A 57,671-nucleotide genomic window follows, 5' to 3' on the forward strand; every position below is an offset into this window, starting at 1 on the left:
GTGACCGACCACCAAACCGAGCTTGGTCGGGTCTGGGACGAAGTGGTGCTGGAGTTGTCCTCGGGCACGCTGTCGCCGCAACAACGCGCTTGGATGCGCGTGACCCGCCCGATCGGCCTGCTGGATGGTACGGCACTGCTGGCCGCTCCCAGTGATTTCGCGAAGGAAGCGATCGAGCGCGCGCTGCGGGACCCGATCACCGACGCGCTGTCCCGCCGCTTGGGCCGGGAAGTGTCGCTCGCGGTCAAGGTGGACACCGCGGTGCCCGCGCCGACCCGTCCGCTCGCCGCGCCCGAGGCCCGGCCGGAACCGCCGGCCCGCGCCGGGGGCGAACCGGCCGAGCGGCCCACGACGTTCGGGATCGCCTACGACTCCTCCCCGTACATCGCGGCCGGACCCTCGAACTACTCGGCACCGCCGCGGCGGCCGGAGGCCTTCGGCAGCACCGCGCACGGCGGTTCGATCAGCGGTTCGCTGCCGAACGAGCAGGTCGGCTCGCCGTACACCCACCAGCCGCGGGAGGCGCAGCACTCCCCGGACTCCCGGGTCGCGCCGGAGACCTCCTACTCCCCGGCCGCGCCGTACGCGCCGGAAGCGCAGTACGGCTCCGAGCAGAAGTACTCCGCCGAGGGCGGCTACGCCGACTACCAGCCGGAACCGGACCGCGCGCCCGAGCAGCAGTGGCCGGCGGCACCGGAAGCGCCGGTGGAGCAGGACCACGAGGCCGACGCCGAGGACGAGTCCGCCGACCAGGAGGACTCCACCCCGACCGAGGCGAACGTGTGGCCGACCTTCGGCCGCGGCCAGCACACCGAGCAGCACCAGCCGGGCCAGCCGTTCACCGCGCCGAAGCACGCGCCGCCGACCTCGCAGACCAGGCTGAACGCGAAGTACACCTTCGACACCTTCGTGATCGGCGCCTCCAACCGGTTCGCGCACGCGGCCGCGGTGGCGGCGGCGGAGGCACCGGCGCGCGCGTACAACCCGCTGTTCATCTGGGGCGAGTCCGGACTGGGCAAGACGCACCTGCTGCACGCGGTGGGGCACTACACGCAGCGGTTGTTCCCGGGGATGCGGGTGCGCTACGTGTCCACCGAGGAGTTCACGAACGACTTCATCAACTCGCTGCGCGACGACCGGCAGGTGGCGTTCCAGCGCCGCTACCGCGACGTGGACGTGCTGCTGGTCGACGACATCCAGTTCCTGGAGGGCAAGGAAGGTACTCAGGAGGAGTTCTTCCACACCTTCAACACGCTGCACAATTCGAACAAGCAGATCGTGGTGTCCTCGGACCGCCCGCCGAAGGGGCTGCGCACGCTGGAGGACCGGCTGCGCACCCGGTTCGAGTGGGGCTTGATCACGGACATCCAGCCGCCGGAGCTGGAGACGCGCATCGCGATCCTCCGGAAGAAGGCGGCGCAGGACCGGATGGCGGCGCCCGCCGAGGTGCTGGAGTTCATCGCCGCCCGCATCGAGCGGAACATCCGGGAGCTGGAGGGCGCGCTGATCCGGGTGACGGCGTTCGCGTCGTTGAACCGGCAGCCGGTGGACGTGCAGCTGGCGGAGATCGTGCTGCGCGATCTGATCCCCGATTCGGCGACGCCCGAGATCACCGCGCCGACGATCATGGGCGTCACCGCCGAGTACTTCGCGGTGACGATCGACGACCTGTGCGGGCCGGGGAAGACGAAGGCGCTGGCGCAGGCGCGGCAGATCGCGATGTACCTGTGCCGGGAGCTGACCGACTCGTCGCTGCCGAAGATCGGGCAGAGCTTCGGCGGCCGGGACCACACGACGGTCATGCACGCGGACAAGAAGATCCGCAAGGAGATGGCGGAGCGGCGCCGGGTGTACGACCAGGTGCAGGAGCTCACGTCCCGGATCAAACAGCAGTCGCGCGGCTGAGCCCCTTCCTCCTGGCGTTCACGCAGGTCAGCGCGCCGCGCTGATCGACTCCGATGCACTGCGTCCTGCTGGTGAGGCGTACGCTCCAATCGTATTAGCGAGTGGCCGGTAATCACTGGCCACGATGCCGCCGAGGTGCCCGACGCGGCGCCGCGGGAACCGGCGGGCGCGGCCCGTGCCGGATAGCTCTGACCTGCGTGTGCGGCAGCGACCTGCGGCCGTGCACGAGCGTGGAGCGCGACGAGGCGGGACAGCGCCGGCGGGCCGGCGGATCTTCCACAGCACGGCACGAGGGGCGGCGCGGCGGGTCGCACGGCTGCGGACGCGGAAGCCTCCGGATACCGGCGTCCCCGGAACTCGGGACCCGAGCGCGGGGCCCGAGCGCGGGGCCCGAGCGCGGGGCCCGGAGCACGGACAGCTGCGAAGCCGGACGCGCCGCCCCGAGGTCGGCGTTCGTCCGACCCGCCCGGCGCGCCCCCTCCGACGGTTCTGATCGCCTCGCGGATCCGCGGCGGCCGGGCCCCGACCTCCCGGCCGGACGCGCGGAACCTTTCTGCTCCACCCCGGGGACGCGACCCGGGCGCCGCGCCAGAAAGATCCCGCGAGATCTCCGCGGGCCGACCGTCCGGCGCCAACGCGGAGTCGGCTCCGGCCCGCAGGCGCCGCGATCGCTCGCCGCGCCGCAACGCCACCCCACCAGAGCCGCACCGCCACCGGACGAAGCCCCACCGGCACACCGCAACCCCGTCCCCAGCGGCGCTGTCGCCGCGAGCCCCGGCCGGCCGGACCACCGCGAGACGCCCGCCGAACCTTTCTGCCGCACCGGTCGGCTCCCAGCACCCACCGCTCGCAGAAAGATCCGCGCCCGGAACCGGACCTGTCGCGCCCCCGGAGGCCGCCGGCGGCCGTGCACACCCTGTGGAGAACTCGGATTCCGAGCGTTCTGCGCACAACCGGTCGCTCAGCGCACGGATTTCGCCGCTCCGCCGCCCCCTCGCCCCCCGTGCCGGCCACCGGAGCGCTTCGAACCGGTGGATCGGGGTGTGGATCGCGCGAACTTTTCTGCGCGGGTGCAGTGGTCTTGCCCTCATCCCCCAGCAGAAAACCCGCCGCGAGGCCGACCTGTCCACAGTTCCGCCATCCCCAGGCCTGAGCTGGAGTTTTCCCCAATCCGTGCACAGGCTGTGCACAACCATCCCCGACCTGCCCACAGGCCATACCCCGGTTGGACACAGGAAACCCACAGATCTGCCCACACCCCGATCGGTGGAGGCCCGAAAAGGGGGCCCTCATCCGCAGGGGCTGGGTACAACTGGGGGTTCAGCTGTGGATGGCGGTGTGGACAACATGGCCTCGATGTGGACAACTTCGGGTCGGTCAGAAGTTGTCCACGACTCGTTCAGACCATCCACCGGTTACCCCCAGTCCCCATCCACAGCTGTCCAGGTGTCGTGAGCAGCCAAAACGGGGGTTATCCCCACAACCCACAACCCTTACTACTACTGCTCTCTTTCTTTTCTTTTGAATGAAGAAAAAAAGAAGAGAGAGGGGCGGTGGACAAGTGGACAACCGAGCCGAGGCCGGCCGGAACGAGCGCTTCGAGAGCCCGGACCCGGATGCGGCGATCGCGACGAACGCTCTACGGTGGAACTCCCGCGACGGCCGATCCGGAGCCGCGAGCTCGTGGCCGTCTCGTGGGACGGGTTCCGCTGCGCCCCGCGGCAGGTGCCGCCCTCCGGGCGCGCACCCCGGGCGACGCAACGGAACACCGGCCCCCGACAGCCCCGCACCGACAGCACTCCCGGAGCTGGCCGCCCCCACGGCGCCAGCAGCGTTCTCCCCGGCACCCGGCTTCGGCCGAAACCGAAAGGACATCGATGAAGATCCGCGTGGAACGTGACGGTCTTGCCGACGCCGTCGCCTGGGTCGCGCGCAGCCTGCCGTCGCGGCCGCCGGTTCCGGTGCTGGGCGGGGTGCTGCTGGACGCGAGCTCCGGCGAAGCGCTGACCATCTCCGGTTTCGACTACGAGGTCTCCGCCCAGGTCACCACCGAGGCGTCCATCGACTCCACCGGCAAGACCCTGGTCTCCGGGCGGTTGCTGGCCGACATCACCAAGTCGCTGCCGAACCGGCCGGTCGAGATCACCGTGGACGGCTCGCGGGTGACGATCACCTGTGGCAGCTCGCGGTTCAGCCTGCCGACCATGCCCGTCGAGGACTACCCGGAGCTGCCCTCGATGCCGGAGCGCGCGGGTGCGGTCCCCGGCGACCTGTTCTCCGCCGCCGTCGCCCAGGTCGCGGTCGCCGCCGGCCGGGACGACACGCTGCCGATGCTCACCGGCGTCCGCATGGAGATCAACGCGGACCGGCTGACGATGGTCGCCACCGACCGGTTCCGGCTCGCGATGCGCGAGTTCACCTGGGAACCGGACGAGTCGATCGCCGACACCGCGATCCTCGTGCCGGCCAAGACGCTCGCCGAGTCCGCGAAGACCCTCGGCGGCTCCGGCACCAAGGTGGAGATCTCGCTGGCGTCCGGCGACGGCCTGCTCGGCCTGTCCGGCTCGACCCGGCGGAACACCACCCGGCTGCTGGACGCGGAGTTCCCGAAGTACCGCCAGCTGCTGCCGTCCGAGACCGCGGCCACCGCGATCATCGACGTGGCCCCGCTGGTCGAGGCGATCAAGCGCGTGTCGCTGGTCGCCGAGCGCGGCACCCAGGTGCGGCTGGAGTTCTCCGACTCCGGGCTGCGGCTCACCGCGGGCGGCGACGACGAGGGCAGCGCCGAAGAGGAGCTCCCCGTCGAGCTCACCGGCGAGGGCCTGACCATCGCGTTCAACCCGACGTACCTGCTCGACGGCCTGGGCGCGCTCAAGACCGACCGCGCCCAGATGCTGTTCACCACATCCAACCGCCCCGCGCTGCTGAAGCCGGTCGGGGAGGATGGTGAGGTGGTCGAGGGCTACCTCTACCTGCTGATGCCGGTGCGCCTGCCGGGCTGAGGTGGTCCCGGCGCCCGCCGCGATCCGCCCGGGCGCCGATCACGTGCGGCACCGGGTCGCGTCCGAACGGCCGGCCCGGGCAACAACCAGTCTCGAAGGGGAAGATCCGGTGCAACTGGGACTTGTGGGTCTCGGCCGAATGGGTTTCAACATGCGCGAGCGGCTGCGGGCCGCCGGGCACGAGGTCATCGGCTACGACCGGAACCAAGAGGTCAGCGACGTCGCTTCGATCGCCGACCTGGCGGGCGGGCTCACCGGCCCGCGGATCGTGTGGATCATGGTTCCGCACGGCGAGCCCACGAAGCAGACCATCGAGGCGCTCGCCGAGGTGCTCTCCGCGGGTGATCTGGTCATCGAGGGCGGGAACTCCAAGTTCACCGAGGACCAGGCGAACGCGGCGCTGCTCGCCGAGCACGGCGTGAAGTACGTCGACGTCGGCGTGTCCGGCGGCGTGTGGGGCGCCACCAACGGCTACGGCCTGATGGCGGGCGGCGACACCGCCGACATCGAGCGGGCCATGCCGATCTTCGACGCGCTGCGGCCGGAAGGTCCCCGCGAGGAGGGCTTCGCGCACGCCGGGCCGGTCGGTGCCGGGCACTACGCGAAGATGGTGCACAACGGCATCGAGTACGGCCTGATGCAGGCTTACGCCGAGGGCTTCGAACTGCTCGCCGCCTCCGACGTGGTGACCGACGTGCCCGCGACGATCAAGGCGTGGAGCCGGGGCACCGTGGTGCGCTCCTGGTTGCTGGACCTGCTGGTGCGCGCGATGGACGACGACCCGGAGCTGCAGAAGCTGCGCGGTTACGTCTCCGACTCCGGCGAGGGCCGCTGGACGGTGGAGGAGTCGGTGCGCCACGCGGTGCCGACCCCGGTGATGACCGCCGCGCTCTACGCCCGGTTCGCCTCCCGCCAGGACGACTCGCCCGCGATGAAGGCGGTCGCCGCGCTGCGCAACCAGTTCGGCGGGCACGCGGTGGAGACCAACGAGGGCTGAGCCGGGTCGCCGTGTCGACAAGGTGACATGTCGGTGAGGTGACTCCGCGCGGGTCACCTCACCACGTGCCCGGCCGCGCGGGTGCCGTCCGCGCGACCAGATCCCGTGGAGCGCTGTGTACGTCCGACATCTGCAAGTGACCGACTTCCGCTCGTGGCCGCAGGCCGATCTGGCCTTCGAGCCGGGGGCGAGCGTGCTGGTCGGGTCCAACGGCCAGGGCAAGACGAACCTGGTCGAGGCACTGGGGTACGTCGCCACGCTCGGCTCGCACCGGGTGTCCAGCGATGCGCCGCTGGTGCGCTACGGCGCGCAGCGCGCGTTCGTGCGCGCGGCGGTGGTCAACGGCGGCCGGGAGCTGCTGGTCGACCTGGAGATCACGCCGGGCAAGGCGAACCGGGCGCGGATCAACCGCGGCGCCCCGGGCAAGCCGCGCGACGTGCTGGGCATCCTGCGCACCGTGCTGTTCGCGCCGGAGGACTTGGCGGTCGTGCGCGGGGACCCGGGGGAGCGGCGGCGGTTCCTGGACGAGCTGCTGGTGTCGCGGTCGCCGCGGTACGCGGGGGTGCGCGCGGACTACGAGCGGGTGCTGCGCCAGCGCAGCGCGCTGCTGAAGTCGGCGGGCGCGGCGCGCCGGGGCGGTCCGGCGCCGGACCTGCGGACCCTGGAGGTCTGGGACGGGCACCTCGCGGCGCACGGCGCCGACCTGCTGGCGGCCCGGCTGGACCTGGTGGCGGACATCGCACCGCACGTGACCAGCGCTTATGCCAGCGTGGCGGAGACCGGGACGGACAGCGCGCCGTCCGGGCGGGTCGCGGACGTGCGCTACCGCAGCAGCCTCGGCGACTCGTTGCCCGCCGGGTACGGGGTGCCGCAGGGCGTGCGCGCCGACCGGGCCGAGCTGGAGTCGGCGCTGCTCGCGGAGCTGGAACGGGTGCGCGGCCAGGAGCTGGAGCGCGGGGTGTCGCTGGTCGGGCCGCATCGCGACGACCTGGAGCTGGTGCTCGGCGAGCTGCCCGCGAAGGGCTATGCGAGCCACGGCGAATCGTGGTCGTTCGTGCTGGCGTTGCGGCTGGCTTCGTACCACCTGCTCACCGAGGATGGCGCGGAGCCGGTGCTGATCCTGGACGACGTGTTCGCCGAGCTGGACCGGCGGCGCCGCTCGCGGCTGGCCGAGCTGGTCGGCGGTGCCGAGCAGGTGCTGGTCACCGCGGCGGTGGGGGAGGACGTGCCCGAGGAGTTGAAGGGCACCCGCTTCGACGTCCGCGACGGGGAGGTGCGCCGTGTCGGGTGAGCTGCCGGGCGCCGCCGGTGAGCGCGGCACACGCAGGGTGAACGTCATCCCCCGGAGTTACCCACAACTGGGGATAAGGCTGTGGATGGTGTGGATAACTCGATGACATCGGGCGAGCGCGCGGAGCGATCGGACACCGCCGAGGCCGGCTCGGCGGAGCTTCCCGCGGCCGGTTCCGACGGCGCTGAGCTGCACGGATCGGATCTGGCGCGGGCCGCGCTGCAGGCGGCGAAGGAGAAGTCGAAGTCGCAGCGCCGCACCCGGCGCAGCGTGCTGGGCTCCGGTGGTTCCCGCCGGCGCCGCCGCTGGTCGGGGCCGGGCGCGGACGAACGGGACCCGCAGCCGCTGGGGCGGTTGGCCTCCCGGCTGGCCACCGAGCACGGCTGGAACGACCGGCTCTCCGGCGGCCAAGTGTTCGCGCGGTGGAACGGCCTGGTCGGCGGGGACATCGCGGAGCACACGAAGCCGGTCGCGCTCTCCGACGGGGAGCTGACGGTGCAGGCCGAGTCGACGGCGTGGGCCACCCAGCTGCGCCTGCTGCAGCGGCAGATCCTGCAGCGCATCGCCGACGGCGTGGGCAAGGGCGTGGTCCGCAAGATCAAGGTGCAGGGGCCTGCGGCGCCGAGCTGGCGGCACGGGCCCCGGCACGTCCCCGGCCGCGGGCCGCGGGACACCTACGGCTGAGCCCCGACGAGCCCGCGCAGGAGCCGCGCGGACGCGCTCGCGGGTCTCGGATGGTGTCCCGATCCGAGTTCTCGGCTCTGTGAGGAATTCAGGGGTGTCCTTGCCGCACTCCTGTCGGGGACACCCAGTAGAATCGTCCGGGTGGGTGCGGCGTCCTGCGCCGCCGGACGCCCGGTCCGCACGTCCGCACCGCGCTTCGACCGCCGGTCGCGGCCGTGCCCAGGACCGGACGACGAGCCGCGCCCGCCGTGGTGGGCGCCCGTGCGCGGTCGCCGCAGGGCGGTCGCCGACGCGGCCGGGCCACCCAGACACATTGCCGGTTCGAGGAGACACCGAGGCCCGTGGCATCGAAGAAGAACGAATACAGCGCGTCGTCCATCACCGTGCTTGAGGGCTTGGAAGCCGTCCGCAAGCGTCCCGGCATGTACATCGGTTCCACCGGTGAGCGCGGCCTGCACCACCTCGTGTGGGAGGTGGTGGACAACTCCGTCGACGAGGCGATGGCCGGTTACGCGACGACCGTCGAGGTGACCCTGCTGGCCGACGGCGGCGTCCGCGTCACCGACGACGGCCGCGGCATCCCGGTGGACATGCACCCGGTGGAGAAGAAGCCGACCTTGGAGGTCGTGCTCACGGTGCTGCACGCGGGCGGCAAGTTCGGCGGCGACTCGTACGCCGTCTCCGGTGGTCTGCACGGCGTCGGCGTGTCGGTGGTGAACGCCCTCTCGTCCGCGCTGGAAGCGGAGATCTACCGCGACGGCAGCGTGTGGCGCCAGCGCTACGAGGACTCCAAGCCGGTCAGCGACGTGAAGAGGGGCGAGGGCACCAAGCGCACCGGTACCTCGATCACCTTCTGGGCGGACCCGAACATCTTCGAGACCACCCGCTACAACGCGGAGACGGTGTCGCGGCGCCTGCAGGAGATGGCGTTCCTGAACAAGGGGCTGACCATCGTGCTGCGCGACGAGCGCATCGCCGAGGAGGACGAGTCCGGCGAGGACGCGGGCGGCCGGTCGGCGCGCGCCTCGGAGCGGACCTTCCACTACCCGGGCGGGCTGGAGGACTTCGTCAAGCACATTAACGCGACGAAGGAGCCGATCCACAAGAAGGCCGTCGCCTTCAGCGCCTCCGGCAGCGGCGTCGAGGTCGAGGTCGCGATGCAGTGGAACTCCGGCTACAACCAGTCGGTCTACACCTTCGCGAACACGATCAACACGCACGAGGGCGGCACCCACGAGGAGGGCTTCCGCTCGGCGCTGACCCGCGTGGTCAACGCCTACGCGAAGGAGAAGAAGCTCCTCAAGGAGAAGGACGGCAGCCTCACCGGCGACGACGTCCGCGAAGGACTCGCCGCGATCGTGTCGGTGAAGGTCCGGGAGCCGCAGTTCGAGGGCCAGACGAAGACGAAGCTGGGCAACACCGAGGTCAAGTCGTTCGTGCAGACGGCGTCCTTCGAATGGCTCAACGACTGGTTCGAGCGCAACCCCGCCGACGCCAAGACGATCATCAACAAGGCGGTCGGCTCGGCGCAGGCGCGGATGGCGGCCCGGCGGGCGAAGGAGCTGGTCCGGCGCAAGAGCGCGATGGACATCGGCGGCCTGCCCGGCAAGCTGAAGGACTGCCAGTCCAACCAGCCCGACGAGTGCGAGCTCTACATCGTGGAGGGCGACTCCGCGGGCGGTTCGGCGAAGGACGGCCGGGAGTCGCGCTTCCAGGCGATCCTGCCGATCCGGGGCAAGATCATCAACGTGGAGAAGGCGCGGATCGACAAGGTCCTCAAGAACAACGAGGTCCAGTCGATCATCACCGCGCTGGGCACCGGCATCCACGACGAGTTCGACCTCTCGAAGCTGCGGTACCACAAGATCGTGCTGATGGCCGACGCCGACGTCGACGGCCAGCACATCCGGACGCTGCTGCTGACCCTGCTGTTCCGGTTCATGCGCCCGCTGATCGAGAACGGGCACGTCTACCTGGCCCGCCCGCCGCTCTACAAGATCAAGTGGCCGCGCTCGGAGCCGGAGTTCGCCTACTCCGACCGCGAGCGCGACGGGCTGCTGGAGGCGGGTGCGGCGGCCGGCCGCAAGCTGCCGAAGGACGACGGCATCCAGCGCTACAAGGGTCTCGGCGAGATGAACCCGCAGGAGCTGTGGGAGACCACCATGGACCCGGACACCCGGCTGCTCATGCAGGTCTCGCTGGACGACGCCGCCACCGCCGACGAGCTGTTCAGCGTGCTCATGGGCGAGGACGTCGAGGCGCGCCGCTCGTTCATCGTGCGCAACGCCAAGGACGTCGGCTTCCTCGACGTCTGATCCCGGACCCGCCAGCACGGACGGGATCGACCGCCGTCGCCGGGCCACCGCGCCCGGCACGCCGCGACCCGGGCGAGCTCCCCGGACGCTCGCCCGCGTCGCGCCGGCGCAGGAACCCGCCCCACCCGCCTGAAAGGAACTTCCACCCGTGACGGAAATCCTGCCGCCGGAACACGGCCGCGTAGAACCGGTCGACATCCAGCAGGAGATGCAGAACTCCTACATCAACTACGCGATGAGCGTCATCGTCGCGCGCGCCCTGCCGGACGTGCGGGACGGCCTCAAGCCGGTGCACCGCCGCGTGCTGTACGCGATGTACGACTCCGGCTTCCGCCCGGACCGGGGGTACGTGAAGTGCTCCCGCGTCGTCGGCGAGGTGATGGGCAACTACCACCCGCACGGCGACTCGGCGATCTACGACACCCTGGTGCGCCTGGCGCAGCCGTGGGCGATGCGGCACCCGCTGATCGACGGGCAGGGCAACTTCGGTTCGCCGGGCAACGACCCGGCGGCCGCCATGCGGTACACCGAGTCGCGGTTGAAGCCGTTGGCGATGCACATGCTCGCCGACATCGAAGAGGACACCGTCGACTTCTCCGACAACTACGACGGTCGGACCCAGGAACCGGACGTCCTCCCGGCCCGCATCCCGAACCTGCTGGTCAACGGCGGTAGTGGCATCGCGGTCGGGATGGCGACGAACATCCCGCCGCACAACCTGCGGGAAGTCGCCGACGGCGTGGTCTACCTGCTGGAGAACCCCGAGGTCGACGACGAGACGCTCCTCGAAGAGCTGATCAGGCTGATCAAGGGGCCGGACTTCCCGACCAGGGCGCTGATCCTCGGCACCAACGCCATCGCGGACGCGTACCGCACCGGCCGCGGCTCCATCAAGATGCGCTCGGTCGTCTCCGTGGAGGAGGACGCGAAGGGCCGCACCTCGCTGATCGTCACCGAGCTGCCCTACCAGGTCAACCCGGACAACTTGATCGAGAACATCGCGGCCATGCACCGCGACGGCAAGCTCACCGGCATCTCGGACATCGCCGACGAGTCCAACAGCCGCCGCGGCATGCGCATCGTCATCACCTTGAAGCGGGACGCGATCCCGAAGGTGGTGCTGAACAACCTCTACAAGCACACCCAGCTGCAGACCACGTTCGGCGTGAACATGCTGGCGCTGGTCGAGGGCGTGCCGCGCACGCTGCGCCTCGACCAGGTGATCCGGTACTACGTCACGCACCAGATCGAGGTCATCGTCCGGCGCACCCGCTTCCGGCTGCGCAAGGCCGAGGAGCGCGCCCACGTGCTGCGCGGCCTGGTCAAGGCGCTGGACGCGCTGGACGCGGTGATCGCGCTGATCCGCCGGTCGCCGACCGTGGACGAGGCCCGCACCGGGCTGATCGGGCTGCTCGACGTCGACGAGGTGCAGGCCGACGCGATCCTGGAGATGCAACTGCGGCGGCTGTCCGCGCTGGAACGCCAGAAGATCATCGATCGGCTCGCCGAGCTGGAGCTGGAGATCGAGGACTACAAGGACATCCTCGAGAAGCCGGAGCGGCAGCGGCGGATCATCCGCGACGAGCTCATGGAGATCGTCGAGAAGTACGGCGAGGACCGCCGCACCAAGATCGTGCCCTACGAGGGCGAGGTCTCCATGGAGGACCTCATCGCCGACGAGGATGTCGTCGTCACGATCACCCGCACCGGCTACGCGAAGCGGACCCGCACCGACCTGTACCGCGCGCAGAAGCGCGGCGGCAAGGGCGTGCAGGGCGCGCAGCTCAAGCAGGACGACATCGTCTCGCACTTCTTCGTCTGCTCCACGCACGACTGGATGCTGTTCTTCACGAACAAGGGCCGGGTGTACCGGGCGAAGGCCTACGAGCTGCCCGAGGCGAACCGCACCGCCCGCGGCCAGCACGTGGCGAACCTGCTCGCGTTCCAGCCGGACGAGCACATCGCCCAGGTCATGCAGATCAAGGACTACACCGCCGCCCCGTACCTGGTGCTGGCCACCAAGGCGGGCCTGGTGAAGAAGTCCCGGCTCACCGACTTCGACTCGAACCGTTCGGGTGGACTCATCGGGGTGAACCTCAAGGACGAGGACGAGCTGGTCGGCGCGGTGCTGTGCTCCGAGGAGGACGACCTGCTGCTGGTCTCCGCCGAAGGGCAGTCGATCAGGTTCCACGCCACCGACGAAGCGCTGCGCCCCATGGGCCGCGCCACGTCAGGCGTGCTCGGCATGCGGTTCAACGCGGGCGACGAGCTGCTCGCGATGGGCGTCGTCCGGGCCGGCCGGTTCGTGCTGGTCGCCACCGACGGCGGTTACGCCAAGCGGACGGAGATCGACGACTACCCGGTCCAGGGCCGCGGCGGCAAGGGCGTGCTCACCGTTCAGTACGACCGCAAACGTGGGAGGCTTGTCGGGGCGCTCATCGTCGACCTGGACGATGAGCTCTACGCGATCACCTCCACCGGCGGTGTCATCCGGACCACCGCCAAGGAGGTTCGCAAGGCAGGCAGGCAGACGAAGGGGGTGCGTCTGATGAACCTGGGCGACGGGACTTCGGTGGTGGCCATCGCGCGCAGCGCCGACGAGGCCGCCGATCCGGACGCCGCCGGGCCTGAGCCGACGAAGTAGCGACCGCCGATGACGATCATGAAGGATCTCTCGTGACATCTTCCGAGAAGCCGGAGCGTCCGGACGGGCACCCGGGTGACCAGGATGCCGAACCGACCAACGGCCAGAACTCCCAGCACACCTCGGTGATGACCGGGCAGACCGCTGCGACCGGGGGCGACGACGACACGTCGGCCGCGTCCGACGGCAACGGCGAGGCGAGCTCGAAGCCGAACGGTTCGGAGACCTTCGAGGGCGCCGAGGCGCCGCCGCCGTGGCAGCGCACCGGTGCCGGGGCCGGCAGCGCCGACGGCGGTGCCGAAGCCCAGCCCGGTTTCGACACCGCGCAGACCCAGGGGATCCCGAAGCCCGGGCACGACCAGGAGACGGTCCGCACCGAGATCCCGAAGCAGGGAGCGGACGGCCGCACCGCGGTGAACTTCGGCGCGGCTGCTCGGCCGGGCGCGCAGTCCACCAGCGCCCGCCGGCCCAGCAGGGGACCGCGGCGGGCGAGCCTCCAGGTCAAGCGGCTCGACCCGTGGTCGGTGCTGAAGCTGGCCCTGGTGCTCAGCGTGGCGATGTTCTTCGTCTGGATGATCGCGGTCGCCGTGCTCTACGGGGTGCTCGACGGCATGGGCGTGTGGGACTCGCTGAACGGCACGTTCACCGAGCTCACCTCGCCGGAGGACGCCGCCAGCGAAGAGCTGATCAGCGCGGGCCGCGTGTTCGGCGTCGCCTCCATCATCGGGGCGATCAACATCGTGCTGTTCACGGCGCTGGCGACGGTGAGCGCGTTCATCTACAACGTGGCCGCCGACTTCGCCGGGGGCGTGGAAGTCACGCTGTCCGAGCGGGAGTGACCGGTCCGGGGTGGCGGTCGGGACCGGCCGCCACCCCGCCGGGACCCCCCTGCGTGGACTCGCACGGGCGTCGTGTAATCTTCGAGTCACACCAAGGGCCTATAGCTCAGGCGGTTAGAGCGCTTCGCTGATAACGAAGAGGTCGAAGGTTCAAGTCCTTCTAGGCCCACCCTTCCTGTTCAAGGATGTTCTCCCGATTGCCCGCGGTTCCGCGGGTGCCCCGTTCTAGGAGGCGACCGGAAATGAAGAAGCTTCTCGCACTCGCCGTCGTTGCCGGTGCCGTTCTGTTCGTCGTCCGCCGCAACCGCGCCGCCAAGGCCGAGGCCGACCTCTGGCGCGAGGCCACCGCCGGCGAGGTGTGAGCCGAACTCCGGCTCGCCCGGCCGCCGTGCGGTAGCCCGGCCGAACCCCCGCTGCGGAGTTCGGCCCGAGGGAGCCGGCGGCCAGGTGCCGAAGCGCCGAACGGGGACGTAGCTCAATTGGCAGAGCACCGCCTTTGCAAGGCGGGGGTTAGGGGTTCGATTCCCCTCGTCTCCACTCCGAGATCGGGAACGCCCCGCTTACGCGGGGCGTTTCGCATTGTCTCGCCGTCTTGTCCTTGGGGGAGCGACTCCCCCAAGCCCCCGGTGGTCGGCTTTCGACGGCTTCTGCCCTTGAGGAGCGTTCCTGGCCTGGTCGTCGACCAGCGGTTCGGTGCTCGAGCGAGCTCCCGCAACTTCCACCTCGTAAGACCAGGTCATGCACCTGGTCCCTTTTCATGACCCGGCCTGGGCACGCACGGCCGCCCGTGCGTTACGAGGTGGAACAGAACAGATGTCCCCGCCGGGCTGGCAGACCAACAGGATGGGGCTGTGCGCGGCAGCTGCGTCCGGGCACGTCCCCATCCTGTCGACCTCCACAACGGTCAAGAGCTGGTGCCAAGGGTACGAACTCGGCGGCGCGGTGACGCCAGATGCCGAACCCTTGACACCAGCTGGTCAGTCACTCTTGGTCAGCAGGACTTGATCCAAGAGCATTCCAAGCCCGAATCAGCGCCCGCGGCCGGAACGATCTTCCTGAGCACGGTGGCCGGGCGGCGCGATTGTTCGTCCGCGCCCGAGTGCTCGGCCAGCCGCACGGCGATCGCGTCTTGGAGATCGGTCGGCGCAGCGTCCCGGTAGTCGTTGAAGATCACCGAGAACACCAGCGGACGCCCGTTCGCGGCGGTGACGTAGCCGGAGAGCGCGGTCGCACCGGTGAGTGAGCCGGTCTTCGCGTGCACGTTGCCCGCGGCCGCCGTGTCACCCATCCGGTTGCGCAGCGTGCCGCCGACCAACTCGTCCGGTTCTCCCGCCACTGGCAGCGCTGCGTGGAAATCCGCGAACCACGGGCGTTGCCCTGCGTTGTCCAGCAACAACGTCAACTGCTCCGGCGAGACTTCGTCCATCGGCGAGAGCCCGGAGCCGTCGACGAGGTGCAGTGCCGCTGGATCCAACCCGAGCCCGGCGAGCCGCTCGGTGATCACCTCGATGCCCGCGGGCCACGAGCCCTCGCCGCGAGCTTGCCTGCCCATCGCCTTCGTCAGCACCTCGGCGTGACCGTTGTTGCTCAGCTTCAGGAACGGGGTGAGCAGCTCGCGCAGCGGCATCGACTCGTGTTCGGCGAGTACGTCCGCGTCCGCCGGAACCACGCCGGAACCGGTTTCGGCGACCTCGACGCCGTGCGCGCGGAGTGCGCGGGCGAACACGTCCCCTGCGTAGGCGGTGGGGTCGGGGACGGTGGTGAGTTCCTCCACCGGCTCGGAGCCCGCGGGCAACGAGCCCGACACGATGACCCGGTCGCTGCCCTGCTCGCGAGTCACCTGCAAGGTCGAAGGCGAATCGGGCTGCCCGGTCGTGGCCTGCACGTCGAGCCGCACGGCGTCGGTCGCGGGCTCCGTTTCGACTTGAACCGGGGCGCCCACCGGCGTCGGGGACACGCGCAGCTGGACGGTGCCGGCGTCGAAGTCCTCGTTCGGGGCGACCGTCAGCGCCGAGATCGGGGCCGCGTAGGGGTACGGCTCGTCGGCCGGGTCCCAGCCGGTGCCCAGCCGCACGTTGTCGAACCACGTGTCATCGGTCAGCAACCGGCCCTGCACGGTCCGCACGCCGGACGCCGCGACCTGTTCGGCCAGCCGGTCGTAATCGGCGGGCCGCATCGTCGGATCACCAGTGCCGCGCAGGTACAGGTCACCGCGCAGCACGGATCCGTCTCGCGGCGCGGCGGCCTGCACCTGGGTGTTGAACCGGTAGTCCGGGCCCAGTTCCTCCAGGGCCGCCGCCGAGGTGAGCAGCTTCGCGTTCGAGGCAGGTGTCACCGGCGCCTCGGCCTGCTTGTCGTAGAGCACCTCATCGGTCTCCGGATCCCGCACCACCACTCCCGCATGGGCATCGGTCAGGCGTGGATCGGCCAGGATCTTGTCCAGATCACCCCGTAGCGCATCGGCTTCGGCCGAAGCCGATGCGATCGGTGCGGAAGTCACCGGCCCGACGACGAAGCCGAGCAGTAACAGAACTAGAACGGACACCCATCGACGCCTCGCGCCTCCTTGCTCGTTGGGTTGGCGGGGTTGACGGCAGACGCCGGTCCGGACGGTGAGCAGGGTGCGCGGTTCTCGCGGGACTGCGTACCGGGTCCGGCCGGCGTGGGAGCTTGTGGTCGTAGCTGCATGTGGCGGTACCGGCCCGTCGTCCCGGCGGCCACCGAGATGATGCGGTCCGAGGCCCTGTTCGAGTTCGTCACCGGCTTTCGGCCAGTTCCACGAGCTCACGCGGGCTGGTGGTGTCATCCAGGCCGGAGATTCGGTAGTCGGTGCGCTGGGGATCGCCGTGCGTCATGCGGACACCCCTCGCGGAGGCGGACCGCCGTCCTCATGGCGAGCCTTGTCGCGGTTGGCCGGGCCACGTGCGCAGGGCCCACCGCGAGTGCATCGCTGCGGTGGGATTTCCACGGATCCCTCTCATGCCAGTGCGCCTCGACGACAGCGAACTGGCCGATATTCCGCCGACATCGACCAGACGGCGTTCGCCTCAGCTCTGCAAGTCGTGCGTCGCCGATCCTGGCATGGCGATCCCCCCATATCTCAGCGAACACCACGACCAAAGGGAGAACTCGCATTAACGCCCTCCGGCGTCACCGAACGATCACGACAGCATGATCAATACCGAGCGCAGCCCCCACTCGGAGGGAGGAATGAATCGGGTTCTGCCTGTGGGTCTCGACTTTCCCGAGCGTCGTTTTTCTGAAGGGGTGACTCCCCGCAGATCCGCAACGGGGCGAGGTCGTGTTTTCCTCGGCAGGCGCTGGTGTTGACCGAGCGGTTCGGTCCATGGGGCCAGGCAGTGGGTTTTCGGTGAGTGGAAGGGGTGGCGTTGTGGCGGGTGAGCCGGCGGGCACGATGCGTCGGCAGCAGGTGTGAGGTCGATTACCTGATCAACCGTCGAAGGGGGCCTGGCGTGGCTACCGGAACCGGCGCCGGACGTGTCGCTCACGCCGGGTGGGTGGTACCGCTGTGCTGGAGCGCGGTGCTGCTCGACGGGTTCGACCTGGTGGTGCTGGGCAGCGTGCTGCCGGTGCTGCTCGACCAGGGGCAGTGGGGGCTCACCCCGGCGACGGCCTCGCTCGCGTCCACCGCCGGGCTGCTCGGGATGGCGATCGGGGCGCTGGGCTTCGGCACCGTCACCGACGTGATCGGCCGCCGCACCGCGCTGATGGTGTCCGTCGCCGGCTTCTCGCTGCTCACCGCGCTGTGCGCGGTGGCGCCCTCGTTGCTGGTGTTCGGGGTGCTGCGGTTCCTCGCCGGGCTCGGTCTCGGCGGCTGCGTGCCGACCGCGATCGCGCTGGTCACCGAGCACGCGCGGCCCGGCCGCAACGGTGCCGCCAGCACCACGATCATGACCGGGTACCACGTGGGCGCGATCCTCACCGCCGTGCTCGGCATCCTGGTGCTGCCCGCGCTGGGCTGGCGGTCGATGTTCCTGTTCGGCGCGGCGCCCGCGCTGGTGCTGGTCCCGCTGATGGTGCGGTACCTGCCCGAGTCGGAGTCGTTCCGGCGTTCGGCGACGGCGGGAGCCGGGGTGCGCGGTGGGCTGGACACCGTCGCGGGCCTGTTCCGCGGCGGGTTCGCGCGCAGCACGCTGGCGTTCTGGGCGGCCTCGTTCATGGGCCTGCTGCTGGTGTACGGCCTCAACACCTGGCTGCCGGAGATCATGCGGGTGGCCGGTTATCCGCTGGGGGCGGCGCTGGGACTGCTGCTCGCGCTGAACCTGGGCGCGGTGTTCGGGCTCGTCGTCGCCGGGTTCGTGGCGGACCGGGCCGGGATCAGGACGGTGACGATCGGCTGGTTCCTCGCGGCCGCGGTGTTCCTCGCCGCGCTCAGCATCCGGTTGCCGGAGGCCGGTGTGTACGCGGCGGTCTTCGTCGCGGGCAGCTTCGTGTTCAGCGCGCAGGTGCTGGTGTACGCGTTCATCGGCCGCGCCTACCCGGCGGAGACCAGGGCCACCGGGCTCGGCTGGTCCGCGGGTGTGGGGCGCATCGGCGCGATTTGCGGGCCGCTGCTCGGTGGGGCGCTGCTCACCGCGGGTATCGCGTACCCGTGGGGCTTCTACGCGTACGCGGCCGTCGGGGTGCTGGGAGCGCTCGGCATCGCCCTGGTGCGGGCGCCGGGACGCGGGTGAGCGGTGGCGCCGCTCCCGCACGGCGCCACCGGTGCTGCTCAGCCCTGCTCGGCGGCCTTCTTGATGCCGTCCACGGTCTGGCGCAGCGCGTCCTTCAGCTGCGCGGTGCGGGTCTCGACGAACTGGGCGCCGCCGTCCTCCTGCTGGGAGAGGAACTCCTGGATCGGCGCGGTCAGCGCCTGCAACACGTACCGCTGGGTGAGCCGGGAACCCGAGCCCTCCGGCTCGATCTCGAAGGACCACACGGAGTTGTCGGGCCGCTCCGAACCGGACAGCACGCCGAACGCGAAGCGGCGGTCTTGCTCGGCGACGAGCACCTCGCACTCGCTGGACCAGGTGCGTTCGCCGTTGTCGTTGTCCCCGCGGAACCGGGAGCCGACCGCACCGGGCGTGCCGGACAGCCATTCACCGCCGGTGCTCTCCGGGCTCCACTCGCCGTACCGGGTGATGTCGCTGATCAGCGGGTAGATCCGTTCCGGCGGTGCGGCGACGGAGGTCGAGTGCTGCAGGTCCAACCGGGGGGTGTCGTCATGAGTCACTAGATCGACAGTACCCCGTACGGGTGGTGCGTGGAGCCGTGAACGCGGCGGCGCCCCGGAGGGCACCGCCGCGTCGGCACGTGCTCAGCGGTCCGCGTCGGGACGCGCGTCGGGGTTGCGGGAGAGCCCGTCCTCGTGGGTCGGGAAGTCCTCGGCCTCGGCGATCGGCAGCTCCTCCGGGCGGCGCGACAGCGCCACCACGGCCACCCCGCCCAGCGCGGCCAGCACCAGCAGCACCCACGGCCACTTGCGGCGCGACTTCGGTGCCGGGTCGATGCGGGCCGCGAGCTCCTTGCGCGCCTGGTCGGCGTTCTTCGCGAGCTCCTTGCGGGCTTGCTCGGCGTTCTTCGCCAGCCGCTTGCGCGACTTCGCGGTCTTCTTGTCCCAATCCTTGCGGGTCTTCTCCCACTGCTTGCGGGCCTTGCGGCCGCGCTCGGCGAGGTCATCGCGGGAGAGCCCGGTGGCCTTCTGGGCGAGCAGCTCCGGCAGGTGCTCCGGGGCCAGGCCCCGCTCGGTCAGCTCCTGTTCCGCGCGGGCGATCGCCTGCTTGGTCGCCGTGCGACCGTACTTGCCCGCTCGGACGGCACCTTCGCGCGCGGTGCGCACCCCCGTGCCGACCGCCCTGCCCACGTTCTCACCAGTTCGGGCCATCGCCTCCACCTCGTCCATCGTGTGCCTCCTTGGCCGGCGTTCACCGGTCGTCCTGCCGTGCCGAACCGTATCCGGCACGCGACGATCACCACCAATACTGCACCCAGGCACGTGGTTCCCGCTTTCCGATGGCAGGATGGGTGCGTGGCTGAAGACAACGGATCGCTCGTCGGGAAGACCGTGACCGCGACCCTGCACACCTCGCAGGGCGACATCCGGATCAACCTCTTCCCGAACCAGGCGCCGAAAACGGTGGGCAACTTCGTGGGGCTCGCCGAAGGGACCAAGGAGTACACGAGCCCGAACGCCCGCGGTGAGCGTTCCGGCCCGTTCTACGACGGCGTGATCTTCCACCGGGTCATCGACGGCTTCATGATCCAGACCGGGGACCCGACCGGCACCGGCCGTGGCGGCCCCGGGTACGAGTTCGTCGACGAGTTCCACCCGGAGCTGCAGTTCGACAAGCCGTACGTGCTGGGCATGGCCAACCCGGGCCGGCCGAACATGAACGGTTCGCAGTTCTTCATCACGGTCGCGCGCACGCCGCACCTGAACTACAAGCACACCATCTTCGGCGAGGTCGCCGACCAGGAGTCCCGCGAGGTCGTGGACGCCATCGCGCACACCGCGACCGGCGCGCAGGACCGCCCGCTCACCGACATCGTCATCGAGAAGGTCTCCGTGGAGCTCGGCGAGTGACATGAGCGTTCCACCCGGTCAACCGGCCGGTCCGGAGGAAGCGGCGCCCCTGCCCGGGTGCGCCCGCCACCCGGACCGGCCGACCGGGCTGCGCTGCACGCGCTGCGAGCGCCCGGCCTGCCCGGACTGCCTCCGCGAGGCCTCCGTCGGCTACCACTGCGTGGACTGCCTGGCGCAGAGCTCCCGCGGCGGCCGGGAGGCCATGACCGTCGCCGGGGCGCGGATCAACGCGAAGCCCGTCGTGGTGCCGGTGCTGATCGTGCTGAACGTGCTGGCGTTCGCCGCGATGGCGTTCCAGGCGGGCAGCATCCAGAACAACGCGGCCTCCGAGGTCTTCTACCAGTTCTCGCTGTGGCCGGTGGGCGTCGCGGGCGGGCAGTGGATCCGCCTGCTGAGCTCCGGTTTCCTGCACATCGGTCCGATCCACCTGCTGATGAACATGGTGGCGTTGTGGATCATCGGGCGGGACCTGGAGACGGTGCTCGGGCGGTTGCGCTTCACCGCCGTCTACTTCCTGTCGCTGCTCGGCGGCAGCGCGCTGGTGTTCCTGCTCGGCGCCGCGGACCAGCCGGTCGCCGGTGCGTCCGGTGCGGTCTACGGGCTGATGGGCGGAATCGCGATCGCGGCGCTGCGGCTGAAGGTGAGCCTGCGGCCGGTGCTCATCGTGATCGCCCTGAACATCGTGCTGAGCATCTCCATCCCGGGCATCTCGCTGCTCGGGCACCTCGGCGGGCTGGCGCTGGGCGCGGCCGCGACGGCGGCGCTGGTGTACGCGCCGCGGGAGCGCCGGGTGCCGGTGCAGGCCGCGGCGCTCGGCGGACTGCTGCTCCTGCTGGTCGTCGTGGTGGTGACGCGGGACCTGTCGATGGGCCCGATCCACTGCATCGCCGACCGCTGCTTCGGCGGCTGAACGTCAGCCGCGCAGCACGTCCAGGGCGTCGGCCACGTCCTGCGGGTCCTCGCCGAGATCCAGCTTCCCGAGGACGACGAGCTCACCGGACTCGGTGTCCAGTTCCAGCGTCGACGTGCTCAGCCCGAAGCGCTGCCGCGACCGCACCTCGACCCGCACCTGCGCCCACGGGTGGTGCCGGGTCCCGGTGAAGCCGCGCAGCGCGATCCCGGACGGGTCGGCGCGCAACCGGGGGCGCAGCAGGCTGCCGGAGCCCGCGGCGACGGCCAGCACGACGACGAGCAGCCCGACGAACAACCGGTCGGACGGCGTCTCGGCGAGCCACCACCACACGGCGCTGCAGGCGGCCAGCGCCCAACCGCAGGTGACCAGGCCCAGGGGAGCGGACCACTCGCGCACGGTGTTCACATCCACCTCGCCAGTGTCCCGCACACCTGGGCCGAACGGAGTTGTCCACAGGAGTTGTCCACACTGGGGATGAGTTACACGCGTGTGGTTCGGCGACTCGGCCGCACGTGCGCGTGAACCGCTCCGCCCGGACGGGGGAGCGCGTCAGCGCCACCGCATGGTCATCAGCAGACCGACGATGATGAACGCGAACCCGACCGCGAAGTTCCACGGCCCCAGCTCGGTCATGAACGGGATCTGCTCGCCGGCCAGGTAGTTCACCACCAGCCAGAGCAGGCCGATCAGCATCACGCCGAGCATCACGACCACGTAGATCGGGTGCGACGGGCCGACCGACTTCGCCTTCACCGGCGTGCGGCGGTCCACCGGGGTGGCAGCGGAGTCCTTCTTGCGGACCTTTGACTTCGGCATGGTGTCCTCGCCAGGTGGTGCGGGCCGCAGCCCTGCTCGCGTTCGGTGAACGCGCCGGGACCGGCCGACGGCCGCCGCTCTACCGGTTCGCCGCGCCGGGACGGCCCGGGTCGACGTATCGGAGCGGGCCTGGCCACAACAGCGGAACCGATCACGACGCGTCTCGTTGTCCACTCACACGTTAACGTAATCGCGCGCCCGACCGAACACCCCTGCGCGGTGCGGAGCGGGTCGTGATGAGAGGGATACCGTTGGAATCGTCTGAGGTGGTGACCGCTCCGCCCCCGGATCGCCGAGGTGAGCGGCTGCGCGGCGGCATCCGCATCACCGGCGAGGTGTTGATCACCCTCGGTCTGGTGTTCCTGCTGTTCGTCTTCTACGCCGTGCACGTCACCGATTGGACCAGCGCCCGCAGGCAGGCGGAGGCGAGCGAGCGGCTGCGCGCCGAGTGGGAGCGCCCCGCGGCCTCCGCCGCGCCCGCCGCGGAGGGGGAGGGGTTCGCCGAGCTGCACATCCCGGCGCTCGGCCCCGACTTCCGCTACACCGTGCTGGAGGGCACCGACGCGACGACCCTCGCCGCGGGACCCGGCCACTACACCGGCACGGCGCTGCCCGGTGAGCAGGGCAACCTGGCCATCGCCGGGCACCGCATCGGCAAGGGCGCGCCGTTCGGCGACCTCGACCGGCTGGCCGCCTGCGACGCGATCGTCGTGGAGACCGCGACCGACTGGTACGTGTACCGGGTGCTGCCGATGCGCGACCAGGTCGCGGGGTGGGACCCGGCGGCCGACCCGCGCTGCGCGGGCGTCGCGCCGATCGGCGGGCCGTACCAGGGCCTGGTCGGGCAGGAGATCGTCCACCCGGAGCAGGGCGAAGTGATCTACCCGGTGCCGTGGCGCCCGCGCGAGGAGCTCCCGCGCGAGCAGCAGACCCGGTTGATCACCCTCACCACCTGCCACCCGCGGTGGTCCGCGGCGCAGCGGCTGATCGTGCACGGCGTGCTGGTCAAGCAGTACCCGAAGGACCCGGTGCACCGGGACCTGCGCCCCGCGGAGCTCGAGGAGTCCTGATGTACCACTGGATCTGGCGGCACCTGCCGGGCCCGCTGCCGGTGAAGCTCGTCGAGGCGGTCGTGCTGGTGCTCGCGGTGGTGGCGTTGCTGCTGTTCGTGGTCTTCCCGTGGCTGGAGCCGCTGCTGCCGTTCAACGACGTCACCACCGTGTGATGCCTCGCCGGTAGGCTGGTGGGGTGCGCGTACTCGTCGTCGACAACTACGACAGCTTCGTCTACAACCTCGTGCAGTACCTCGCCCAGCTCGGCGCGGACTGCGTGGTGCGGCGCAACGACGCCGTGACCGACGAGGACGTGGCCTGGTCCGACGGCGTCCTGCTCAGCCCCGGGCCTGGCACGCCGGACCGGGCCGGCCGGTCGATGGAGCTCGTCCGGACCTGCGCCCGCGACCGGCGCCCGCTGTTCGGGGTGTGCCTCGGGCACCAGGCGATCGGCGCCACCTGGGGCGGTGTCGTGGAACGCGCACCGGAGCTGCTGCACGGCAAGACCTCGCTGATCGAGCACTCCGGTGCGGGCGTGTTCGCCGGCCTGCCGCAGCCGTTCGTCGCGACCCGCTACCACTCGCTGATCGTGCGGGCGGTGAGCGTGCCGGACGACTTCGAGGTCACCGCGCGCACCGCCGACGGCATCGTGATGGGCATGCGGCACCGCGAGCTGCCCGTCGAAGGCGTGCAGTTCCACCCCGAGTCCGTGCTCACCGACGGCGGGCACCGGATGCTGGCGAACTGGATGACCGCCGCCGGGCACCCGCCGCAGGCGGAACTGGTGGACGAGCTGGAGCGCGGCATGCGCTCGCTCGCCGCCGCCGCGCAGCGTTCTTGATCGTTCGGAATGCGCTGACCTGCGTGGACGACCGTTCCACGTGAAACCGCCCTGAACGTAGCGGTGCCCGGAGGCCGCGGCCCGCGCGAGCGCGCGAACCGTGCCTCCGGGCACCGGTGCCTCAGTCCCGAGGGCCCCTTCAACCGAATCCGGGGAAGAACCCGTCGGAGGTCGGCGGGTTGCTGGTGCTCGGGTTGGCGTCGTACTTGCCGATCTGCAAGGTCACCGTCTGGTTCTTGCCGATCTTCTGGCCGGAGCCGGGCGAGCTGCCGATGACCTGGTCGTCCTTGCTCAGGTCGTCGGTCTCGACCTCTTCCTCCTTGATGCTGCCGTTCCAGCCCATCGCCTTGAGGGCCTGCTCCGCCTCGTCCTTGGACTTGCCGGTCAGCGGCGGCATCGTGAGCTGGGCGCCGTTGGACACGACCAGCGTGATCTCGGAACCCTTCTTGACGCTGGTGCCCGGCGACGGGTTCTGGTCGATCACCGTGCCCGCGTCCTGGTCGGAGTCCCGCTCCTCGCGCTGGATCTTGAAGCCCGCCGGTTCCAGGGTGGCCTTCGCCTGCTCGTAGGAGAGCGTGCGCACGTCCGGGACCTGCGTCTTCGCGACCTCCTTGCCGACGGTCACGTTGATGGTGGTGCCGCGGGCGACGGAGCCGCCCTTGCTCTCCCAGTCGACGATCTTGCCGACCAGGTTGGAGTCCTCGACCTCGACCTCGTCGTCGTCCAGGCCCAGCACCAGGCCCTGGTCGCGCAGCAGCGTGGAGGCCTCGCTCTTCTCCTTGCCGTACAGGTCGGGGACGCTGACGATCGCGGGTCCGCCGCCCTCGCAGAGCTGGAGCCGCTGCTCCTTCTTCACCACCTGGGTGCCGGCCGCCGGGGTCACCTTGACCACGGTGCCGAGCTGCTCGGCGGTGGACTCGCACTTCTGCGGGCTGACGTCGAACAGCCAGTTGCCGGCGTTGAGCTGCGAGCGGGCCGCGCTCATCGTCATGCCTTCCAGCGGCGGGACGGCTTCCTTGCGCGGTTCGTCGGATTGCGCGAAGAACGTCGTCGCCAGCCACGCCACCAGGATGAACACGCCGACGCAGGCCAGCGTGACCAGTGCGATCAACCAGTTCCGGCGGCGCTTGCCGTCGTCGTAGTCGGCGGCGGCCACGGTCGCCGTGGAGCCGGTGTGGCGCTCCGCGGAGCGGTGCCTGCCGGGGCTGAACACCTCGGTCGCCGCGGGCGGCGCCATCATCGAGGTGCGGTCCTCCTCCGACATGATCATCGGAGCCTTGGGGCGCTGGCCGGACAGCACCCGCACCAGGTCGGCGCGCATCTCCGCGGCCGACTGGTACCGGTTCGCCGGGTTCTTGCTGAGCGCCTTGAGCACCACCGCGTCCAGCGAGGCGGGCACCGTCGGGTTCACGTCGGACGGCTTGCGCGGGTCCTCCCGCACGTGCTGGTAGGCGACCGCGACGGGGGAGTCACCGGTGAACGGCGGCTCCGAGGTCAGCAGCTCGAACAGCACGCAGCCCGCGGCGTACACGTCGGAGCGGGCGTCGACGGATTCGCCGCGCGCCTGCTCCGGCGACAGGTACTGGGCGGTCCCGATCACCGCGGCGGTCTGGGTGACCGCGGCCTGGCCGTCGGCCAGCGCCCGGGCGATGCCGAAGTCCATCACCTTCACCGCGCCGGAGCGGGTGATCATGATGTTGGCCGGCTTCACGTCGCGGTGCACGATCCCGTGCCGGTGGCTGAAGTCCAGCGCCGCCGACGCGTCCGCCATGACCTCCATCGCACGGCGCGGCGGCAGCGGACCCTCGGACTTGACGATGTCGCGCAGCGTCCGGCCGTCCACGTACTCCATGACGATGTACGGGAGCTGGTCCTCTTCGGTGTCCGTCTCACCGGTGTCGTAGACGGCGACGATCGCCGGGTGGTTCAACGCGGCGGCGTTCTGCGCCTCGCGGCGGAACCGGAGTTGGAACGTGGGGTCCCGGGCCAGGTCGGCACGCAGTACCTTGACCGCCACGTCCCGCCCCAGCCGGATGTCCCGGCCGCGGTGGACCTCCGACATACCGCCGTAACCGAGCGTGTCCCCGATTTCGTAGCGGTTGTTGAGAAGTCGCGGTGAGCTCATCGATGCGTCGTCCCGATCTTTGTCAATGATCGTCCCATCATGCCGACCCGCTGCGCACTGCAGATCGCCGCCGTCCGGTGGCGATGAACCGCGCGGTGTGTACCCGACTTCGGTGTGCCGGAACCGTCGAATGCGAACCCGACCGCTGCGGCACGCGTCTCGGCACCGATCCAGCCGTTGCCGAGACCGACCCGGCAGCGGTGGGACCGACGCCGTTCCGGCCGCCGGAGCGCGGCGCCGTGGTGGCGCGCGCGTTCCGGACCGGTTTTCCGTAGCGCAGTCTGTCGGATCTGGTCCGAAGAATCTAGAAGCGTCCGCTTCCCGGCCCACCGCTGCGGGTCCACGCGAGTGACCCCCATGGTCGCAGAGCCGCCCGCGGCGGATTCCGGTACTCCCACCGGACGACCCGGGCGTCGCCGGTCGTCCCGCGCGCGCAGCCGCGGCGCACCGGCGACCAGCAGCGCCGCCGGACCACCGGACGCGGGCAGCAGGTACCAGAGGCCGAATCCGAGCAGCACCAGCAGCACCAGGCCGGCGAGCGCCAGCACGATCCACAATCCGGCGCGGGCCTGCTTCGGCTGCGGCTGCGCCTGCGGGTACGGCGCGGCCACCGGGATCCCGGAGGTCGGCGGCCCGGACTGGTGCGGCAGCTGCGGCGCCGCGGGCATCCGGCCCTGCGGCGGGATGATGCCGGGCGGGTAGGTGCCGCCCATCGGTGGCTGCTGCGGCGACGGCTGCCCGACATGCAGCGGGGGCACGCCGCCCGCGGGTGCCCCCACATTCCTCGGTGCCTGCTGATGGACGACCATCGCGGCAGGTGTCGGCAGCGGTAATCCGGCGCGGACCGCGGCGACCGCCTTCGCGAACTCACCGCCTGCGCCGTAGCGCCTGCGCGGATCCTTCACCAGCGTCGCCTCGATCAACGCGCGAGCGCCCGGCGGCACGTCCGGCGGAAGCGGCGGGGCCACTTCACGGATGTGCATCATCGCGACGGTAACCGCGTTGTCGGACAGGAACGGCCGGTGCCCCTTGAGACATTCGTAACCCACCACGGCCAGCGAATACACGTCGCTGGACGGGCTCGCCTCGCTGCCCAGCGCCTGCTCGGGGGCGATGTAGTGCGCGGTGCCCATCACCATCCCGGAACGGGTCACCGGTGCCGCGTCGGCGGCCTTGGCGATGCCGAAGTCGGTGAGCTTCACCGTGCCGGTCGGGGTGATCAGGATGTTGCCGGGCTTGACGTCGCGGTGCACCAGGCCGCGTTCGTGCGCGGCCTGCAGCGCGTTGCCCGCCTGCTCCAGCATGTCCAGGGTGTGCTCGACGGCGATCCGGCCCTCGCGGGCCAGCACGGCCGCCAGCGGTTCCCCTTCGACGAGTTCCATCACCAGGTAGGCGGTGTCCTCCGGCCCGTCCGGGATGGCGGCGGTCTCGCCGTAGTCGTGCACGGCGGCGATGCCGGGGTGGTTCAGCGAGGCGGTGGTGCGGGCTTCGGTGCGGAAGCGGTGCAGGAACTCGGCGTCTCCGCACAGCTCCGGTTTGAGCACCTTCACCGCGACGGTCCGGTCCAACCGGACGTCGACGGCCTCCCACACCTCGCCCATTCCGCCCACGGCGATGCGCCGACCCAGCCGGTACCGGTCGGCGAGCAACTGGCCGGAGGTCAGCACGGGATCAGCCACCTCCCTGGAGGCCCGCCCGGATCACCTCGCGGCCGATGGGGGCCGCGAGCGAGCCACCGGTGGCCTCCGCGCCCTCGTCGCCGCCGTTCTCGACGATCACCGCCACCGCGATCTTCGGGTCCTCGGCCGGGGCGAACGCCACGTACCACCCGTGCGGCTTGTCGGCGGCGTCGCCGTGCTGGGCCGTACCGGTCTTGGAGGCGATGTCGATCCCGGAGATCTTGCCGGAGCCCTTGGTGTACTGCTCCGACTTGAGCATCATCGCGCGGATCTGGTCGGCCACGGTGGAGCTGACGGCCTGGCTCATCTGCTCCGGCTTGAGCTCGTCGATGACCTCCATGTCAGGGGCCCGCGTGCTCTTGACCAGCTGCGGCTTCATCAGCTTGCCGCCGTTGGCGATGGCCGCGGCCATCATCGCGTTCTGCATCGGAGTGACGCGGACGTCGCGCTGGCCGATGCCGCTCTGGTACAGCGAGGCGTCGTCGGACATCGGCCCGAGGTCGGACTTGGCGACCGTCATCGGGATCTGCAGGTCGTTGCTGAAGCCGAACTTGGCCGCGGTCTCGCGCAGCTTGTCGGCGCCGACCTTGCCCGCGATCTCGGCGAACGCGGTGTTGCAGGAGTGCGCCAGCGCCTCGGTCAGCGTGTTGCCCTTGCAGGTGTTGCCGCCGTAGTTCGGCAGCTTGGTGCTGGTGCCCGGCAGCGTGATCGAAGCCGCGTCGGTGACCGTCGAGTTCGGCTGGTAGCCGTCGTCCAGCGCGGCCGCCGTGGTGATCAGCTTGAACGTCGAACCGGGCGGGTAGATTTCGGAGACGGAGCGGTTGCTCATCGGCGAACCGTCCGCGTTCTCCATCGCCTGCCAGTGCTCGGCGGCGACGTTGTTGTCGTGCGAGGCCAGCGGGCTCGGGTCGTACGACGGGGAGTTGACCATGCTGAGGATCTCGCCGGTCTTCGGGTTCAGCGCGACCACCGAACCCTGGAAGCCCTTGCTGGTCAGCTCGTCGTAGGCGACCTTCTGCATCGCCGGGTCGATGGTCAGCTCCACGTCACCGCCGGCGGGCGCCCGACCGGTGATCATGTCGGAGAGCCGGTTGAACGCGAGGCTGTCGTCGGAACCGTTGAGGATGGAGTCCATCGCCCGTTCGATCCCGTTGGAACCGTAGGTCGGCGAGTCGAACCCGGTGACGGGCGCGTACAGCGGCCCGTTCGGGTACGTGCGCTGGAACTTCAGCTCGTCGCCGGTCTCCACCGAGTTCGCCAGCGATTGGCCGCCCGCGATGATCTGACCGCGCTGCTTGGCGTACTCGGCCCGCTGGGTGCGGCCGTTGCCCGGCCCGTGGCGCAGGTCGTCGGCCTGGATGACCTGCACGTAGGTCACGTTGGCCATCAGCAGCAGCACCATGGCCATCATGGCCAGGGCGACTCGTCGGAGCGGCTTGTTCATCGGGGACGTTCCACCAATTCGGTGTGTGCTTCGGCGATCGGGGCCTGCTGCGGCTTCGGCTTCGCCGGGGCCTGCGGCCTGCGGGCCGCGTCCGAGATGCGCAGCAGCATGGCGATCAGGATGTAGTTCGCCAGCAGCGACGAGCCGCCGTAGGCGAGGAACGGCGCGGTCAGACCCGTCAGCGGGATCAGCCCGGTCACACCGCCCGCCACCACGAACAGCTGCAGCGCGACGGTGAACGAGAGCCCCCCGCCGAACAGCTTGCCGAACGAGTCCCGCACCGCGAGCGCGCTGCGCAGGCCGCGCATCATCAGCAGCAGGTACATCAGGAAGATCGCGATCAGGCCGATCAGCCCGAGCTCTTCACCCATCGACGTGATGATGAAGTCGCTGTTGGAGAACGGCACCGTCTCCGGGCTGCCGCTGCCCAGGCCGGTCCCGCCGATGCCACCGCTGCCCAGGCCGTACAGCGCCTGCTTGAGCTGGTAGCCGTCCTCGTGGTGCAGCGGGTCCAGCCACACGTTCACCCGGGACTGCACGCGGGTCACGGTCTGCCAGGCGAGGACCGCGCCGAGGGCGAACAGCGAGAGCCCCAGCACGACCCAGATGGCGCGCTCGGTGGCGATGTAGAGCATCACCAGCACGATGCCGAAGAACAGCAGCGACGTGCCCAGGTCCTTCTCCAGCACGCCGATGCCGATCGCGGCGACCCAGGCCACCAGCATCGGCATCAGGTCCCGCGGCCGCGGCAGTTCCACGTTGAGGAACTTGCGGCCGGCGGTGGTGAACAGCTCGCGCTTGGACACCAGGAAGGACGCGAAGAAGATCATCAAGAGGATCTTGGCGAACTCGCTCGGCTGCACCTGCCCGAGCGGCCCGAACTTGATCCACAGCTTGGCGCCGTTCACCTCGGAGATGGCGCTCGGCAGCAGACCGGGCAGCGCGAGCAGCACGAGCCCGACGAAACCGCAGGTGAAGCTGTACTTCGCCAGTACGCGGTGGTCCTTGATGAAGGCCAGCACCAGCGCGAACAGGATGAGGCTCAGCGTCAGCCACGCGATCTGCCGCACCGCGTACTCGGTCTCCTTGGCGATGTCGATCCGGTGGATCATCACCAGCCCGAGGCCGTTGAGCAGCGCGACCAGCGGCAGCATCAGCGGGTCCGCGTACGGCGCCCACTTGCGCACCGCGACGTGCGCGCCGCCGAACAGCGCGAGGTACGCGGCGCCGTAGATGAACAGCTGGCGCGTGATCGTGTTCTCCTGGCTGATCTCGACCAGCATCAGCGCGAAGGTGACGATCACCGCGCTGCACACCAGCAGGAACAGCTCGGTGCCCCGCCGGGTGTCGCCCGACGAGGCCGTGTTCGAGCCGGAGGTGCTTTCGGCGGACGTGCCCGGCTGGGACATCAGCTCACCGTCCGACAGGTGACCCCGGGAGTCTGCTCAGCCGACGCCAGCGGTGTGTCGGTCGGCGACGGGGGAGCACCCGGTGCGGACGGTTCGCCCGGCTCCGTGGTCTGCCCCGGGGGAGCGGGTGGTTCCGGCGGCGTCGAGGGCGAGTTCACCGGGGGAGCCGGGTCGGGTTCCTCGCACTGCGGCAGCAGCGCGGTCATCCGCAGCCGCCGCATCGCGTCGCGCGCGGAGTCGAGCCCGTCCACGTCGGTGATGCCGCTGCGCACGTCGGTGCGCCGGGCTTCCTGCAGATCGTTGATGCCGATCGGCTGGCAGTCCGGTGCGGAGCCCTCCGGGCAGGAGTCCTCGACCTGCCAGCGCAGCGACACGCCGAGGACGCTGCCCTGGAGGCCCTGGAAGATCACCACGTCGTCGGCCTCGTTGACGCCGATGTAGTACTGCTGGAGCAGCCACCAGCGCCCGACCAGGCCCGCTCCTACGAGCACGACGATCGCGGCGGCTACGACGAAGAGTGCACGCAGCCAGCCTCGCCGGTGCGTGCCCTGGTCAGGAGGGGGGGCTGTTTCGTACCGCTGCGGTTGTGGCTTCGGCATGGTGGCCGCGCTCGCGCGGGCCGCCGAAGAGTCCGGCTGCGGATCCTCCTCTCCGTTTCCCGCGGCGCCGCCGACGATCGGGGCGTCCTCGCCGAATTCGACGTCCACGACGTCCGCGATGATCACGGTGACGTTGTCGGGGCCACCGCCGCGCAACGCCATCTCGATCATGCGGTCGGCGCAGGCCTGCGGATCGGGGATCCGCAGGGCGTCGGCCATCGTCTCCTCGCTGACCGGACCGGTGAGGCCGTCGGAGCAGAGCAGGTAGCGGTCGCCCGCCCGGGCCTCGCGCACGGCGAGGCTGGGCTCGACCTCGTGGCCGGTCAACGCCTTGAGCAGCAACGAGCGCTGCGGATGGTTGGCGGCCTCCTCCTCGGTGATCCGGCCCTCGTCGATCAGCGACTGGACGAAGGTGTCGTCGTGGGTTATCTGGGATAGCTCGCCGTCGCGCACCATGTAGGCGCGGGAGTCGCCGATGTGCACCAGCCCCAGCTTGCTTCCCGCGAACAGCACCGCGGTCAGCGTGGTCCCCATGCCGTCGAGGTCGGGGTCCTGGGAGACGAGCTCGGAGATCGCACCGTTGCCGGACAGCACCGCTTGGCGGAGGTGTCCGAGCAGGTCGTCACCGGGTTCGTCGTCGTCGAGCGGCGCTAGGGCCGCGATGACGACCTTGCTGGCGACCTCACCGGCGGCATGGCCTCCCATGCCGTCCGCGAGGGCGAGAAGTCGTGGGCCGGCGTAGACCGAGTCCTGGTTGTTCGAGCGCACCAGGCCGCGGTCGCTGCGGGCAGCGTAGTGAAGGACGAGGGTCATGAGCGCAGCTCGATCACCGTCTTGCCGATTTTGATCGGAACGCCGAGCGGGACCTTCGTGGCTCCCGTGACCTTCGCCCGATCGAGGTATGTGCCGTTAGTGGAGCCTAGATCCTCCACGTACCAGTCGGTGCCGCGGAGCGACAACCGAGCATGCCGGGTCGACGCGAAGTCGTCGTCCAGCACCAACGTGGAGTCGTCGGCCCGGCCGATCATGATCGGCCGACCTTCGAGCGAGATGCGGGTGCCCGCGAGGGGACCGTGCGTCACGACCATCTGCCGTGGCGCCTTGCTCTTGCCGCGGGCCTGCTTGCTCGACGTCTTGCCCGCCCCCGGCATCGACACCCGCATGCCGGAGGCGGAATACAGATCGGAGCGAACCACGCGAAGCGCGGCCAGCACGAACAACCAGAGCAGGGCTAGGAACCCTGCTCTGGTCAGCTGAATCACCAGCTCTGGCACTTGTTGTGAACGCTCCTACTCCGTCTTGTGAGCCGGGACCGACGGGTCAGCCCTGGCTGCGGAACACCAACGAGGAGTGGCCGACGCGGATCACGTCCCCGTCCGCCAGCTGCCAAGTCTGCACCGGGGTGCCGTTGACCGTGGTGCCGTTGGTCGAACCGAGATCCGCCAGCATCGCGGACATGCCGTCCCAGGTGATCTCGATGTGCTTGCGGGACACACCGGTGTCAGGGAGCCGGAACTGGCCTTCCTGACCGCGACCGATCACGTTCGAGCCGTGCTGCAGCGTGTACGAGCGGTTGGAACCGTCGTCGAGCTGCAGCATCGCCGTCTGCTGGCGCGCCTCCGGGTAGCCACCCGGAGCGCTCGGCGGGTAGGCCCCACCGGGCTGTCCGTAGCCCTGGTCGAAACCCGGCTGCGGCGGCTGAGCATAGCCCTGGTCGAAACCGGGCTGTTGCTGGCCGTAACCCTGGCCCTGGTCGTAACCGGGCTGCTGCCCGTAACCGGGGTCGTAGCCCTGCGGCTGTCCGTAGCCTTGGTCGTAGCCCGGCTGCTGCGGGAAACCGCCCGGGGTGCTCGGCGGGTAACCGCCACCCGGCTGCGGGGGCTGGCCGTACCCCGGCTGGGGCTGGCCGTAGCCCTGGTCGTAACCGGGCTGCTGCCCGTAGCCCTGGTCGTAGCCGGGCTGCTGCCCGTAACCCGGCTGCTGTCCGTAGCCCTGGTCGTAACCCGGCTGCGGCGGCTGCTGGCCGTAGCCAGGCTGCTGCTGCTGGCCGTAGCCCTGGTCGTAACCGGGCTGCTGGCCGTAGCCGTAGTTGGGGTCCTGCCCGTACTGACCTTGGCCGTAGCCCTGGTCGTAGCCGTACTGCCCCTGCTGCTGGCCGTACGGATCTCCCTGGGGGTAGTGGCCGGGTGGCTGGCTCATGGGTCGGTCTCCTGCGGTACGAGGGTTTGCCGTCCGCCGATTGATGTCGGGGTCGACTGACGACTTGATACGAAACTGTCCCGTGTGCAGCGTCTCAGAGCGCTCCAGGGAGACTACGACGTCACCATATGTGTCCCACCCCTGCTCGGTGAGGTGCTCCTGAACGCAGTCGGTGAGGAGGTCGGTCACCCGGGCCTCATCACCGGTGAGCCGTTCGTGGTCGGACGGGCTGAGGAGCACCACGTAGTGGTTGCACGCCAGCAGGCGGCCCCCCGCGAGCTCCCGCAGCTGGACCTCAGCCTCACGCTGCAGGTCCTGCGCGACCTCTTGCGGGACCACCTTCCCGCCGAACACGCGCGCGAAGCCATTGCCGACCATGCCTTCGAGCTTGCGCTCGAAGCGCTGCACGAGGCCCACGACAATCCCCTCCACGCGTACGACTCCGGCACCCATCGTATCTGGGTCAACGGGGCGGGACACCGACCAGTTCCCAACTCGTGCCACCCCCGCTGAAAGTCACCTCCGGCGGGGTGCTAATCTTTCCCAGCCAGCACGACGGGGGCGCGGAACACCAGCCAGGTGGAACGGACCCCGGTGCAGACGGCCGAAGCGGGCAGGATAAGCTTCGACCAAGCCACGGGCGAGTGGCGGAATGGCAGACGCGCACGGTTCAGGTCCGTGTGTCCGTAAGGACGTGAGGGTTCAACTCCCTCCTCGCCCACCAGCGAAAGGCCCCCGGTTCAACCGGGGGCCTTTCGTCGTTCCGGACGCCGTTCAGCCCGGGGGAGTGGTGGTGAGCACGTCCAGCACGGCCCGGATCGCGGGACGCCGGCCCGCGCCGGTGCGCCACACCACGTGGACCCGCCGGGACAGCGCCGGGCGCACGGGCACCACCCGCACTCCGCCGGGCAGCCGGCCGCGGCCGAGACGGGGGATGATCCCGATGCCCTGGCCGGCGGCGACCAGCGCCAGTTGCGTGGAGTGCTCCGCCACGGTGTGCGCGATCAGCGGTTCGACGCCCCGGCTGCGCAGCGTGTGCAGCAGCCAGGCGTGGCAGATCGAACCGGACGGCCAGCTGATCCACCGCTGGCCCGCGACCTCGTCGAGATCGATCTGCTCGCGCCCGGCCGAAGGATGCTCGGCGGGCAGCGCCACGTCCACCTGGTCGTCGAATAGCGCGGTCGTCGCCAAGCCGTTCGGCACGACCAGCGGCTCCGTCGCCCAGTCCTGCACGAGGGCGACGTCGACGGCACCGCGGGCCACCGCCGGGATCGACTCGCCCGGGTCCTGCTCGCGCAGTTCGACGCACAGCTCGGGGTGGCGTGCCGCCATCCGGGCCATGACTTCGGGGAGCAGGCCCCTCGCGGCGGTGGCGAAGGAGGCCACGGCGAGCGTGCCGTAAACCCGGCCGCGGTGTTCTTCGAGATCAGCCCTGGCTTCTTCGACCAGGGCGAGGATCCGCTTGGCGTGGTCCACCAGCCGGTGGCCGGCGTCGGTGAGGCGCACCCCGCGCCCGTCCCGCGCCAGCAGCCGCTGACCGGTCTCCTTCTCGAGCTTCGCCAGCTGCTGCGACGCGGCCGACGGGGTGACGACGAGCGTGGCGGCGGCCTTGGCGACCGATCCTTCGGTGGCGACCGCGTGCAGCAGCCGCAGGCGTTCGAGGTTCACGCAGGCCCTCACGAATAGATGAGAAGTGCTACATGGTCGAGCTTAGAACAATTCGCTTTTCTCATCTGTCCGTCGCCAGCAAGCTGGAGCCGATCGGATCCGGGTGGAAGCGAGGTTCCTCACAGTGCGCGACACGACAGGTGCGAACTCCACCGAAAGCCCGCCGGCCGGGCTGCGCCGCCACCTCACGGTGGTCCCCGCCACGGCCCTCGCGGTCACGACGGTGATCGGTGGCGGCGCGCTGGTGCTGCCCGGTGCGGCGTTGCGCGAGGCCGGGAACGACGCACTGCTGGGCTGGGTGCTCGCGGCGGTGATCACCCTCCCGCTGATCTTCGTGTTCGCCAGGCTGGGGGCGAGGTTCCCGTCCGCGGGCGGCATCGCCGGCTTCGCCAGGGCCGGCTTCGGCAGGATCAGCGCGGCGGGCGTGGAGGTCGTGCTGATCGGCACCTTCGGCCTCGGGATCCCGGCGATCGCGCTCAGCGGTGGCGGGTACCTGGCGGCGGCGCTGAACTGGCCGGCGTCGCAGGCGTGGATCGGGGCGGTGGTGCTGCTCCTGCCGGTCGCGGCGATGCTCACGGCGGGCACGGCGCTGTCCGCGCGGGTGCAGACCGTCCTGGCAGCAATCCTGACCGCCGCGTTGCTGGCGGTAGGCGCGCTGGGGCTGTTCGCGCCGGGCGCGCAGTTCAGCCCGCCGGACTTCGGGCCGGAGGGCTGGGGACACGCCTTCACCGTGGTCGGCATCGTCTTCTTCGGCTTCACCGGCTGGGAGATGATCGCGTTCACCACGGGTGAGTACCGCGATCCGCGCCGGGACTTCCCGCGCGTGGTGGCGCTGAGCTTCCTGATCGTGATCGGGGTGTACTTGCTGCTCGCGGCCGGTGTGCAGGCGGTGCTGGACCCCTCCTCGCCGCGGGTCGAGACCGCACCCCTGGCCGAACTGGTGGAGACGGCGTTCTCCCCGACCGCGGCCACGCTGGTCTCCGTGCTGGGGGTGCTGATCCTCGCCGCCAACCTGGTGGGCGCGGTGTGGGGCGCTTCCCGGCTCGTCTACTCGAGCGCGGACGAGGGGTTGCTGCCCCGCTCGCTGGCGGCGGTGAGCCGCGTCGGCGGGGTGCCGCGGCGGGCGGTCCTGGCCACTGTCGGCCTGTTCCTGCTGGTGGTGCTGTGCTCGGCCACCGGTCTGATCACGGTCACCGGCATGTTCGAGGTCGCGGGGCAGAACTTCTTCCTGCTCTACGTGTTGTGCGCGGCGGTGTACGGGAAGGTCGCGGACGGTGCGGCCGCCAGGGCGTTCGGGATCGTCCTCGCGGTGTGCCTGCTCGTCGTGGCGCTGGTCGGGTTCGACCTGATCACCATCGGCTACCCGCTGGCGCTGTTCGCCGCGGGCGCGGGCGTGGGACTGGTCCGCGGCCGACGGACGTGACCGGCCCGGCCGCCGGCGGGGCGCACCGGCGGCCGGCTGCGTCAGCTGCCCTCCGCGCCGGGCAGGGGGTGCGGCCAGTCCTGCTCGGGGAGGAACCGGGTTTCCGGGTTCGGGCCCATCGGGCGGATCACGTAGTAGGCGCCGCCGGGACCTGCGGTCGACCCGTGCACGGTTCCCGCGGGCAGCGCGATCACCGCGCCGGGTGAGCAGCGCCGCTCGTGGTAGCCGGTCGCGGGGTCGTGCCAGAACAGGGTGAGCTCGCCCCGGATCACGGACAACCGCTCGTCGACGCTGTGCTCGTGCCAGCTGAAGGTCTTCCCCGGCCCGTCGTGCTGGAGCTCGACGGCACCTTGGTCGGGCAGCAGTGATTCCAGCTCACCGGGCAACGGGAGCCCCTCGGAGTCGGTGATCGCCGGACCGGTCATGGTGGTTCCTTCCGTTCGCGCGGACAGCGGGCACCGCTGCTCCGCTGGGATTCCTCGGTCGGTATCGGGCAGGAAGTACTGGAGCCACTCCCGGTTTCCCGGCTCCCCGAAATCACCGAGCCCGGAATGGGGTGCGACTCGGTCGTACCTGTCGAGCCGTTCCCGGATGATGCTCCGCGCATTCCTCCCCGCGGTCGTGTCCGCGGACAGCCCGTCGAACACGAAGCGCGGCTGGAAGGTGATCGCGAAGTGGCTGAGGTGTCGACTTCTCCGCAATTCGTGCGCCGGGGTGTTCGCGACCACGAAGAACGATTTCCCGAAGCAGGAGAATTTCCACGTGGGGCTCTCGGTGTCCTGGTCGATACCGGCGGGCCAGGGCTGTTCGTCGGCGTCGCGGACGGTGCGGAGCAGTCGCCAGAACTCCGCCCAGTGCGCGGGGAGGCCGCGGATCTCGGCATCGTGCTCGAAGAAGGTGACCAGCGAGGTGCGGCGTCCCAGTCCGGCGCAGCCGTCCGCGTACTCGCGCAGTGCGGCCACCAGGTCCGAGGCGCGGTGCCGCCCGCGGCGCACGAACGCGTAGCGCAGCGTGCCGCGGCGCACCGCGTCCACGCCGAAGATGCACGGGAACGGTTCTTCGGCATCCAGCATTCGCTGCTCGAATTCCGCGAGAGCGCGTTTTTCCCAGTCCTCGTCCGGGGTGCTGCCGGGGATCAGGAGTGCGGTGTCGAGGTGTTCGTGGGCGTCATCGGTCGTTCCAGTGGACACGTGTTCCCCCAGTGTGGCTGCGTCGCTCGGTGGCTGCGTCGCTCGGTGGTAAGAGGAATCGGCTTCCGATTCGCATCGTTCCGATTCGCATCGTTCCGATTCGGCTTCGTCGGATTCGATCGACGGCTGGAATCGACTGCCCCCAGTGGATTCCGCTGCCGACCAGCATTCACCGATTCGGTACTACGGGCAAGGACGCGGTCGACATCAGGCCCTGACGGAGTAATCACGCCCTGCCGGAGTGATCACGCCCTGCGGGAGTGATCAAGCCCTGCCGGAGTGATCAGGCCCTGCCGGAGTGATCAGGCCCTGCCGGAGTGATCTGGCCCTGACGAAGTGATCTGGCCCTGCCCGCCGATCGGAGCGCTTCCCGGACCGGGTCCGGTGCAGGCGCTCAGGCGTTCCAGGTGACTTCGCAGGGCTGGTGCGGGCGGACGGTGTCGGTGCAATCGGGGCAGCGCGCGGTGATCGCGTCCACGGCCGCGTCCCGGCCGGCGAAGGGCACCTTGATCCAGCGGTTGCAGACGGTGGGCAGCAGCTGGCCGCCGGGGAACGCGCCCGGTGCGAACTCCACCGCGTGCCGCACCTTCGCACCCGGCCCGACCAGCCAGTACACCGTTTCCCGCATCGCGCCTCCCCGAGCCTGGCGGTCCGGTGAACGCTAACCGCGATGGTGTGCGATCAGTAGATATCGGTGGAGTGAACCGACCGGTCTCGGTTGGTGACCGCACCCGCCCGGGGCGACGGGGAGCGGACGCGTGCGCCGCCCGGCCGCGGGGGAGCGGTGACCGCCCGTCCGAGGCCGGCGTTCGACCTCTTCGGCCGCCCGGCCACCGGGCTCGGCGAACGGCCCTTGGCCGCCGAGCGGGACTGTGCTGGGCTGGAAGCGGGACGAGGAGGCCGGCCGGGAGGACGGGATGGCGGGCAACAGCCGGGACGCGGGGCGTTCGGTGACGGGGCGCGCGTTGAGCGTGCTCACCGCGTTCGACATCGAGCACACCAGGCTCACGCTGACCGCGATCGCCCGTCGTGCCGGGATCCCGCTGGCCACGGCGCACCGGCTCGTCGGCGAGCTGGAGTCCTGGGGCGCGGTGCAGCGCGCCGCGGACGGGCGCTACGAGATCGGGCTGCGGCTGTGGGAGATCGGCCTGCTGGCCCCGGTGCACACCGCGCTGCGAGCGGCGGCGCTGCCGCTGATGCAGGAGCTGTGCGAGCTGACGGGGGAGAACGTCCACCTGGCGGTGCGCGACCGGTGGGAGGCCCTCTACGTGGAGAAGCTGGCCGCGCCCCGTTCCGTCCCGATCATCTCGCGCACCGGCGGCCGGCTGCCGCTGCATCCGACCGGGGTGGGCCGGGTGCTGCTCGCGCACGCGCCCGCGCGCGTGGTGCAGGAGTACTGCGAGCGCGGGTTGACCAGGCACACGCCCTACACGATCACCGAACCCGGCAGGCTGGTGCGGGAGCTGCAGGCCGTGCGCAGTCGGGGGTTCGCGCGAACGTCGGAGGAGATGACGCTCGGTAATTGCTCGGTGGCGGTTCCGGTGCGGGACGGTGGGGGCGCGGTCGTCGCCGCGCTCGGCCTGGTCGCACGCAGTGTCCGGACCGAACATTCCAAGCTGGTCAAGCCGTTGCTCCCCGCGGCGGAGGCGATCGGGAAACGACTGGCCGAGCACGATCCGGCCCGTTCCGACGCTGGTTGAGCCGCGTTCGCGGACCGCGGAAGCATCCCCTTCCGAGCGTCACCTGATTGGCCGCACCGCCGGACTGAAGTCGCTGAACCGCTCACCGACCGGTCACCGACCGCTCGCCGCCGCCGGTCGCAGGAGCACCGCATCAGCGCAGAGGAATCGTCCTCGACCTGTTTTAGTCGAACTGCCTGGGAAGAACGAGTGCCGGGCGAGTGAGCACTTTTTGTTGCAGCCAGTGCATCGAGGGAGGCGGGGAGCCGTGACCGGAATGCCGGGACGTGCCACGGTCGACAACGAGGTCCGGATCAGCTCTACCCACGCACGATCTCCGCTCGATTTACCGGCCTCCATCGGCCGGCTGACCTCGCTGGCGGCCGACGCCCTCGCCTGGTCGGGCACGGTGCTGCCGCCGGTGAAGATGCTCGGCAGGCACGTGGTGCCGGTCGCCGAGCTCGTTCCCGACGCGCACGCCGAACGGCTGTGCTTCGGCAGCGAGCCGGTGCTGGACCGCGCGGAGATATCGACCTGGGTGTGGCCGGAGATGGACGGCCGGGTGCCGCCGCCGAGCGCGCACCTGGTCGGGATGCTCGCGCCGGCGAGGCACTGGCGCACCGCGCTCACCGCGGCCGTGCCGTTCGCCCGGTTCACCAGCACCGCGATCATCGTGCCGAAGAGCGTGACGCTGGCGAAGGACTTCATGTCCACCTGCCTGATCCGGGCGCGGCAGTTCGGCGTGGCCGTGCTCAGCGCCGAGGCCGACGATGTGCAGGTCGAACTGCCGGGCCGATCCTTCGCGGACGCCCCGCCGATCGAGCACACCGCCGTGTCCCGCTGGGTCAACGAGGTCGTCTACCAGCAGCTGCTCGCCGCGGAGGCCCCGGCTCCGTCCCGCAGCTGACGCCCGGTCCGGAGCGCGCGGTGGCCGCGCGCCCGGACCTAGGGTGGGGGCATGCGAATCGTGGTAGCCGGAGGACATGGGAAGATCGCCCGCCACTTCGGGCGGCTGCTCGCCGAGCGGGGTGACACGGCGGTCGGGTTGATCCGCGACCCGGCGCACGCCGACGACCTGCGCGCCGACGGGGCGGAACCGGTGGTGCTCGACCTGGAGTCCACCGACGCGGCCACCCTCGCCGCGCAGCTGACCGGTGCGGACGGGGTCGTGTTCGCCGCGGGAGCCGGGCCGGGCAGCGGCATCGAGCGCAAGGACACCGTGGACCGCGCCGGTTCGGTGCTGCTGGCCGAGGCCGCGCAGCGAGCGGGCGTGCGGCGCTTCCTGCAGGTGAGCGCGATCAACGTGGACCAGCCGAAGCCCGCGGACGTGGGCGAGGTGTTCAGCGCCTACCTGGACGCGAAGCTCGCCGCCGAGCAGGACCTGCGGGCGCGCGACCTGGACTGGACGATCCTGCGCCCGGGCTCGCTCACCGACGACGCGCCGACCGGCCGGGTCGAGCTCGCGGAGCGGACCCGCCGGGACGACATCACCCGCGCGGACGTGGCCGCCGTGCTGGTGGCCCTGCTGGACGAGCCGAAGTCGACCGGCCGCGTCCTCACGCTGATCAACGGGGACGTGCCGGTCGTCGACGCGGTGCGCGCCGCCGTCGCCTGACCGGGCGGCTTCCCGCGATCTCCGCCGGTCCTCGCCCGCCGACGCGTGCCGGGAGATCGCGGGGAGCCCGTTCAGCCCAGCACCCGGTCCAGGTACCGGTTGCGGAACAGCCCACCCGGATCCAGCTCGGCCCGCAGCGCCCGGAAGTCGTCGAAGCGCGGGTAGCGCTCCCGCAGGTCGTCGGCGGTGAGCCGGTGCATCTTGCCCCAGTGCGGGCGCCCGCCCGCCGCGTCCGCGATCGACCAGAACGCCTCGAACCACTCGCGGTGCGGCATGCCGGTGAACTGGTGCACCGCGACGTAGGCGCTCGGCCGCCGGTGCGCCGTGGACAGCCAGATGTCGTCGGCCGCGGCGACCCGCACTTCGACCGGGAACATCACCGGGTCGGCGAGCCGGGCGGCCGCGGCCCGCAGTTCGCCGAGGACGCCGGGCAGCGCGGCGCGCGGCACCGCGTACTCGGACTCCAGGAACCGCACCCGCCGCTTCGTCACGAACACCCGGTGCGCGTGGTCGCTGTAGTGCCGGGCGGACCAGGTCGCCGCGCAGAACCGGTTGAGCGGGTGCACCAGCCGGGGCTGGAGCCGGCCGAGGTGGCAGAGCGCGCCGAACGCCCGGTTCTCCACCAGCTCGTACTCGACGAACTCGCGGAGCCTGCTCAGCGGCCGCGGTGTGTCCCCGGCAGGCAGCCGGTTGTTGCGCTTCACCAGCGTCCGGCTGCTGTGCGGGAACCAGTAGAACTCGAAGTGGTCGTTGTCCGCGGCGAGCTGCTCGAACCGCGCCAGCACCTCGTCCAGCGGTTCCGGCCGTTCGTCGGCGATCAGGTGGAACGCGGGGACGCAGCGCAGCGTGACGCTGGTGAGGACGCCGAGCGCGCCGAGGCCGATCCGGGCGGCGGCGAACAGGTCGGGGTGCTCGGTCGCCGAGCAGTGCACCGTCCGCCCGTCGGCGAGCAGCAGCTCCAGCCCGGTGACCTGGGTGGCGAGCCCGCCGAGCGCGGACCCGGTGCCGTGCGTGCCGGTGGAGATCGCGCCTGCCACGGTTTGCCGGTCGATGTCGCCCAGGTTGGGCAGTGCGAGCCCGAGCTCGCCGAGCTCGCGGTTGAGCCGGTGCAGCGGCGTGCCCGCGCGGACCGTCACGTGCGGTGGGTCGACGCGCTCGATGCCGCTCCAGTGCGCGAGGTCCAGGGCGAGCGCGCCATCGTCGGGGGCGCCGACGCCGGTGAACGAGTGCCCGCTGCCGAGGGGGCGCACGGTGCGGCCGCCGCGGGCGGCGGTGCGCAGCAGGACGGCGGCTTCGGCGACGTCGCGGGGCCGGGCGGTGCCGCCGGGTGCGCGGCTGACGGTGCGGGCCCAGTTCGTCCAACCTGGTCGAGGCATTGCGGCAGACCTCCTGGTGGCCCGGGCGGTGCTGCTGCTCGAGGCCGGTGCGGCGGCGGTGCCGAAGAAATTAAGTGAATGAGATTCACATAACAACCCCCGGCCGCCTACCGTGGCGGAGTGGCCCACACCTCACCGCAGCCCGACCCGGAAGACGACCGCGCCAGGCTCGACCGGGCTACCCGCGACCTCGACCCGCCGTTCGCCGTCGTCGACCTCGACGCGTTCCGGCACAACGCCGCGGACCTGCGCCGCCGCGCCGCGGGCACCCCGATCCGGGTCGCGTCCAAGTCCGTGCGCTGCCGGGACCTGCTCGGCCGGGTCCTCGGCACCCCCGGGTTCGAGGGGCTGATGGCCTACAGCCTGGCCGAAGCGCTCTGGCTGCACCGGGAAGGCACCTCCGACGACATCCTCGTCGCGTACCCGACCGCCGACCGCGCTGCGCTGCGGGCGCTCGCCGCCGACCCGGCGGCCGCCGCGGCGATCACCCTCCTGGTCGACTCGGAGGAGCACCTCGACCACGTGGACCACGTCGTCGGGCCGCACCGCGAACCGCTGCGCGTCTGCCTCGAACTCGACGCCGCCTGGCACCCGATCCCCGGCGGGATCGCGCACGTCGGCCCCCGCCGGTCGCCGGTGCACACCCCGGCCCGGGCCCGCCGGTTCGCCGAGCGGATCGTGCGGCGCGACGGGTTCCGGCTGGTCGGGATCATGGCCTACGAAGGGCAGATCGCCGGGCTCGGCGACGCCCCGCCCGGGAAACCGCTGCTCGCGTCCGCGCTGCGCTGGATGCAGCGCCGGTCCGCCGCCGAACTCGCCGAACGCCGCGCCGAGGCGGTCGCCCGGGTGCGCGCGGTGGCGCCGCTGGAGTTCGTCAACGGCGGCGGGACCGGCAGCATCGAGACGACCGGCGCCGAGCGCAGCGTCACCGAGATCGCCGCCGGGTCCGGGCTCATCGGGCCGACCCTGTTCGACGCCTACCGGGCGTTCCGGCCGCGGCCGGCCGTGCTCTACGCGCTGCCGGTGGTGCGCAGGCCGAGCCGGTCGTTCGCCACGTTGTTCACCGGCGGCTACATCGCCTCCGGCCCCACCGGGCCGAGCCGGGCGCCGAGCGTGCACCTGCCGCGCGGGTTGAAGCTGACCGCGGCCGAAGGGGCCGGTGAGGTGCAGACCCCGGTGTCCGGGGCGGCGGCGCGGCGGCTGCGGATCGGCGACCGGGTGTGGCTGCGGCACGCGAAGGCGGGCGAGCTCGCCGAGCGGTTCGCCCAGTACCACCTGGTGGAGGGGAACCAGCTGGTCGGCGCCGTGCCCACCTACCGGGGCGAGGGCATGTCGTTCGGCTGATCGTCGGGCATCCGGTTCGACAGGTAGCCGCGCACCAGTTCCTTGGTCTCGGCGACGAGCTGCGGATCGCCCGCCGGGTCGCGGCGGAACGCCAGGTTCAGCACCGCGTCGGCCGCTTCCACGGCCACCGACAGCGGCAGCAGCAGCTGCTCGCCGTCCAGCGGGAACCGCTCGCCGAGCAGCGCGACGAGCTTGTCGGCGATCACCGCGTTGTTGTCCTTGCTCTCGTCGAGCAGCCGCAGGTCCACCACGTCGCCGAAGTGCAGCCTGCTGAACGCGGGCACGTCGCGGTGCATGGTGATGTACACGTCGATCACCGTGTCCACCGCGTCCCACCAGTTCGCGAGCTCGGCGGTGGCGAAGCGCTCGCCGATCGCCTCCACGAAGCGGTTCAGGTTGCGCCGGGTGAGCTCCTGCACGACCGCCCGCTTGTCCGGGAAGAACTGGTACAGCGAGCCGACGGCGACGCCGGCGCGTTCGGCGATCAGGGTGGTGGTCACCCCTTCGTAACCGAGCTCGTCGATGAGCTGGGCGCAGGACTCCAGCATCTTCTCCACGCGCTGGGTGCTGCGCTGCTGGACGGGTTTGCGCCGCAGCGGTGCGACTTCGGCGGACAAGGCGTCTCCTTGATCACTCGTGCGGACCGTCGTGGGAGGGGCGTCCGGCGGGGTGCGCGGTGGACGGTCGGCGTACTCCCCGTTGCGGTCCCGCCGCGAGATCATCCCAGGTCCTTGCGTCCGAGATCATCTCAATCGACGAGATCACCATCCTCGGAGCCGGTTCGCGCGCGGGCGGAACCGCGCTCCCGGCCGGAGCGCCGGTGCTCGTCGTTCCGGATCGGGGGTGGTGCGGGACGACGGTGCGCAGCGCTCGGTCGATCGGGCCCCAGTGTGCCGCGCGCTCCGTCCGCGCAGGCAGTGGACATGCCGGGGCCGGTGTCCACCGAAGGGGTGCCGCTGGGCGGGGGTGTCCCGCTCGGCGGAAGGGGTGCCTTGCGGATCCAGATCACCCCCATAGTGTTCCAGGTCACTGCTATCGGGTCGGGGTTACGGTACGGGCGTATGCATTCGGTCACGTTGCCGACGCGCATTGTCACTATCTAGCGTGAGTCGACCTCCCCGAGCTGTGATGGAAAGGTGATCGTGAGCTACTGCGGCGTCGCGCCTGGTTCTCCCCGCATCCGCACTCCCCGCGACTTCGCGCCGGGGCGCACCGCCGGCCAGAACCGGATCGCCCCCAGCAGAATTCCGGCGGCGCACCGCCACCCCGCTCCGCCCGGCCCGCGCGCGTTCCCCGCGCCGGCACCGCGCCAGCTCGCCCGGTGACCGCGCACACGCCGGTCTCCCGGCCGAGCACCGCAGCGCTCCCGGCCGCACTGGTCCCGATGTGGACGGACCGGCCGGCCCAGGACCTGTGGTCGCCGCTGCCGGTGCCGGAAGCCGACCGGATGTTGCACGACGGCGGGTACCGGCTGCGCCTGCGCCGGCACGGCGGGGAGTTCCGGCTCGTCGGCGACGGCGCGGGCGACGGTCTGCCGCTCGGTCCCGAACCGACCTGGGCCGAGCTGTACCGGCTGCTGGTCCGGTTGCGCCGCAGGCGGCGGCACCACGACCCCGACTGGCTGCGGGCGCTCACCGGCACCCTCGGTGCGGCGCTCCCGCCGCGCACCGGCCCCGACCCGCTGCCGCGCGCGGTGCGCGAGGACCCGGTGCTGCGGATGCACTGCGCCACCGTCGTCCCCGGACCCGCGCGCCGCGGCGCGGAGACCGGCCCGCGCGGTGGTGCGCTGCCGTCTCCGCCGCACCCGCAGCACCCCGGCGGCACCGTCGCGGTGCGGCCGGACGCGCTGCTGGCGCCGGGACCCGACGGGGCGCCCGGGCTGCTGCGGCTGGTCATCGACAACCGCTTCGGGCACCGGGAGCACGAGCTCGGGTTCTTCCTGGAGCACTTCGTCCGCCCACCGCTGCGGGCCTTCCGGCACGCGCTGGAGCACCGGCGCACCGCGCTGTTCGCGGCGGACGGCGCGGACTCCGCCCCGCTCGCCTTCGAGCTGTCCACCGAACTGGAGGCCACCGGGCGCGTCGTCACCTCCGCCGCCGTCGCCGAACCCGACGAGCAGGCGGTGCGTTCCGCCGCGCGGGCGCTGCTCGCGGTGCTCGCCGAACTCGCCGACGGCTTCCGCCGCATCGGCTACCCGCTGCCGCGCGGCGAATCGGTGCGCGCCGGCATCGACCGGGTGCTCGACCAGGAGCTGCGGCACCTCGACCGGCGGACCGCGCGGCTGCTGGCCCGCACCGACCTGCGCGCCCACGCGCACTCGGTCGACCCGGACCAGCACGAGGTGCTGCGCCAGGTGCTCGACACCGTGCAGGACCGGACCCGGCGCCGCCGCTGGGAACCGGAGCGCCCGCGCCCCACCGTGGTCATCGACCTCGACCTGTGCGGCATCGTCCCGCTGCGGCGCACCGTCGAAGCCACCCGCGCCGTGTCCGGGCCCCGGCCCGGCGCGCCGCACGGCATCCCCGAGCTCGCCGACCCGGACGCGCTGCCGGTGCTGCCGACCTACGTCGAATCGACCTGGCCCACCTTCCTCGAGCGCACCGGGCTGGCCGAGAAGTACCCGGCGGTGGACTGGCGAGCGGTGCACGCCGAGTTCTTCCGCGCCTTCGCCCGGCCCTGGCAGCGGCTGCGCACCGACGAGGTCAACGCCGGGTTGGCCCGCTTCACCTGGGACGTCCGGGACGCAGGCGGGCAGGTCGTGTTCTGCACCGGCCGCCGCGAACGGGTTCGCGAGCACACCGCGGCCGTGCTGCGGGACGCGGGCGTGCCGGACGCGCCGCTGCTGTGCATGCCCGACGAACGCACCCGGCCCATCCCGGAGCTGAAGGTGGCGCGGCTGCGCGAGCTCGGCGAGCTCGACGTGGTCGCCGTCTTCGACGACCTGCGGGACAACCGCACCGCGCTGGTCGCGGAGTTCCCCGGCGCGCTCGCCGTCGCGGTCGAAGTGCCCGGGCTCGTGCACGAGCGCGTCCCGGGACGGCCGCTGCCGGACGGCGCCCCGGCGATCGCCACCTTCGAAGTGGAACCCCGGCCGCGCGCGGGCGGATCCGGCCCTGGCCTGCTCTCGCACACGCATTCCTTGGAGGAGCTGCAGATCGGCGCGCTGCGGTCGAACCGCTCGGCGCAGCGCTGGGCGGTGCACCTGGGCCGGGACGCCGCGCTGGAGCTCGCCGGGCACGTCCTCGCCGACGCCGACCGCGCCGCCGACCGGGTGGCCCGCGCCGCCCGCGACCGGTTCCGGCTCGACGAACCCGCGCCCGAACCGGAGCACCGGGAACGGGTGGTGCACGCGCTGCACCACGTGCTGGGCCGCAAGCAGTTCCTCAAGGGGGCGCGGTCCAACTACCAGGTGGAGCACCTGCGCCGCGACGTCGAACCGTTCCTGCGCGCGGGCGAACCGATCGACGTGGTGCTGCTGGGCTTCCCCATCAAGCAGTGCCTGAACGGGCTGAAGGCGAGCGGGCCGCTGCCCGACCTCGCCGAGTTCGGCGGGCTGGCGCGGTTGCGCGAGATGCAGCGCGCGGCGAGCGCGGTGCACCCGCCGGGGTTGCGGTTCCGCATCCTCACCGATGGCAGGCACTTCCGGCCGCGGCCGCTGTCGATCACCGGCACCTACAGCGCGATCCTGCGCGAGTACGCCGACCTCGCCGGGCTGGGGGAGGCGGCCACCATCGAGGAGGTGGACGCGGTCGCGGCCCGGCGGCTCGACGTGGACCTGCCCGCCGAGCGGGCCGAGCGCACCGCGCGGCACCGGCGGCTGCTGGCGGACGCGCTGCGCGGGCTGGACATCTCCGAGGACCCGCTGCGCACCCTCGACCAGGTGGACCGGCGCGCGGACGGCGTCCCGGAGGAGGTCGCGGCCTCGGTCCTGATGTTCCGCGAAATGCTGATGTCGGTGGTGTTCTCCGTCCCGCTGTCGGTGCCGGAGGGCGTCGACCGGGCGAACTGGGCGCGCGCGGTCTACGCGAACGTCTACGACCTGGACGGGGGCGCGGTGCCGCCGCTGCTGCGGCAGTCGCGGGTGGAGGTGCTGCGCCGTGCCTGGCACACCGTGGTGCGCTACCTGGCGACGATGCGGGTCGACGAGGAACTCGGCTACGAGGAGCTGCTGTTCCCGAACCGGGTGCGGCTCACCGTCAGCGCCGCGCGGCCCGGCCGCTGCGGGTTCACCTACCTCGGCGGGTCCGGGCTGCTGCCGTGGCAGGGCACCGGCGCGCTGGACCGGCGCGGCCGGATCGGCGCCGACTTCGCGGTCTCGTTGCAGGACAGGGGATTCGTGCCGGTGTACACGCCGCTGCTCGGGCCGCGGCAACCGTGGTTCGCGGTGCCCGCGGAGCACACCCGGCTCGGCGCGGGCGGCGGGATGCGCCTCGACCCCGAGTTCGCCGCCACGGCTCGGCTGCGCCGCAAATGACGGGCCGGACCTGACGGACGGGGTCTGAAGACAAGAAAGGTCCCGGCGCTCGTCCGGGGAAACGAGCACCGGGACCCCTCGTCCACCCCGGCGCCCCTTCGGGGAAAGGGGAACCGGAGTCGTTGGAATCCGCGGACCGGTACCGGTCGGGGGAGGGGAGTGCTGCAGCACCGGCCCGCGGAAGACTCGTGCGGCGGCGGATCTCCTGAGCTCGCGGAGTCCTTCGGGAGAACTCGGAGCGGGGCGGGGATCGGAGCTCTTCGGGGGAGCCCGGACGCCTTCGGGGATCAGGAGACCTTCGGGGCGCCGCCAGCACGTCCACTGTGGAATTGGAAGTTGTGTGGTGGCCGGCGACCACTGCAGTGGTCGGGGGTGCACGGCGATGGTTCGCCGGCCACCAGGGCGGTGGCTCGATCCGTCCGGTTCGGGGAGGGAGTGGTGCTGACCGGGGGACCGAGCGACCGCCGGTCTACGGCACCGGCGCCGCCGGGCGCAGCTCGTGCGCCGGTCGCTGGTGCCGTGCGGGACGGGGTGCGAGGGCTCCCGCGACCAGGTGCTCGTAGGCCGAGCGCCACACCGAGCACGGTGCGCTGCGGGGTCGCCATCGGGAAGAGCACTCGATGCAGTTGCCCTTGTCGTCGGTGTCGTGCGCGGCCAGCAGCGTCCGCCATCCCTCGGTGAGCCGGGGGAGTTCGGAACGCGCCACGGACAGCAGGGACGGGGCGTCCGCGCGGTTCGCCAGCTCGCTCAGCACGTCGAGCCGCTCCCACACCGCGTTGCGCAGCACCTGACCCAAGATCTCGTCCACCGCAACCTCACCGTCACTTTCTCGCCTGCTCAGCGGCCCGCCGTAGTGCGCTGCTCAACTCGCCGACTCCATCGGTCGACAGCACCACGGTGCGGCCGGGCGGTCCGACGAGAACCACCCTGTCCCGGTTGACCAGCACGGTGAGGTAGCGGCGGATGTGCCCCACGTCGCGACACAGCACCCGCCACCAACGACGGCGGTCGGGGGATCCCGCCGCGGAACCGGCCTGTTCGGGCACCGCCGCGTTCGCGGTGACCTCCACGCCGCCCCGGGGGTCGGACTCCGTCATCCCGTCCACTGCCGTTCGGGTTCCTCTCCGTGCTCGGTTGCTACCGATGACTAGATTGGAATGCGTCGAACGCGGGCGGTAGCCGGTAGGCGATGACCGGCTCAACGGCGACGACGAACGGTCGGTGGACTTCACCCCCACCGATCACCTCTGCCGATACGCACTTCACCGGCTCGTCGAAGTGCCCTTACTCTGCGACCGACGCCCGTGCAGAGTGTGAGGGGGTCTAAATGAACACCATCGGTTCGAACGGCTCGCCCGTTACACGAGACGTCTGGGACGGCCGTGAGATGCGGGACGCGTTGGCGGCGCGGAACGTCAGCGAGATCTACCGGCAACTGCGCCGGATCGGGGTTTCGCAGCGCCAGATCGCGGCATCGACGGGCCAGTCGCAGTCCGAGGTCTCGGAGATCCTGAAGGGCCGCCAGGTCATGGCTTATGACGTGCTGGCCCGAATCGCCGACGGCCTCGGGATACCGAGGGGGTACATGGGCCTCGCCTACGACGGGGCGACGGCAATGAGGGTCGCGAAGTCGAACAGCGGCCCCCAGGCTGAGGAGGACGAGTCGGTGAAGCGTCGGAAGTTCCTGTCCCACGCGGCCGCGGTGACCATGGGTGCCGCGGTCTTCGGGACGGAGGAGAACACCTGGGTGCCGAGCAATGTGCAGACGCCTGCTCCGATGCGCATCGGCATGACCGACGTGCAGCAGATCCAGGCGGCCACCAAGGCGTTGCGCGACCTGGACTACCGCTACGGCGGCGGCACCTGCCGCGACGCCGTGGTCGCCCAGCTCTCCTGGGCCCAGCAGTTGCTCGACGCCAACGCGTCCGACCAGGTCAAGCGCAAGCTCTACGTGTCGCTGGCGGACATGCACAGCCTGGCGGGCTGGACCTCCTTCGACACGGGCCTGCTGGACCCGGCGCGCGGCCACTTCGGCAAGGCGCTGGAGTTCGCCAAGCAGGCCGAGGACGACAGCCTCGTGGCGAGCGTGCTGTACCGGATGGGGCGCGTCTACCTGCACTACCAGGAACCGAACGAGGCGCTGAAGCTGTTCCAGCTGGGCCAGATCGCCGCGCAGGAATCCGGTTCCTCGCTGACGGTCGCGGTGCTGTGCGCGAACGAGGCCTGGGCCTACGGGATGCTCAACAAGCCCGACCAGGTGCAGAAGATGGTCGGCCGGACCAAGGACGAGTTCGCCAGGGCGAACGTGGCCGAGGCCCCGGACTGGGTGCGGTTCTTCAACGAGAACGACCTGCACGGGATGATCGGCTCGGCGCACGACGCGCTGGCCGTGTTCGATCCGGACCGCTACGCGCCGCTCGCCGTCGCGGAGACGATCAAGTGCAACGAGGCGTACGGCGCCGACATGCAGCGGACCCACGTCTTCGGGCTGAGCCTGCAGGCCACCAACCACATCCGGGCCGGTGACCTCCAGGAGGGCATCAAGGTCGGGCGGTCGGCGCTGCAGATCGGCGAGAAGGTCAAGTCGGCCCGCGTCGCCGACCGGCTCAAGCCGCTGGAGCTGGAAGCCGGGCGGCACCGGATGAACTCCGACGCCCGCGACCTGTCCGAAGAGATCCGCCGCTTCCGCGAGGCGTGAGACCGGTGCGCGGCAGGCGGTTCGGCGCGCGGTCCTCGCGCGATCAGGTCAGCGCCGGTTTCCCCGGCGCGGTGCAGCGGCACGACCGGGCAGGCCCCCGATGACGTCGGGGACCCGCTCGGCGGAGGGCCGCTACACGCGGCCGAAACTGGCTTTGGCACTGGCGGAGGTGTGCGCGGCCGCGGGGCTCGACCCGCGGGGCGCTCGGCTGGTGCGGTTCGTCAACAACGGCGTCTTCCTGCTCCGCGAGCACCCGGTGATCGTCCGGATCGTGCTCGCGCCGTCCTTCGCCTACCGCGCGGTGAACGTGGTGGAGGCCGGCCGGTTGCTCGCCGAGCACGGGGTTCCCGCCGTGCGGTTGCTGCCGGGGGTGCCGCAGCCGGTGCGCACCGGCGGGCACCTGGCGACGTTGTGGCAGGCGGTCCCGGAGGTGGGACCCGCCCCGGACGGCGCCGACCTGGGCCGGTTGCTGCGGCAGGTGCACGACCTGCCGCTGCCCTCGACCTTGCCGCGCTGGCAGCCGATGCCGGACGTGCGCCGGAGGCTGGCCGACGCCGAGGAGCTGGACGCGGCGGACCGGGCCTTCCTGGAGCAGCGCTGCGACGACGTGGAGGCGCGGCTGGCGGAGCTGGACTTCCCGCTGCCGCCGTCGGTGGTGCACGGCGACGCGCACCTGGGCAACCTGATCGCGGGGCCCGAAGGGCCGCTGCTGTGCGACCTGGACTCGTTGTGCGTGGGGCAGCCGGAGTGGGACCTGACGCCGATGGCGGTGGGCATGCTCCGGCTGGGCGCGCCCGCGGAGCGGTACCACCGGCTGGCGGAGGTCTACGGCTTCGACGTCACCGCGTGGTCCGGGTTCCCGGTGCTGCGGGACCTGCGGGAGCTCAAGATCACCGTGAGCGTGCTGCCGATCCTGCGCAGCAACCCCGGGGTGCGCGACCAGCTGCGGAGCCGGTTGCGCTCGATGCGGGAGGGTGACGCAGCGGCTCAGTGGGAGCCCTACAGGTAGCGGTTGATGCGTACGATCGGGCGAAGTTCATCGACGAGCGGGGGCCGTGTCGGTGATTCTTGGTGACGAGCGAGGTCTGAAGTAATACGTATGTGTGAGTGTCTGCGGCACGGGGGGCCCGGATGGACGTGATGACCAGGAACGTCGCGCGGATGCGGCGCAAGCTCACTTGGCGCGGGCGCAAGGCGCTGGACTCGGCGCGGGTGCTCGACGACGTGGTGAACAGCGAGGTCCGGCTGGTGCCGGGGCTCAGCGGGGAAGCGCGGCAGCGCGCCGTGGACCACCTCGCGGAGCTCGTGCAGCTGAGCCAGGCCTACCGGCACTACTCCTACGGCTGGATCAGCCGGCGCGAGCTGGAACGCCGCGGCCGGGGTGCGCTGGGCCGGTTGGAGTCGCTCTCCTCGTCCGGGGCGCAGCAGCTCACCGAGCGCGAATGACCGTTCGGCGACGAACCGATCTTTTCCACCCAGCGGAAAACGAGCCCGGAGTTCGGCCGGGCTGAAGTGCCGCGGGCGTTCCTGGGGGCGCGCTCCGCGGCATCGTCCGACTCTAGTTCGGCTCGGCGGCCGCTGCGCCGCCGAACGTGGCACCTTCCCGAGCGGGAGCGGGCCGCCCCTTCCGGAGCGGCCCGCCCGGTCGGCTACTCGCCCGACCTGCCCAGCCGCAGCGCCAGCACCAGGCCGAGCGCGACGAGCACCACGGCCCCCGCGATCCACGGCCAGATCGGCATCCCGCCGCCCGAGTCGGGCTCGGCCCGGTCGGCGTCCGGCGGCGGCGCCGGGGTGCCGGTGCCCGCCTCGGTCAGGGTGAAACCGCGCTTGCCGCTGACCGGGTGGCCGTCGTTGGACAGCACCCGGTAGCCGATCGTGTACTCGCCGGCCGGCCCGAGCGGGCGCACCGGCGCGACGACCTCGGTGCCTTCGACGCGCACCTGCCCGTCGGTCCAGAAGCTGCCGTCCGGGCCGACGACGGTGATCGTGTTGTAGCCCTCGCCGGAGCGCACCGGCTGGTCGAAGGTGAGCCGCACCTCGGCGGGGCCGGAGCTCAGCTGCGCGCCTTCCGCGGGGTCGCTGCCGACGAGGGTGTTGTGCGCGAACGCGGGGCCCGCCGCGCCGAGCAGCGCCGCGAAGGTCAGCGCGGTGATCGCGAGCAGTCGCCTCATGCCCGGCCCCCGTTCTTGCGGCGGGCGGCCAGCAGCGCACCGGCGCCGAGCCCGAGCCCGAGCGCGCCGACGGCGAGCCCGGCACCGCCGAGCACCCGCGCGGTGTCGTCCGCTCCGGCCGGTTCGGCCTCCGCCGCGTCCTCGTGGCCGTCGTGCCCGGTGCCGTCCGGCGCCGAGCCGTGCCCGTGGCCCGAGCCGTCCCCTTCGACCAGGGCCAGCGCCGGTGCCGGGTGCTCGGGCTCGGAGCCGTCCGCGGCAGGCGGCTGGTCCCAGCGCACGACCTCGCCGCTGTCGTAGGTCTGCTCGGTGGGCAGCAGCAGCCGGTCGGTGTCGGTGGGGAAGGTGCCGAGGGTGGCTTCGAACTCCTGGAACTGGTCGGGCGCGATGGCGGTGCCGGGGCGCGCGGTCCAGGTGATGCCGGAGACCGCTTCGGTGACCTGGGCGCCCGCCACGTCGACGGGCCGGTCCAGCCGCACCTTCCGCACCTCGGCGGTCCAGCCGGGCAGCGGCTTGGTGCGCACCGAGCTCAGCGGGTGGTCGAGGGGGAGCGCGACGTGCACCCGCACGGTGCTCGCGTCGGGCCGCTCGTTCGGGACCCGGAACGCGATCTTGGCGTGGCCGCCCTGCTCCGCCTGCTCGGGGTTCGCGCTGACGTGCGCGGCGGCGGTGCCCGCCCCGGCGATCGTGGTGAATGCGATCGCGGCGGTGACGCCGGTCGTGCGGAACAGAGATCGAGTTGTGGACATGGAGATCTGGACTCCTGATCTGTGCGGTTTCGCACATCAATTCAAGAATTGCGAATCGATCGGGGATACGAATGGACAACGATCCGGGTGCCGTTCGGTGTCATCCCGGTCCGCCGTTCGGCGGTTCCGGCGGTCCGCGCAGAGCGTGGATCCGCTGCCGGATCAGTTGTTCGATCAGGAGGAGCGGCTCCGCCGGGAGGCAGATCGCGAATCTGGTCGTTACAGGCGGTAACGGCGCTGGCATCTTCCGCGGAAGCGTCAGCCTTAAGGTTGAAACGATTACAAAGAGTGCATCCTCGGTCCGGTGCAGCAGGACGGCTACCAGGAGCCCCGCGAGGACGTGACCCAGGGTCATCGCAACGGGGTCCAGTGGCAGTCCGCGCAGGGGTGCCGAGTCCGAGTGCGAGGCCGCTAGCTGCAGGAACAAGTGAAGTGACACCTGCCCGACACCGACTGCCCCTACAATGCTCCACAACCCTCGCCTGCGGTCGGCGAGCGCCACCCCGGCTCCGGACAACAAGGCGGTGATCAAAATGGTGGTTCCGAGATCGGGTGTGGAACCACCCGCGGCTGCATGTGCGGCTACTGATAGTGACGCCGAGGTGGCCGTCAGCGCCAGCCCGCGCAGCGCACGAGCAGCGCCACGCGCAGGGATGGAACGGGTCGCCACGGATGTCCAGCCTAGATGTCGGTTCGGCCACGCTGAGCGCAAGTGAGCTTGCCTTGATCCGCCGAATGGGTCACGGTTTATGGGTTGCGGACGGTCGGGAATTCTTCCTGCACGAGCAGACAGTGACAGGTGAATAGTGTTCCGGCCGTCGTGACGTGAGGTACGGAGAGGAGGGGGCGTCGCGAGTTCGGGCGCCGGAACCTGTGTCGACTGAAGCAGATCTACGAGAGGGTGGCTCGTCGGGCCACGCAACGGAACCATCGGGGTCACCCGAGTTCATCGGCAAGCCGAGGACGGACTGGACCGTCTTCGGAGTCACCGCCGCCATCATGTTCATCCTGGTGGCGTGGGGGTCGGTGGGCACCGAGTCGCTGAGCGGCTTCGCCGAGAGCGCGCTGGAGTGGCTGGTCACCAACACCGGCTGGGGCTTCGTCCTCGCCGCCACGGGCTTCGTCATCTTCGCCCTGTTCCTGGCGTTCAGCCGGTACGGGCGCATCCCGCTGGGTGCTGACGGCGAGAAGCCGGAGTTCAGGACGATCTCCTGGATCGCCATGATGTTCAGCGCCGGCATGGGCATCGGCCTGATGTTCTACGGCGTCAGCGAACCGCTGACGCACTTCATGACCCCGCCCCCCGGCACCGTCGAAGGCGGTACCGACGCGGCGGTGGGCACCGCGATGGCGACCTCGCTGTTCCACTGGACCCTGCACCCGTGGGCGATCTACGCGGTGGTCGGGCTGGCGATCGCGTACAGCAGCTTCCGCCGCGGTCGCAAGCAGCTGATCAGCGCGGTGTTCATGCCGCTGATCGGCAAGCGCAACGCCGAGGGCCCGATCGGCAAGCTGATCGACATCCTGGCGCTGTTCGCCACGCTGTTCGGCTCGGCCGCCTCGCTGGGCCTGGGCACGCTGCAGATCCAGTCGGGCATGCAGGCCGCGGGCTGGATCGGGCAGACCAGCACCGTGCTGCTGGTGCTGATCATCGTCGTGCTGACGATCTGCTTCATCGCCTCCGCGGTGTCCGGCGTCTCCAAGGGCATCCAGTGGCTGTCGAACATCAACATGGTGCTCGCGGCGGTGCTGGCGGTCTTCGTGTTCGTGGCCGGCCCGACCGTGCTGATCCTGAACCTGCTGCCGACCTCGCTGGGCGCGTACATCAGCGACTTCGGCGAGATGGCCTCCCGCGCCGGTGCGACCGGTGGCGACGAGATGCACTCGTGGCTGTCCAGCTGGACGGTCTTCTACTGGGCGTGGTGGATCTCCTGGACGCCCTTCGTCGGCATGTTCATCGCCCGGATCAGCCGCGGCCGCACGATCCGCCAGTTCATCGGCGGCGTGCTGCTGGTGCCGAGCGTGGTGAGCCTCATCTGGTTCGCGATCTTCGGCGGTGCCGCGATCGACACCGGCAAGGCCGACCCGGCCATCGTCAACGGCGGCGCCGAGGCGCAGACCTTCACGGTGCTGGAGCACCTGCCGCTGGCGCTGGTCACCTCGGTGCTGGTGATGATCCTGGTCGCGATCTTCTTCGTGTCCGGTGCCGACGCCGCCTCGGTGGTCATGGGCACCCTCTCGCAGCGCGGCTCGATCGAGCCGAGCCGCTGGGTGGTCATCTTCTGGGGTGCCGCGACCGGTGCGGTCGCCGCGATCATGCTGGTGATCGGCGGTGGCGAGGACGACGCCCTCTCGGGCATCCAGAACCTGACGTTCATGGGTGCGCTGCCGTTCGCGATCGTCATGGTGCTGCTGTGCGTGGCGCTCACCAAGGACCTGCGCAGCGATGAGATGACGCTGCGGGACGAGAAGGGCGCCGAGGTCCTGGAGCAGGCCGTCATCGCCGGTACCGAGGAGCACGACGGCGAGTTCCAGCTCGTCACGACTCCTGCGGAGACCGAGGAGGACGGCGCCGAGGGCGGCTCGGGCGAGTCGGCGGCGAAACCGGGGGCGGCCACCACGTGAGTTTCCTGGATTACGTCGCTTCCAGGTGGCAGCAACTGCTGGTGGACTCCTACCAGCACGCCAGCATGGTGGTGCAGTGCATCGTGCTGGCGACCATCGTCGGCGTCCTGGTCGGGGTTGCGGTGTACCGCAGCCCCGCCGGGGCCGCGGTGGCCACCGCCCTGTCCAGCGCAGTGCTGACCATCCCCTCGTTCGCCCTGTTCGGCCTGCTCATCCCCGTGCTGGGGCTGGGCGTCGCGCCGTCGGTGGTGACCTTGGTGCTGTACGCGCTGCTGCCGATCGTCCGCAACACCATCGTCGGGCTGTCTACAGTCGACCAGCCGATCCTGGACGCCGCGCGCGGCATCGGCATGAACCGGTTCCGGGTGCTGACCAGGATCGAACTGGCGCTCGCCTGGCCCGGGATCCTCGCAGGCATGCGGGTGAGCACCCAGATGCTGATGGGCATCGCCGCCATCGCCGCGTACGCGAAGGGGCCCGGCCTCGGCAACCTGATCTTCAGCGGCCTGTCCGGCCTCGGCAGCGCGAACGCGCTGAACATGGCGCTCGCGGGCACGCTCGGCGTGATCGTGCTGGCGCTGCTGCTGGACGCGGTGTTCGTGCTGCTCGGACGCCTGACGACTTCGAGAGGTATTCGTGGCTGAGAACAACAAGCCCGACACCGACGACCGCGCCGGCGGTCACGGCGTCGAAATCCGCCTGGAGGAGGTCTCCAAGCGGTACCCGGGCCAGAAGCTGGCCGCGGTCGAATCGGTCACCATGACGATCCCCGCCGGTGAGACCGTCGTGTTCGTGGGCCCCTCGGGCAGCGGCAAGACCACCACCATGCGCATGATCAACCGGTTGATCGAGCCCACCTCGGGCCGGATCACCATCGGCGGCCAGGACGTGCTCGGCCTGGACCCGGACAAGCTGCGCCGCGAGATCGGCTACTCGATCCAGCAGGCCGGGCTGTTCCCCCACATGACGGTGGGCGAGAACGTGGGCATGGTGCCCGGCCTGGTCGGCTGGACCAAGCAGCGGACCGTGGAGCGGGTCGACGAGATGCTCGACCTGGTCGGCCTGGACCCCGCCGAGTACCGCGGCCGCTACCCGCGGCAGCTCTCCGGCGGGCAGCAGCAGCGCGTGGGCGTGGCCCGGGCGCTGGCGGCCGACCCGCCGGTGCTGCTGATGGACGAGCCGTTCGGCGCGGTGGACCCGATCACCCGCGGCGTGCTGCAGGACGAGCTGATGCGGCTGCAGGCCGACCTGGGCAAGACGATCGTGTTCGTCACCCACGACTTCGACGAGGCCGTCAAGCTCGGCGACCGCATCGCGGTGCTCGG

At 71.0% G+C, this 57,671-nt stretch carries 47 protein-coding genes, 3 tRNA genes and 1 pseudogene (1 of these 51 running past the window's edge); 30 read left to right on the forward strand and 21 right to left on the reverse strand.

Annotated elements, in window-relative coordinates:
* The 11 genes and pseudogenes from dnaA (at position 1) to H1226_RS00055 (ending at position 14,214) form a co-directional block, all read left to right on the forward strand.
* Positions 1–1,905: a chromosomal replication initiator protein DnaA gene (gene dnaA / locus H1226_RS00005; RefSeq protein ID WP_258344594.1), complete on the forward strand. Its 1,905-nt coding sequence runs from the start codon at positions 1–3 to the stop codon at positions 1,903–1,905.
* A 1,877-nt stretch (positions 1,906–3,782) separates the two neighbouring features.
* Entirely contained in the window at positions 3,783–4,907 is a 1,125-nt protein-coding gene (gene dnaN / locus H1226_RS00010) for a DNA polymerase III subunit beta (RefSeq protein WP_224957022.1), read from the forward strand.
* 43 nt (positions 4,908–4,950) lie between these two features.
* Positions 4,951–5,904 (forward strand): phosphogluconate dehydrogenase (NAD(+)-dependent, decarboxylating), encoded by a 954-nt coding sequence (gnd, locus tag H1226_RS00015; protein ID WP_373690096.1) that lies wholly within the window; start codon positions 4,951–4,953, stop codon positions 5,902–5,904.
* A gap of 115 nt (positions 5,905–6,019) precedes the next feature.
* On the forward strand, positions 6,020–7,195 hold the full coding sequence (gene recF / locus H1226_RS00020) for a DNA replication/repair protein RecF (RefSeq protein ID WP_258344620.1): 1,176 nt from the start codon (positions 6,020–6,022) through the stop codon (positions 7,193–7,195).
* Between the two features lie 102 nt (positions 7,196–7,297).
* Positions 7,298–7,879, forward strand: a complete 582-nt coding sequence (locus tag H1226_RS00025; protein ID WP_258344622.1) for a DUF721 domain-containing protein — start codon at positions 7,298–7,300, stop codon at positions 7,877–7,879.
* A 341-nt stretch (positions 7,880–8,220) separates the two neighbouring features.
* On the forward strand, positions 8,221–10,194 hold the full coding sequence (gyrB, locus tag H1226_RS00030) for a DNA topoisomerase (ATP-hydrolyzing) subunit B (protein ID WP_258344624.1): 1,974 nt from the start codon (positions 8,221–8,223) through the stop codon (positions 10,192–10,194).
* Positions 10,195–10,342: 148 nt separating this feature from the next.
* The gene (gyrA, locus tag H1226_RS00035; protein ID WP_258344626.1) at positions 10,343–12,838 is read left to right on the forward strand and encodes a DNA gyrase subunit A; all 2,496 of its coding nucleotides are present in this window, start codon (positions 10,343–10,345) and stop codon (positions 12,836–12,838) included.
* Positions 12,839–12,870: 32 nt separating this feature from the next.
* Positions 12,871–13,677 (forward strand): DUF3566 domain-containing protein, encoded by an 807-nt coding sequence (locus H1226_RS00040; protein ID WP_309148768.1) that lies wholly within the window; start codon positions 12,871–12,873, stop codon positions 13,675–13,677.
* 95 nt (positions 13,678–13,772) lie between these two features.
* Positions 13,773–13,846, forward strand: a tRNA-Ile gene (locus tag H1226_RS00045).
* A 73-nt stretch (positions 13,847–13,919) separates the two neighbouring features.
* Positions 13,920–14,027: pseudogene (locus H1226_RS00050) on the forward strand (DLW-39 family protein); the annotation flags it as partial.
* Between the two features lie 114 nt (positions 14,028–14,141).
* Positions 14,142–14,214, forward strand: a tRNA-Ala gene (locus H1226_RS00055).
* 454 nt (positions 14,215–14,668) lie between these two features.
* Here the strand turns inward: H1226_RS00055 and dacB are convergent.
* On the reverse strand, positions 14,669–16,465 hold the full coding sequence (dacB, locus tag H1226_RS00060; RefSeq protein WP_258344641.1) for a D-alanyl-D-alanine carboxypeptidase/D-alanyl-D-alanine endopeptidase: 1,797 nt from the start codon (positions 16,463–16,465) through the stop codon (positions 14,669–14,671).
* Between the two features lie 685 nt (positions 16,466–17,150).
* Between dacB and H1226_RS00065 the strand changes: the two genes are divergently transcribed.
* Entirely contained in the window at positions 17,151–18,371 is a 1,221-nt protein-coding gene (locus tag H1226_RS00065; protein WP_224958839.1) for an MFS transporter, read from the forward strand.
* Positions 18,372–18,409: 38 nt separating this feature from the next.
* Here the strand turns inward: H1226_RS00065 and H1226_RS00070 are convergent, their stop codons facing one another.
* Together H1226_RS00070 and H1226_RS00075 are read right to left on the reverse strand one after the other, a co-directional pair.
* A complete protein-coding gene (locus tag H1226_RS00070; RefSeq protein ID WP_258344653.1) occupies positions 18,410–18,910 on the reverse strand; it encodes an SRPBCC family protein in 501 nt (166 codons plus the stop codon).
* 84 nt (positions 18,911–18,994) lie between these two features.
* Complete coding sequence (locus H1226_RS00075) at positions 18,995–19,579, reverse strand: hypothetical protein (RefSeq protein WP_224958836.1); 585 nt, start codon at positions 19,577–19,579, stop codon at positions 18,995–18,997.
* Positions 19,580–19,705: 126 nt separating this feature from the next.
* Between H1226_RS00075 and H1226_RS00080 the strand changes: the two genes are divergently transcribed.
* Together H1226_RS00080 and H1226_RS00085 are read left to right on the forward strand one after the other, a co-directional pair.
* Positions 19,706–20,260 (forward strand): peptidylprolyl isomerase, encoded by a 555-nt coding sequence (locus H1226_RS00080; protein WP_224958834.1) that lies wholly within the window; start codon positions 19,706–19,708, stop codon positions 20,258–20,260.
* A gap of 1 nt (position 20,261) precedes the next feature.
* Positions 20,262–21,170 (forward strand): rhomboid family intramembrane serine protease, encoded by a 909-nt coding sequence (locus H1226_RS00085; RefSeq protein WP_258344664.1) that lies wholly within the window; start codon positions 20,262–20,264, stop codon positions 21,168–21,170.
* 3 nt (positions 21,171–21,173) lie between these two features.
* Here the strand turns inward: H1226_RS00085 and H1226_RS00090 are convergent, their stop codons facing one another.
* Positions 21,174–21,584 (reverse strand): PH domain-containing protein, encoded by a 411-nt coding sequence (locus H1226_RS00090; RefSeq protein ID WP_258344665.1) that lies wholly within the window; start codon positions 21,582–21,584, stop codon positions 21,174–21,176.
* 138 nt (positions 21,585–21,722) lie between these two features.
* Positions 21,723–21,989: a cell division protein CrgA gene (gene crgA / locus H1226_RS00095; protein ID WP_224958829.1), complete on the reverse strand. Its 267-nt coding sequence runs from the start codon at positions 21,987–21,989 to the stop codon at positions 21,723–21,725.
* A gap of 269 nt (positions 21,990–22,258) precedes the next feature.
* On the opposite strand from crgA, the gene H1226_RS00100 reads away from it, so the two are divergent.
* Genes H1226_RS00100 through H1226_RS00110 form a run of 3 tightly spaced genes read left to right on the forward strand, consistent with a single transcriptional unit; the run spans position 22,259 to position 23,882 of the window.
* The gene (locus H1226_RS00100; RefSeq protein ID WP_258344676.1) at positions 22,259–23,059 is read left to right on the forward strand and encodes a class E sortase; all 801 of its coding nucleotides are present in this window, start codon (positions 22,259–22,261) and stop codon (positions 23,057–23,059) included.
* Entirely contained in the window at positions 23,059–23,214 is a 156-nt protein-coding gene (locus H1226_RS00105; RefSeq protein WP_224958827.1) for a hypothetical protein, read from the forward strand. Before H1226_RS00100 ends, H1226_RS00105 begins: the two co-directional genes overlap by 1 nt.
* Positions 23,215–23,237: 23 nt before the next feature.
* A complete protein-coding gene (locus H1226_RS00110; RefSeq protein ID WP_258344677.1) occupies positions 23,238–23,882 on the forward strand; it encodes an aminodeoxychorismate/anthranilate synthase component II in 645 nt (214 codons plus the stop codon).
* Positions 23,883–24,021: 139 nt separating this feature from the next.
* Here H1226_RS00110 and pknB read toward each other — a convergent pair whose 3' ends face one another.
* The 7 genes from pknB to H1226_RS00145 are packed head-to-tail and all read right to left on the reverse strand — an operon-like array spanning position 24,022 to position 33,754.
* A complete protein-coding gene (gene pknB, locus H1226_RS00115; RefSeq protein ID WP_258344678.1) occupies positions 24,022–26,007 on the reverse strand; it encodes a Stk1 family PASTA domain-containing Ser/Thr kinase in 1,986 nt (661 codons plus the stop codon).
* The gene (locus tag H1226_RS00120; protein WP_373690097.1) at positions 26,004–27,674 is read right to left on the reverse strand and encodes a serine/threonine-protein kinase; all 1,671 of its coding nucleotides are present in this window, start codon (positions 27,672–27,674) and stop codon (positions 26,004–26,006) included. Before H1226_RS00120 ends, pknB begins: the two co-directional genes overlap by 4 nt.
* Positions 27,675–27,678: 4 nt before the next feature.
* The gene (locus H1226_RS00125; protein WP_258344679.1) at positions 27,679–29,130 is read right to left on the reverse strand and encodes a peptidoglycan D,D-transpeptidase FtsI family protein; all 1,452 of its coding nucleotides are present in this window, start codon (positions 29,128–29,130) and stop codon (positions 27,679–27,681) included.
* On the reverse strand, positions 29,127–30,539 hold the full coding sequence (locus H1226_RS00130) for an FtsW/RodA/SpoVE family cell cycle protein (protein WP_258344680.1): 1,413 nt from the start codon (positions 30,537–30,539) through the stop codon (positions 29,127–29,129). Before H1226_RS00130 ends, H1226_RS00125 begins: the two co-directional genes overlap by 4 nt.
* Entirely contained in the window at positions 30,539–31,951 is a 1,413-nt protein-coding gene (locus tag H1226_RS00135; RefSeq protein WP_224958822.1) for a PP2C family protein-serine/threonine phosphatase, read from the reverse strand. The genes H1226_RS00130 and H1226_RS00135 overlap by 1 nt, the downstream gene beginning before the upstream one ends.
* On the reverse strand, positions 31,948–32,412 hold the full coding sequence (locus H1226_RS00140; RefSeq protein ID WP_184483956.1) for an FHA domain-containing protein FhaB/FipA: 465 nt from the start codon (positions 32,410–32,412) through the stop codon (positions 31,948–31,950). The genes H1226_RS00135 and H1226_RS00140 overlap by 4 nt, the downstream gene beginning before the upstream one ends.
* Before the next feature lie 46 nt (positions 32,413–32,458).
* On the reverse strand, positions 32,459–33,754 hold the full coding sequence (locus H1226_RS00145; RefSeq protein WP_308011283.1) for a DUF3662 and FHA domain-containing protein: 1,296 nt from the start codon (positions 33,752–33,754) through the stop codon (positions 32,459–32,461).
* A 221-nt stretch (positions 33,755–33,975) separates the two neighbouring features.
* Here H1226_RS00145 and H1226_RS00150 point away from each other — a divergent pair.
* A tRNA-Leu gene (locus H1226_RS00150) sits at positions 33,976–34,061 on the forward strand.
* A 50-nt stretch (positions 34,062–34,111) separates the two neighbouring features.
* On the opposite strand, the gene H1226_RS00155 is transcribed toward H1226_RS00150, so the two are convergent.
* Positions 34,112–35,005 carry a LysR family transcriptional regulator gene (locus H1226_RS00155; RefSeq protein ID WP_258344703.1) on the reverse strand — a complete coding sequence of 298 codons (894 nt, stop codon included), beginning with the start codon at positions 35,003–35,005 and terminating at the stop codon, positions 34,112–34,114.
* A gap of 124 nt (positions 35,006–35,129) precedes the next feature.
* Here H1226_RS00155 and H1226_RS00160 point away from each other — a divergent pair, with 124 nt between their 5' ends.
* Positions 35,130–36,428 (forward strand): APC family permease, encoded by a 1,299-nt coding sequence (locus H1226_RS00160; RefSeq protein ID WP_258344713.1) that lies wholly within the window; start codon positions 35,130–35,132, stop codon positions 36,426–36,428.
* A gap of 41 nt (positions 36,429–36,469) precedes the next feature.
* Here H1226_RS00160 and H1226_RS00165 read toward each other — a convergent pair whose 3' ends face one another.
* Both H1226_RS00165 and H1226_RS00170 read right to left on the reverse strand, forming a co-directional pair.
* On the reverse strand, positions 36,470–37,618 hold the full coding sequence (locus H1226_RS00165) for a YqcI/YcgG family protein (RefSeq protein ID WP_258344715.1): 1,149 nt from the start codon (positions 37,616–37,618) through the stop codon (positions 36,470–36,472).
* 394 nt (positions 37,619–38,012) lie between these two features.
* On the reverse strand, positions 38,013–38,246 hold the full coding sequence (locus tag H1226_RS00170; RefSeq protein WP_224958816.1) for a hypothetical protein: 234 nt from the start codon (positions 38,244–38,246) through the stop codon (positions 38,013–38,015).
* A 289-nt stretch (positions 38,247–38,535) separates the two neighbouring features.
* Between H1226_RS00170 and H1226_RS00175 the strand changes: the two genes are divergently transcribed.
* From H1226_RS00175 to H1226_RS00185, 3 genes are all read left to right on the forward strand, one after another.
* Positions 38,536–39,318 (forward strand): IclR family transcriptional regulator, encoded by a 783-nt coding sequence (locus H1226_RS00175; protein WP_258349518.1) that lies wholly within the window; start codon positions 38,536–38,538, stop codon positions 39,316–39,318.
* Positions 39,319–39,574: 256 nt separating this feature from the next.
* Positions 39,575–40,204, forward strand: a complete 630-nt coding sequence (locus tag H1226_RS00180) for a hypothetical protein (RefSeq protein ID WP_258349519.1) — start codon at positions 39,575–39,577, stop codon at positions 40,202–40,204.
* Between the two features lie 51 nt (positions 40,205–40,255).
* Positions 40,256–40,912, forward strand: coding sequence for an SDR family oxidoreductase (locus H1226_RS00185; RefSeq protein ID WP_258344718.1), 657 nt, complete (start codon positions 40,256–40,258; stop codon positions 40,910–40,912).
* A 71-nt stretch (positions 40,913–40,983) separates the two neighbouring features.
* Here H1226_RS00185 and H1226_RS00190 read toward each other — a convergent pair whose 3' ends face one another.
* On the reverse strand, positions 40,984–42,288 hold the full coding sequence (locus H1226_RS00190) for a D-arabinono-1,4-lactone oxidase (protein ID WP_258344726.1): 1,305 nt from the start codon (positions 42,286–42,288) through the stop codon (positions 40,984–40,986).
* A gap of 120 nt (positions 42,289–42,408) precedes the next feature.
* On the opposite strand from H1226_RS00190, the gene H1226_RS00195 reads away from it, so the two are divergent.
* The gene (locus tag H1226_RS00195; RefSeq protein WP_258344728.1) at positions 42,409–43,632 is read left to right on the forward strand and encodes an amino acid deaminase/aldolase; all 1,224 of its coding nucleotides are present in this window, start codon (positions 42,409–42,411) and stop codon (positions 43,630–43,632) included.
* Here the strand turns inward: H1226_RS00195 and H1226_RS00200 are convergent.
* Positions 43,602–44,249: a TetR/AcrR family transcriptional regulator gene (locus tag H1226_RS00200; protein WP_224958810.1), complete on the reverse strand. Its 648-nt coding sequence runs from the start codon at positions 44,247–44,249 to the stop codon at positions 43,602–43,604. The two genes, H1226_RS00195 and H1226_RS00200, sit on opposite strands and share 31 nt — an antisense overlap.
* A 704-nt stretch (positions 44,250–44,953) precedes the next feature.
* Here H1226_RS00200 and H1226_RS00205 point away from each other — a divergent pair.
* Positions 44,954–48,106, forward strand: coding sequence for an isocyanide synthase family protein (locus H1226_RS00205; RefSeq protein WP_258344730.1), 3,153 nt, complete (start codon positions 44,954–44,956; stop codon positions 48,104–48,106).
* Between the two features lie 469 nt (positions 48,107–48,575).
* Here H1226_RS00205 and H1226_RS00210 read toward each other — a convergent pair whose 3' ends face one another.
* Positions 48,576–48,914, reverse strand: coding sequence for a hypothetical protein (locus tag H1226_RS00210; protein WP_184483943.1), 339 nt, complete (start codon positions 48,912–48,914; stop codon positions 48,576–48,578).
* 13 nt (positions 48,915–48,927) lie between these two features.
* Positions 48,928–49,176, reverse strand: coding sequence for a hypothetical protein (locus H1226_RS00215; RefSeq protein ID WP_258344732.1), 249 nt, complete (start codon positions 49,174–49,176; stop codon positions 48,928–48,930).
* A gap of 317 nt (positions 49,177–49,493) precedes the next feature.
* Between H1226_RS00215 and H1226_RS00220 the strand changes: the two genes are divergently transcribed.
* The 3 genes from H1226_RS00220 to H1226_RS00230 all read left to right on the forward strand — a co-directional run bounded on the left by H1226_RS00220 (position 49,494) and on the right by H1226_RS00230 (position 52,250).
* Positions 49,494–50,804 carry a helix-turn-helix domain-containing protein gene (locus H1226_RS00220; RefSeq protein ID WP_258344734.1) on the forward strand — a complete coding sequence of 437 codons (1,311 nt, stop codon included), beginning with the start codon at positions 49,494–49,496 and terminating at the stop codon, positions 50,802–50,804.
* A gap of 100 nt (positions 50,805–50,904) precedes the next feature.
* Positions 50,905–51,813 carry a phosphotransferase enzyme family protein gene (locus H1226_RS00225; RefSeq protein WP_258344737.1) on the forward strand — a complete coding sequence of 303 codons (909 nt, stop codon included), beginning with the start codon at positions 50,905–50,907 and terminating at the stop codon, positions 51,811–51,813.
* A gap of 131 nt (positions 51,814–51,944) precedes the next feature.
* The gene (locus H1226_RS00230) at positions 51,945–52,250 is read left to right on the forward strand and encodes a hypothetical protein (protein ID WP_258344739.1); all 306 of its coding nucleotides are present in this window, start codon (positions 51,945–51,947) and stop codon (positions 52,248–52,250) included.
* Positions 52,251–52,453: 203 nt separating this feature from the next.
* Here H1226_RS00230 and H1226_RS00235 read toward each other — a convergent pair whose 3' ends face one another.
* The gene (locus H1226_RS00235) at positions 52,454–52,975 is read right to left on the reverse strand and encodes a copper resistance CopC family protein (protein ID WP_224958798.1); all 522 of its coding nucleotides are present in this window, start codon (positions 52,973–52,975) and stop codon (positions 52,454–52,456) included.
* A complete protein-coding gene (locus tag H1226_RS00240; RefSeq protein ID WP_258344742.1) occupies positions 52,972–53,721 on the reverse strand; it encodes a YcnI family copper-binding membrane protein in 750 nt (249 codons plus the stop codon). The genes H1226_RS00235 and H1226_RS00240 overlap by 4 nt, the downstream gene beginning before the upstream one ends.
* 948 nt (positions 53,722–54,669) lie before the next feature.
* On the opposite strand from H1226_RS00240, the gene H1226_RS00245 reads away from it, so the two are divergent.
* The 3 genes in view from H1226_RS00245 to H1226_RS00255 are tightly spaced (each overlapping or abutting the next) and all read left to right on the forward strand, a layout consistent with a single transcriptional unit that may run on beyond the window.
* Complete coding sequence (locus H1226_RS00245) at positions 54,670–56,346, forward strand: BCCT family transporter (protein ID WP_258349520.1); 1,677 nt, start codon at positions 54,670–54,672, stop codon at positions 56,344–56,346.
* Positions 56,343–56,990 (forward strand): ABC transporter permease, encoded by a 648-nt coding sequence (locus tag H1226_RS00250; RefSeq protein WP_224958793.1) that lies wholly within the window; start codon positions 56,343–56,345, stop codon positions 56,988–56,990. The genes H1226_RS00245 and H1226_RS00250 overlap by 4 nt, the downstream gene beginning before the upstream one ends.
* A protein-coding gene (locus H1226_RS00255; RefSeq protein ID WP_258344751.1) for an ABC transporter ATP-binding protein crosses the window boundary here: on the forward strand, positions 56,983–57,671 show its 5' portion. Its footprint extends 523 nt past the window's final position; 689 of the gene's 1,212 nt are visible here — the first part of the coding sequence; it begins with the start codon at positions 56,983–56,985; the stop codon falls past the right edge of the window. The genes H1226_RS00250 and H1226_RS00255 overlap by 8 nt, the downstream gene beginning before the upstream one ends.

This window comes from Saccharopolyspora gregorii (assembly GCF_024734405.1).
In the GTDB taxonomy this organism is placed as follows: domain Bacteria; phylum Actinomycetota; class Actinomycetes; order Mycobacteriales; family Pseudonocardiaceae; genus Saccharopolyspora_C; species Saccharopolyspora_C gregorii.

Bases quoted from the DNA above. Each gene is read 5' to 3' on its own strand.
- H1226_RS00135 (WP_224958822.1), bottom strand. From the start codon at position 31,951: ATGACCCTCGTCCTTCACTACGCTGCCCGCAGCGACCGCGGCCTGGTG.
- H1226_RS00240 (WP_258344742.1), bottom strand. From the start codon at position 53,721: ATGTCCACAACTCGATCTCTGTTCCGCACGACCGGCGTCACCGCCGCG.
- H1226_RS00180 (WP_258349519.1), top strand. From the start codon at position 39,575: ATGCCGGGACGTGCCACGGTCGACAACGAGGTCCGGATCAGCTCTACC.
- H1226_RS00170 (WP_224958816.1), bottom strand. From the start codon at position 38,246: ATGCGGGAAACGGTGTACTGGCTGGTCGGGCCGGGTGCGAAGGTGCGG.
- pknB (WP_258344678.1), bottom strand. From the start codon at position 26,007: ATGAGCTCACCGCGACTTCTCAACAACCGCTACGAAATCGGGGACACG.
- H1226_RS00185 (WP_258344718.1), top strand. From the start codon at position 40,256: ATGCGAATCGTGGTAGCCGGAGGACATGGGAAGATCGCCCGCCACTTC.
- dnaN (WP_224957022.1), top strand. From the start codon at position 3,783: ATGAAGATCCGCGTGGAACGTGACGGTCTTGCCGACGCCGTCGCCTGG.
- H1226_RS00220 (WP_258344734.1), top strand. From the start codon at position 49,494: ATGCGGGACGCGTTGGCGGCGCGGAACGTCAGCGAGATCTACCGGCAA.
- H1226_RS00025 (WP_258344622.1), top strand. From the start codon at position 7,298: ATGACATCGGGCGAGCGCGCGGAGCGATCGGACACCGCCGAGGCCGGC.
- H1226_RS00190 (WP_258344726.1), bottom strand. From the start codon at position 42,288: ATGCCTCGACCAGGTTGGACGAACTGGGCCCGCACCGTCAGCCGCGCA.
- H1226_RS00225 (WP_258344737.1), top strand. From the start codon at position 50,905: ATGACGTCGGGGACCCGCTCGGCGGAGGGCCGCTACACGCGGCCGAAA.
- H1226_RS00235 (WP_224958798.1), bottom strand. From the start codon at position 52,975: ATGAGGCGACTGCTCGCGATCACCGCGCTGACCTTCGCGGCGCTGCTC.
- H1226_RS00175 (WP_258349518.1), top strand. From the start codon at position 38,536: ATGGCGGGCAACAGCCGGGACGCGGGGCGTTCGGTGACGGGGCGCGCG.
- H1226_RS00230 (WP_258344739.1), top strand. From the start codon at position 51,945: ATGACCAGGAACGTCGCGCGGATGCGGCGCAAGCTCACTTGGCGCGGG.
- H1226_RS00125 (WP_258344679.1), bottom strand. From the start codon at position 29,130: ATGAACAAGCCGCTCCGACGAGTCGCCCTGGCCATGATGGCCATGGTG.
- H1226_RS00105 (WP_224958827.1), top strand. From the start codon at position 23,059: ATGTACCACTGGATCTGGCGGCACCTGCCGGGCCCGCTGCCGGTGAAG.
- crgA (WP_224958829.1), bottom strand. From the start codon at position 21,989: ATGCCGAAGTCAAAGGTCCGCAAGAAGGACTCCGCTGCCACCCCGGTG.
- H1226_RS00130 (WP_258344680.1), bottom strand. From the start codon at position 30,539: ATGTCCCAGCCGGGCACGTCCGCCGAAAGCACCTCCGGCTCGAACACG.
- H1226_RS00075 (WP_224958836.1), bottom strand. From the start codon at position 19,579: ATGGACGAGGTGGAGGCGATGGCCCGAACTGGTGAGAACGTGGGCAGG.
- H1226_RS00085 (WP_258344664.1), top strand. From the start codon at position 20,262: ATGAGCGTTCCACCCGGTCAACCGGCCGGTCCGGAGGAAGCGGCGCCC.